Origin of the sequence: Streptomyces sp. NPDC048349, from assembly GCF_040651925.1 — a bacterium.
Classification (GTDB): Bacteria; Actinomycetota; Actinomycetes; order Streptomycetales; family Streptomycetaceae; genus Streptomyces.
In genome coordinates, this window is sequence record NZ_JBEZLA010000047.1 from 1 (window position 1) to 55,453 (window position 55,453).

Here is a 55,453-nt window from a genome sequence, read left to right on the forward strand (position 1 = left end):
CCCGTACTGGACGTACTTGGGCTTTCGGCCGGTGCGGCGAGAGTGCGTGCCGGGCACCGCGACGCCGCGGACCTCCGTCAGACACCCCCTAGGCCAGCGCACGCGCCAGGGCTTCGTCCAGCGCCCGGGCCGTGCCCTCGACGTCGAGGTGCGAGTTGTCGATGATCGGCAGGCCGGAGCCGTACCAGCCGGCCATCCGGCCGTGGATGCGCGCGACCTCCTCGTCGGAGAGCCGGCGGTTGCCGGAGCGGGCCGCATTGCGCTCCAGGACGATCTCCAGGCCGGGCAGCAGCACCACGGGCAGCAGGGCGGGGCCCACGTGCCGCTTCCAGCCGCCCAGGCCGACCACCGGCCGGTCCGGGAAGACGGCGTCGTCGAGGATGCAGGAGATCCCGTTGGCCAGGTAGTTGCGGGCGGCGAATCCGCAGGTGCGGCGGGCGAGGCGGTACTGGGCCTCGGAGTGCTCGTTCCAGCCCGCCTGCGGGTCCGCGAAGCCCGAGCAGACCCATTCCCGGACGTCGTCCAGGCTGACGTGGGCGGTGGGCACGGGCCGGGTGCTCGCCCAGTGCCGGGCCACGGTGGTCTTGCCCGCCCCGGCCGGGCCGATCAGCAGCACGGCCAGGACGGCCCCTCCGGTGCCCGGCACCGCGGGCGGCAGCGGGATGTGGCCGGTGGCCTCCGGTACGGGCGGCAGGCCCATCGGGGGCACCGGGTGCGGCGGTGGCGGAGGCGGGGTCCCCGGCCAGCCCTGCGCAGGGGGTATCGGCGGCTGCGGCGGCGCTGCCGGGTGCTGTCCCGACTGCACCCAGCCCCCGCCCCCGCTCCCCACTCCTTGCTGCATCCGGTGCAACTCCGTCTCGTTCCGGCGACTGATGCGAGAACGTTATATGACCCCGGAGACCTCGTCCGCCAGCGCCCGCAGCGCCAGCCTGTACGACCCGATGCCGAAGCCCGCGACGGTCCCGGTGGCCACGGAGGCGATGACCGAGGTGTGCCGGAACTCCTCGCGCGCGTACGGGTTCGAGATGTGCACCTCGATCAGCGGCGCGGTGCGCTGCGCCGCCGCGTCCCGCATGGCGTACGAGTAGTGCGTGAAGGCGCCCGGGTTGATGACCACGGGGATCTTCCCGTCGGCCGCCTCGTGCAGCCAGCGCACGATCTGCCCCTCGTCGTTGGTCTCGCGGACCTCGACGTCGAAGCCGAGCTCCGCGCCCAGCGTGCGGCAGCTCTCCACCAGGCCCGCGTACGAGGTGGCCCCGTACACGTCCGGCTCGCGCGAGCCGAGCCGGCCCAGGTTCGGGCCGTTCAGCACGAGCACGCGGCGGCTCACGCGGAGACCTCGCCGTAGGCGGCGATCAGGTGCGCCGGGTCCGGGCCCTCCAGCACGGTGGGCTTGCCCAGTCCGTCGAGGACGACGAAGCGCAGCAGGTTGCCGCGGGACTTCTTGTCGACCTGCATGGTCTGCAGCAGCTTGGGCCACTGGTCGCCGCGGTAGCTCAGCGGCAGGCCGACCGAGGCGAGCACCGAGCGGTGCCGGTCGGCGGTCGCGTCGTCGAGGCGGCCCGCGAGCCGGCCCAGTTCGGCCGCGAAGACCATGCCGACGGAGACGGCCGCGCCGTGGCGCCACTTGTAGCGCTCGTTCTTCTCGATGGCGTGCGCGAGGGTGTGGCCGTAGTTGAGGAACTCCCGCAGCCCGGTCTCCTTGAGGTCGCTGGAGACCACGTCGGCCTTGACCTGGATCGAGCGCACGATCAGCTCGGTGGTGTGCGGGCCGGCGGGCGTACGGGCGCCCTGCGGGTCCGCCTCGATCAGGTCGAGGATCACCGGGTCGGAGATGAATCCGGCCTTGATGACCTCGGCGAGGCCGCTGACGTAGTCGTTGACCGGCAGCGAGTCCAGCGCCGCCAGGTCGCACAGCACGCCGGCCGGCGGATGGAAGGAGCCGACGAGGTTCTTGCCCTCGGCCGTGTTGATGCCGGTCTTGCCGCCGACGGCCGCGTCGACCATCGCGAGGACGGTGGTCGGTACGGCGATCCAGCGGACCCCGCGCAGCCAGGTGGCCGCGACGAAGCCCGCGAGGTCGGTGGTGGATCCCCCGCCGACGCCGACGACGACGTCGGTGCGGGTGAAGCCGGACTGGCCCAGCGCCTTCCAGCAGTACGCGGCCACCTCGGCCGTCTTGGCCTCCTCGGCGTTCGGCACCTGGATGGCGACCGCCTCGTAGCCCTGTTCGGCGAGGTCGTAGCGCAGTGCCTCACCGGTCGAGGCCAGGGCCTCGGGGTGGATCACGGCGACCCGCTGGGCCTTGTTGCCGATCATGCTGCCCAGTTCGCCGAGCAGCTGGTGCCCGACCAGCACCTCGTACGCGTCGTGGCCGGCGTCGGCGCCGACCTGGATCCGCGTCACCTGGTCCGTCATACGTCCTTCAACTCCAGAGCGTCGAGGACCGCCTGGGCGACCTCTTCGGGGGTGCGGTCGTCGGTGGCCACCACGACGCGCGCCACTTCGGTGTACAGGGGGCGGCGGGCGTCCATCAGCTCGCGCCACTGGCGGCGCGGGTTGACGGCCAGCAGCGGGCGCGCGGCGCCGAGGCCCGCACGCCGGACGGCCGCCTCGACTTCCATCGACAGGTAGGCGACGGGCAGCCCGGCCAGCAGTGCACGGGTGCCCGGGTCGAGGACGGCGCCGCCGCCGAGGGAGAGGACTCCGGTGTGCTCGGCGACGCCGGCGGCGACCGCCCGGCGTTCCAGCTCACGGAAGTACGGTTCGCCCTCGTCGACGAAGATGTCGGAGATCTCCCGGCCCTGGGCGGCGACGATGTCCGCGTCGGTGTCCCGGTAGCCGACGCCGAGCCGCTCGGCGATCAGCGCGCCCACGGTGGACTTGCCGGACCCGGGGGGCCCGACCAGGACGACGACCGGCCCGCCCGGGGTGCTGGGTCCGCCCGTCACCGGATCTGCAGGTGGTCGAGGTACCCCTGGACGTTGCGGCGCGTCTCGGGGACGGAGTCGCCGCCGAACTTCTCGACCACGGCGTCGGCCAGCACGAGGGCGACCATGGCCTCGGCCACGATGCCGGCGGCCGGGACGGCGCACACGTCGGAGCGCTGGTGGTGGGCCACCGCCGCCTCGCCCGTCGCCACGTCCACGGTCGCCAGCGCCCGCGGCACGGTCGCGATGGGCTTCATCGCGGCCCGTACGCGCAGCAGTTCGCCGGTGGTCAGACCGCCCTCGGTGCCGCCGGAGCGGCCGGACGTGCGCTTGATGCCCTCGGGGGTGGAGACGATCTCGTCGTGCGCCTGGGAGCCGGGCACGCGGGCCAGCTCGAAGCCGTCGCCGACCTCGACGCCCTTGATGGCCTGGATGCCCATGAGCGCGGCGGCGAGACGGGCGTCGAGACGGCGGTCCCAGTGCACGTGCGAGCCGAGGCCGACCGGGACCCCGTACGCGAGCACCTCGACGACGCCGCCGAGCGTGTCGCCGTCCTTGTGCGCCTGGTCGATCTCCGCGACCATCGCCTTGCTCGCGTCGGCGTCGAGGCAGCGCACCGGGTCGGCGTCGAGCTTGTCGACGTCGGCGGGGGTCGGGTAGACGCCGTAGGGTGCCTTGGCCGCGGCCAGCTCCACCACGTGCGAGACGATCTCGATGCCCGCGACCTCCTTGATGAAGGAGCGGGCGACGGCTCCGAGGGCGACGCGGGCGGCGGTCTCACGGGCGCTGGCGCGCTCCAGGATCGGCCGGGCCTCGTCGAAGCCGTACTTCTGCATGCCCGCGAGGTCGGCGTGGCCGGGGCGGGGGCGGGTCAGCGGCGCGTTGCGGCCGGTGTCCTTGAGCAGCGAGGGGTCGACCGGGTCGGCCGACATGACCGTCTCCCACTTGGGCCACTCGGTGTTGCCGATCATGATCGCGACCGGACCGCCCTGGGACAGTCCGTGGCGGACGCCGCCGAGGAAGGTGATCTCGTCCTGCTCGAACTTCATGCGGGCACCGCGGCCATAGCCGAGCCGGCGCCTCGCCAGGTGGTCGGCCACCAGCTCGGTGGTGACCGGGACGCCGGCGGGAAGACCCTCCAGCGTCGCGACCAGTGCCGGTCCGTGCGACTCTCCTGCGGTCAGCCAACGCAACCTGCTCAACGATGCTCCTCATGCTCGCGCCTGGTACAGCTCGGCGCGCCCCGGTGCGCGGCCCGGACCCGCCTGATCCGATCCTCCCATGTCCGGGCGCCCACACCTGCCTCGAGTCCAGCTATCGGACGGCTTGTCCGCCGGCTGACCGTCAGCTGACCGGCGGCTGACCCTAACGGGCGGCGAGGGCCCGCTCTCCCGCGGCGCGTATGGCGGCGAGCGGCCCCCGGTCGCGCCCCGTCATCTGCTCGACCTGGAGCACGGCCTGGTGGACCAGCAGGTCCAGGCCTCCGATGACCGTGCCGCCCTGCTGGGACCAGGAGGCCGCGAGGGCGGTCGGCCAAGGGTCGTAGAGGACGTCGAACAGGGTGCCCGGTGCGTCGGGCACGGCGGTGGCCAGGTCGTCGGTGGCCCCGGCCGGGGTCGTCGCGATGACCAGCGGCGCGGTCAGCGCACCGGCCGCCTCCGCCCAGTCGGCCGTACGGACGGGGACACCGAGCCGCTCGCCCCACTGGCGCATCTCGTCGGCGCGGGCCCGCGAGCGCACGTACGCCGTGACCTCGCCGGTGCAGATCCGCGAGAGGGCGGCCAGCGCCGAGGAGGCGGTGGCCCCGGCGCCGAGGATGGCGGCGGACGGCACCTTCTCGATGCCGCGCTCGTGCAGCGCGGCGACGATGCCGGGGATGTCGGTGTTGTCGCCGAGCCGGCGGCCGTCCCGCGTGAAGACGACCGTGTTGACCGCCTCCACCGAGGCGGCGGTGTCGCTGATGCCGTCGAGCAGCGGGATGACCGCCCGCTTCAGCGGCATCGTCAGGGACAGGCCGGCCCACTCCGGGCCCAGCCCGGCGATGAACCCGGGCAGCGCGGCCTCGTCGACCTCGAAGCGGTCGTACGACCAGTCGGCGAGGCCGAGCTCCCGGTAGGCGGCGCGGTGCAGCACCGGTGAGAGGGAGTGCTCGATGGGCGAACCCAGCACCGCGGCCCTTATGCGTGACATGCCTACCTACCCGCCGTTTTTCTGCGCTTGCCGTTCGTTGAACTCCGCGACCAGTTTCTCGTGCTCGGCGAAGGTCTTGGTGAAGGTGGTCTTGTTCCCGTCGACGGACACGAAGAACATCCAGCCGCCCTTGTCGGGGTTGAGCGTGGCGTTCACGGCGTCGTCGCCGGGGTTGCCGATCGGGCCCGGGGGCAGGCCCTTGTAGAAGTACGTGTTGTAGGCGTGGTCGAGCGTCCTCGCCTCCGTCCGGGAGACGTTGATGTTGCTCGTGCCCTTGAGGTAGTTGATCGTCGAGTCGAACTCGAGCTTCTGGTTCGTGACGTCGTTCGTCTTCTTCAGACGGTTGTAGATGACCTCGGACATCTTGGTGAAGTCGTCGTGGTTCATGCCTTCGGCGTTGAGCAGGCTCGCGACCGTGACCACCTGGAGCGGGTTGTCCAGGCCGAGCTCCTTGGCCTTGCCCTCGATGCCGAGCGCGGCGTACTTCTCGGTCGCGTTCTTGACCATCTGCTTGAGGACGGAATCGGGCGTGCTGTCCTTCTTGAGGTCGTAGCGCGCCGGGTACAGGAACCCTTCCAGCGGGTCCATGATCTTCGGGTTGCTGTTCGCCCAGGCCGGCAGGCCGAGGTTCTTCGCCTCCCGCTTGGCCAGTTCCTGGGTGGTGCCCTCCTGCTTGCCCAGCCGCTTGTCGATCGCCTTGTAGACGTCGACGTTGCGCATGCCCTCGGGGACGGTGATCACGTTCAGCTTGGTGGGGTCCGTCATGAACTCCACGGCGGACGCGGCCGACATCCGCTTCTTCAACGGGTAGACGCCCGCCTGGATGGACTTCCCCTTCTCGTTCGCGCCGGCGGCCTGGGTGAAGGCCTCCACGCTCGCGACGACACCGAGCTTCTTCAGGATCCGGCCCATTTCGGCCAGCGAGGCGCCCTTGGGGATCTCGACGTCGACGGACTCGTCGGTGCCCTCGCCCACGTAGTCCGCGGCCGTGGCGAACCTGTCCTTGATGGCGTTGTAGCCGTAGTAGCCGCCACCGCCGAGCAGACCCACGATCACCAGACTGGAGATCAGGCAGGCGGCGCCGCTGCGCCGCTTGGGTTCGCCGCCCTTCGAGCGGCCGCCCCGGCGGCCGCCGCCGGCCGGCTCCTCGCCGTCTCCGTCGCGGCCCCCGCCCGCGAGGAGCGCGCCGTCGGACTCGTCCTCCTGCTCGGCCGGCTCCGGCTCCAGGTGGCGCCGGCCCGGGGGCTGCGGCGGCGGGTAGGCCTCGGCCGTCGCATACAGGTCGGGGGCCTCGCCGGGGTAGCCGGCGACGGCCTGCTGGGCGTAGGGGTCCGCGCCCGCGTACGGGTCGGCCGGCGCGGGGACGGCGTACTGGCCCTGGCCGGTGTCCCAGCCCTGGGAGTCGTACACCGGCTGCTGGGGCGCCTGCGGGACCTGCGGAGCATAGGCCTGCTCCTGCGGGTACTGCTGGTACTGCCCCTGCTGCGCGTACGGCTGCTGCTCGTACTGCGGCTGCTGCTCGTACTGCTGCTGCTCGTACCGCTGCTGCTCGTACTGCGGCTGCTGCATGTACTGCTGCTGCTCGGGGTACTGCTGCTGGTACTGCTGTTCCTGCGGGTACCCCTGATGCGGATCGGCGTACGGCGCCTGGCCCTGCTGGGTCTGGTGCCCGGTCCACCCCTGGTCCCCGTACAGGGGGTCCTCGGGGTGCCACGGTTCGGGGCCACGGCCCCGGCCATACTCAGTCATCGGTCCCCTAGAGCCGCGAGACGAAAGCGACGGCTGTTCGAATGCCGCCTCATCGCGCGGAACGTTACCGTATCGCGATCAGACAACCACTTCGACGCACTCGCCGGGCGGATTACCTGATACCCGTTCGGTCTCAAGAGCGTTCTGAAGGATCACCACAGCGGCCGCCTGGTCGATGACCGATCTGCCCTTCTTGGCGTTCCTGCCGGAGGCCCGCAGGCCCTGGGCGGCGGTGACCGTGGTCATCCGCTCGTCCACCAGACGGACCGTCACCGGCTTGATGCCCTTGGCCAGTTCGTTCGCGAAGGCGCGCACCTTGGCCGCGGCCGGCCCCTCCCGCCCGCTGAGCGAGCGGGGCAGACCGACCACGACCTCGAGGGGCTCGTACTCCTCGACGAGCTGCCGCAGCCGCCGGTGGGCGAACGGGACGTCCCGGCCCGGAACGGTTTCCACCGGAGTGGCCAGGACCCCGTCGGGGTCGCACGAGGCGACCCCGATCCGGGCGTCCCCCACATCGATCGCCAGTCGGCGGCCGCGGCGCAGGGTCATCGTCAGGCCGTCTCTACGACGAGACGCTCGACGGCGCTGATGGCCTCCGGGACGGCGTCCGGGTTCTGGCCGCCGCCCTGGGCGACGTCCGGCTTGCCGCCACCGCCGCCGCCGAGGGTCTTGGCCGCCGTGCGGACCAGGTCGCCGGCCTTGAGACCGCGCTCGCGTGCGGCCTCGTTGGTGGCGATGACGGTCAGCGGGCGGCCGCCCGCGACGGTGAAGAGCGCGACCACGGCCGGGCGGTCGCCCGGGATGCGGCCGCGGACGTCGAGGACCAGCTTGCGCAGGTCGTCGGCACCGGTACCCTCCGGCACCTGGCCGACGACGAGGGCGACGCCGTGGATGTCCTGGGCGTTCTGGGCGAGCCCGGCGGCGGCCTGCAGGACCTTCTCCGCGCGGAACTTCTCGATCTCCTTCTCGGCGTCCTTCAGCTTGCCGAGCATGGAGGCGATCTTCTCCGGCAGCTCCTCCGGACGGCCCTTGACCAGCTCCTGGAGCTGGGCGACGACCGTGTGCTCCTTGGCGAGGAAGTTGTACGCGTCCACGCCCACCAGGGCCTCGACGCGGCGCACGCCGGAGCCGATGGAGGACTCGCCGAGCAGCTTCACCAGACCCAGCTGGGCGGTGTTGCCGACGTGCGTGCCGCCGCACAGCTCCTTGGAGAAGTCGCCGATGGTGACGACGCGCACGCGCTCGCCGTACTTCTCGCCGAACTCGGCGATGGCGCCCTGCTTCTTCGCCTCGTCGATGCTCATGATCTCGGCGGTGACGTCGAGCTCGCGCGAGAGCACGTCGTTGATCTTCTGCTCGACGTCGGTGAGGACGGTGCCGGGGACGGCGTTCGGCGAACCGAAGTCGAAGCGGAAGCGGCCCGGCGAGTTCTCGGAACCGGCCTGGGCGGCCGTCGGGCCCAGGGCGTCGCGCAGCGCCTGGTGCGTCAGGTGCGTGGCGGAGTGGGCTCGGGCGATGGCCCGGCGCCGGTGGACGTCGATGGCGGCGTACGCGGAGGCGCCCACCGTCACCTCGCCGACCTGGACGGAGCCCTTGTGCACGGAGACGCCCGGGACGGGCTGCTGCACGTCGCGGACGACGATGACGGCGCCCGAGTCGAGCTTGATGCGGCCCTGGTCGGCGAGCTGGCCGCCGCCCTCGGCGTAGAAGGGGGTGCGGTCGAGGACGACCTCGACCTCGTCGCCCTCGGAGGCGGCGGGGGCGGAGACGCCGTTGACCAGCAGGCCGACGATGGTGGACTCGCCCTGCGTGGTGGCGTAGCCGGTGAACTCGGTGGCGCCGGCGCTGTCGGCGATCTCGCGGTACGAGGAGACGTCGGCGTGGCCGGTCTTCTTGGCCTTGGCGTCGGCCTTGGCCCGGTCGCGCTGCTCCTGCATGAGCCGGCGGAAGCCCTGCTCGTCCACCGAGAGGCCCTGCTCGGCGGCCATCTCCAGGGTGAGGTCGATCGGGAAGCCCCAGGTGTCGTGGAGCAGGAACGCCTTGTCGCCGGACAGGACCGTGCCGCCGGCGGCCTTGGTCTCGGTCACGGCGGTGTCGAGGATGTTCGTCCCGCCCTTGACGGCCTTGAGGAAGGCGGCCTCTTCGGCGAGCGCGACGGTCTCGATGCGCTTGCGGTCGGTGACGAGCTCCGGGTACTGCTGCCCCATCGTGTCGATGACGACGTCGACGAGGTCCTGGACGACCGGACCCGTGGCACCCATGAGGCGCATGTTGCGGATGGCGCGGCGCATGATGCGGCGCAGCACGTAGCCGCGGCCCTCGTTGCCGGGGGTGACGCCGTCGCCGATGAGCATGACGGAGGTGCGGATGTGGTCGGCGACCACGCGCATGGATACGTCGGTGTCCTGGGCGGCCCCGTACCGGACGCCGGTCAGCTCGGTGGCCTTGTCCATGACCACGCGCAGGGTGTCGGTCTCGTACATGTTCTGCACGCCCTGCAGGATCATGGCGAGGCGCTCGAGGCCGAGACCGGTGTCGATGTTCTTCGACGGCAGGTCGCCGAGGATCGGGAAGTCCTCCTTCCCGTCGCCGGCGCCGCGCTCGTACTGCATGAAGACCAGGTTCCAGATCTCCACGTAGCGCTCGTCGTTGACGGCCGGGCCGCCCTCGACGCCGAACTCCGGGCCGCGGTCGTAGTTGATCTCCGAGCACGGGCCGCAGGGGCCGGGGACGCCCATGGACCAGAAGTTGTCCTTCTTGCCCAGGCGCTGGATGCGCTCGGAGGGGACGCCGATGACGTCGCGCCAGATCGCCTCGGCCTCGTCGTCGTCGAGGTAGACGGTGATCCAGAGCTTCTCGGGCTCGAGGCCGTAGCCGCCGTCCGCCACGGAGCTGGTGAGCAGCTCCCAGGCGTACTTGATGGCGCCTTCCTTGAAGTAGTCGCCGAAGGAGAAGTTGCCGCACATCTGGAAGAACGTGCCGTGGCGGGTGGTCTTGCCGACCTCTTCGATGTCCGGCGTGCGGACGCACTTCTGCACGCTGGTGGCGCGGGGGGCCGGGGGCTTGGTCTCACCGAGGAAGTACGGCTTGAAGGGGACCATGCCCGCGTTGACCAGCAGCAGAGTCGGGTCGTCCGCGATGAGCGACGCCGAAGGGACAACGGCGTGACCGCGCTCCTCGAAGAAGCTCAGCCAGCGGCGGCGGATTTCAGCCGACTCCATCAGTGGTCCTCATTCCGGTTGTACGTAACCGCCGAGCGGTTCGATCGGTGGGTGGTCTTGTCGTGCTCGATGGCCCGCAGCCGCCGGGGCCCGGGGAGGGCGGTGACGTTGTCGGGCCGGTCGGGGTCGCTGTTCAGCCCCAGTGCATCGTTCAGCTCGTCCTCGCGCTGCGTCATTCCCGCCTTGACGTCGAGGGCGAAGTCCTTGAGGCGGTGGCCCGCCTCCACGGCCTTGTCCGCGGCCTGGGCGGCAAGGCTCTCCGGCGTCAGCTTCTTGAGCTGGCGGTTGACCTTGGTGGTGGCCCACACGCCGGCGGCGGCGCCTGCGGTGAACCAGAAGGCTCGGCGGAACATCGGCAGTCTCAGCCCTTCTGCTTCCGGCGGCGGGCCGCCGGCACGGTACGGCCGACGATCACGGATCGCCTGGTGGTCTTCGCGGGCGCCTCGTCGGTGCGGCCCAGCGCCCGGCGGACGCCGTAGCCGAAGGCCGCCACCTTGACCAGCGGTCCCCCGAAGGTGGAGGCCACCGTGGAGGACAGCGCGGAGGCGTTGGAGGTGACCTCCTGGACGTCGCTCGCGATGGCGTCGACCCGGTCCAGCTGGGTGCGTGCGGAGCGGACGGTCGTGGAGGCGTCCGCCAGCAGCGGGACGGCCTGCTCGGTCACGTCGGCCACCAGCTTGGTCGTCGCCTTGAGCACCTGCGCCAGCCTCGCCAGCGCCACGGCGAGGAAGGAGACCAGGATGGCCCAGAAGACGGCCACGAGGATCCCGGCCACCTCTCCACCGGACACGTTGCACCGCTCCCTGGCTAGAAAATCTACGGAGAAAAGTCTCCCCCGACCCTATCGCGCCGGAGATCCGCCGCCGTACCCGAATTCCGGGTCGACCCCGCCCGTCTTGTACGCAGCGCGTCCGGACCAGTACCCTCCGTGTCCCATGCGACAGCGGACCTACGGCAATCTTCCCTCGGAGCTGAGCGGCTTCGTCGGGCGGGGTGCCGAACTCGCCGAGGTGGGGCGGCTCCTGGAGTCCTCACGGCTGGTGACGGTGACCGGGACGGGCGGGGTCGGCAAGTCCCGGCTGGTGCTCGCCGCGGCCCGCGCACGGCAGGACGCGGCGCGGGCAGACACGGCGCGGGCAGACGCGGCGCGGGCAGACGCGGCGGGCGAGGACGGGCAGGACGCACGGGCGGCCGGGGCCCGGGCGGAAACGGCGCAGGAACGCTACTTCGACGGGGTGTGGCTGGTCGAACTGGCGACCGTACGGGATCCGGCGCTGCTGGAGCTGACCGTCACGGAAGCCCTCGGACTGACCGACCACACCACCCGGCCGCCCCGGACCGTCCTGGCCGAGCACCTGGCCGGGCGGCGGCTGCTGCTGGTCCTCGACGGCTTCGAGCAGCTGGTCGACGAGACCGCCGGGCTGGTACGGGAGCTGTTGCGCGGCTCCCCCGGCCTGCGGGTGCTCGCGGCGGGCCGGCGGCCGCTGTCCCTGGACGGGGAGCTGGTCTTCCCGCTGGCCCCGCCGGACCAGGACGAGGCGCTGACCCTGCTCGCGGCCCGGGCCCGGGCCGCCGATCCGGCCTTCGCGGTGACCGGGGCGAACCGCGCCGACCTGACCGAGCTCTGCGTGCGCCTCGACGGGATCCCGCTCGCCCTGGAGCTGGCGGCGGGCCGGCTGCGGACCCTGTCCCCCGCGCAGGTCCTGGCCCGCCTCGAGGACCGCTTCGCCCTGCTGACGGGAGGCTCGCGCGGCGCGCTCCCCCGGCACCGGGCGCTGCGTACGGCGATCGGCTGGAGCCACGAGCTGTGCACGGCCGCGGAGCGGCTGCTGTGGGCGCGGCTGTCGGTCTTCGCCGGGCCGTTCGACCTCGACGCCGTGGAATACGTGTGTGCGGGTCCGGACCTGCCGGTGGACAGTGTCCTCGACCTGGTCGGGGAGCTCCTCGCGCAGTCCCTCCTGTTCCGGGAGGAGACGGCGGCCGGAGTGCGCTACCGGATGCTGGAGACCGTACGGATGTACGGGGCGGGCTGGCTGGAGTCCATGGGTGACGCGGAGCGGCTGCGCCGGCGGCACCGCGACTGGTACGTCGGCTTGGCGACCTGGTGCGAGCTTGACTGGTTCAGCCCGCGGCAGGTGGAGGTGGCGGCGCTGGTGGAGACGGAGCTGCCGAACCTGCGCCTCGCCCTGGAGTGCTCGCTGGACGACCCGGACGAGCTCCACCTGGGCCAGTACCTGGCGGGGACCCTGTGGTTCTACTGGGCGGGCTGCGGCCGGCTCACCGAGGGACGCCACTGGCTGGAGCGGGCCCTGGAGGACACGGACCAGCCGGCGGAGTACGAGAGCTCACGGCTGAAGGCGCTGTGGGTGCTCGGGTACGTCGCCGCCCTCCAGGGCGACGCGGTGGCCTCCATGAGCGCGCTGTACGAGTGCCGGGACGCGGCGGCGCGCAGCGGGAACCCGGTGGCGGCGGCGTACGCGGTGCACCGGCTGGGCTGCCTGGCGCTGGTCTCCGACGACATGGTGCGGGCCGGCGAGCTGCTGGGGCAGGCGCTGGAGCGGTACCGGGACGCCGGGGAGCTCAACAGCAACGTGCTGATGTGCCAGGTGGAGCTGGCGATGGCACTGGTCTTCCAGGGGGAGCCGGCCGGGGCGCTCTCGCTGTGCCGGGAGGTCCGGGAGATCTGCGAGGAGCGCGGGGAGCGCTGGACGAAGGCGTACGCCCTGTACGTCCTCGCGTACGCGGCGCTGGACGCGGGGGCGGCGGACGAGGCCCGGCAGCTGCTGACCGAGTGCGTGGCGATCAACCACGCCTTCCACGACCTGGTGGGGCTGGTCCTGGCCTTGGAGCTGCTCGCGCTGGTCGCGGTCGCGCAGGGCGATCCGGCGGAGGCGGCGGTGCTCCAGGGCGCGGCGGAGCCGATGTGGGGTGGGGTGGGCCTGCAGCTGTTCGGCTCGGGGTACTTCAACGCGCCGCGGCTGATGTGCCAGGAGCGGGCGGGCGAGCTGCTGGGAGCCGAGCGCTATGCGGCGTACGCGGCGGAGGGGCGGGCGCTGAGCCGGGAGGCCGTGGTCGTACGGGCGCAGCGCGGGCCGGAGGGTCCCGAGGACGGAAAAACCCGCCGCCCCCGGAGGGGACGGCGGGTTTCCACCAGCCTGTGAGGGCTACGCCTGCATCAGCGGGCGTAGTACTCGACGACCAGCTGCTCGTCGCAGATGACCGGGATTTCCTTGCGGTTCGGGTCGCGGTCCAGGCGGAAGGCCAGGGCCTTCAGGTTGACCTGCAGGTAGCGCGGGGTCTCGCCCTCGCCTGCGTAACCACCCTCACGGGCAACCTGGAACGGAACCTTCTCGCGGCTGCGCTCGCGCACGGTGATGACGTCGTCCGGGCGGACACGGAACGACGGCTTGTCGACCTTGGCGCCGTTGACCTCGATGTGGCCGTGAACGACCATCTGGCGGGCCTGGTAGATGGTGCGGGCGATGCCCGAACGCAGGACCAGGGCGTCGAGACGACGCTCGAGCTCGACGACCAGCGCCTCGCCCGTCTTGCCCTCGGCCTTCTTGGCGCGGTCGTACGCGCGGGCCATCTGACGCTCAGAGATGTCGTACTGAGCGCGCAGACGCTGCTTCTCGAGCAGACGGACCTTGTAGTCCGAGTTCTGCTTGCGGCCACGGCCGTGCTCGCCCGGCGGGTAGGGGCGGGCCTCGAAGTACTTGACGGCCTTCGGGGTCAGTGCAATGCCGAGGGCACGCGACTTCTTGACCTTGGGTCGCTTCTGGTTCACGGGGAACCTACCTCCATGTAAGTTAGGTGAGGCTTACCTTATCGAGGAGGACGTAATGTCTCGACCACATGGGATCCCCCTGCCCAGTGCGCACCGAAGTTCGGATTCCAACACAACGGAATCCGCTTTCGACGACGATAAGCAAGGTCAGCCGCGTCCCAGGGAAGGCGTTCGGCAGCTCACCGGAGCCGAACGCGTACGAACCCTCGTAGAGTCCAACGCCTCAGTATCCCTCACGCTGCCGGGTGCTCGTGACAGTCACGGGCCCGACGACTTCGGGACGGGGATGCCGGCCGCACGGACCGTCACCCCGGACGGGGACGTGATTCTCCTTGTTTCCGCGGAGTCCGCGGCTGCCAGGGCAGCCGCTCACGCCCAGGACGACGACCTCCCCGCCGTGATCGAGATCACGGACGTGGCGCCGGTGTCCGTGCCCCATCGTATCCGAGGCCGCGCGTGGCTGGCCGGCTGGCTGACGGCGGTACGCGGGACCGACCGCGCGGCCTGCGCGGCGCTGCTCGCGGAGCGCCGGCCGGTGGGCGAGCTGCTGGGTCTGGCCGAGGGCCGCTGGACGCTGCTGCGCCTGGAGGTCGGCGAGATCTCGGTCGACGACCTGTGGGGCGCGGAGCACGTGGACCCCGAGGAGCTGGCCGCGGCCGAGCCGGACCCGATGGTCGCGCACGAGACGGAGCTCCTCCAGCACCTGTACGCAGCCCACGGCGACCGCATCGGCGAGCTGTGCGGGCTGCTCGGCCCCCGCGAGGCCGACGGCCTCGGGGCCGTCCCGCTCGCGCTGGACCGGCTGGGCCTGCGCGTCCGCTTCAGCGGCGGCGCGGCCGGCTCCTTCGACGCCCGCTTCGACTTCCCCGAACCGGTGGCGGACATCTGCGGACTGCGCCGCGCGATGCACACGCTGTTCACAGCGGCGGGCCACTAGGCAGATCCAGCCTCGTCGGCGTTTGAGGCGCGGGGTCTGGGGCGGAGCCCCAGGAGCCCGGGCGCAGCCCGGGGGCGCTTGCGCGGCGGCGCCGCAGGTCAGGACCCGGCACCCCGCAGCCGCTCGCGGACCTTCTCCACCACGTCCGCGTACCGCGCCTCCGCGCCGTAGCGCGTCGGTTCGTAGTACCGCTTCCCGTGGATCTCGTCCGGCGCGTACTGCTGGGCCGCGATGCCGCCCGGCACGTCGTGCGGGTACACGTACCCCACCGCGTGCCCCAGCTTCGCCGCGCCCTTGTAGTGCCCGTCCCTCAGGTGCGCCGGTACGGAACCCGCCAGCCCGGCCCGTACGTCGGCCAGCGCGGCCCCGATCGCGGTCGTCGCGGTGTTCGACTTCGGGGCCAGGGCCAGGGCGATCGTGGCGTGCGAGAGGGTCAGGGCCGCCTCCGGGAAGCCGATCATCGCCACCGCCTGGGCCGCGGCCACCGCGAGCGGCAGGGCCGTCGGGTCCGCCAGGCCGATGTCCTCGCTCGCCGAGATCATCAGGCGTCGCGCGATGAAACGCGGGTCCTCCCCCGCGTCGATCATCCGGGCCAGGTAGTGCAGCGCCGCGTCCACGTCGGAGCCGCGGATCGACTTGATCAGGGCGCTCGCCACGTCGTAGTGCTGGTCGCCGTCCCGGTCGTAGCGGACCGCGGCGCGGTCGACCGCCTCCTCCACCGTCTGGAGGGTGATCTCCTCCTCGCCCTTGGCGAGGGCTGCCCCGGCTCCCGCCTCCAGTGCGGTGAGCGCCCGCCGGGCGTCGCCGCCGGCGATCCGCAGCAGGTGCGCTTCCGCGTCCGCGGGCAGGGTGACCGCCCCGCCCAGGCCGCGCTCCTCCGTCAGCGCCCGCCGCATCAGCGCGCTGAGGTCCCCGTCCGTCAGCGGCTCCAGCGTCAGCAGCAGGGAGCGCGACAGCAGCGGGGAGATGATCGAGAAGTACGGGTTCTCGGTGGTGGCCGCGATCAGCGTCACCCAGCGGTTCTCGACGGCCGGGAGCAGCGAGTCCTGCTGCGCCTTGCTGAAGCGGTGGATCTCGTCGAGGAAGAGGACGGTGTCCTTGCCGTAGCCGCCGGCCGCGCGCTTGGCGCCCTCGATGACCGCGCGCACTTCCTTGACTCCCGCCGTGATGGCGGACAGCTCCACGAACCGCTTCCGGGTGGCCTGGCTGACCACGTAGGCCAGGGTGGTCTTGCCGATGCCCGGCGGGCCCCAGAGGATCACCGAGGAGGCACCGGCCGGGCCGCCGGCCCCCTCCTCGACCAGCCGCCGCAGCGGTGATCCGGGCTTCAGCAGGTGCTGCTGGCCGACGACCTCGTCCAGGGTGCGCGGGCGCATCCGGACGGCCAGCGGAGAGGTCGAGGGGTCCTTCTCCCGGCGGTCTTCGGCAGCGGCGGTGAAGAGGTCTGGTTCCACACCGGAAGCCTATGCGAGGCCACCGACAGACGGCCGCGCCCGGTCAGGAGGTCCAGAAGTCCCACCAGCGCGTGAGGATCAGCATTCCGATGATCCCGATGTGCAGCACGGGCAGCACCCAGGTGAACTCGTCGAGGAAGGCCTTCAGCCAGCCCGGCGCGGGCAGCAGGCCCTGGCGCACGTTGTGGGAGGTGACGTACCAGAACATCAGGATGGTGGCGACCCAGGCCAGGCAGCACCACAGGCAGAGCGAGTTGATGGTGTAGAGCGACTGGTAGGTCAGCCAGGCGCAGAACACGACGCCGAAGAGCGTGCCGGCGTTGAAGGTCAGCCAGTACCAGCGGCGGAAGCGGGCCCCGGCGAGCAGGCTCATGCCCACACAGATCACGATGCCGTAGGCGACCAGTCCGAGCATGGGGTTCGGGAAGCCGAAGACGGCGGCCTGGTCGCTCTTCATGATGTTGCCGCAGGAGACGACCGGGTTCAGGCTGCAGCCGGGGGTGAAGTTCGGGTCCTCGAGCAGCTTGAACTTGTCGATCGTGATCACCCAGGCGGCGAGGAGGCCCGCGGCCCCCGTGATCACCAGCAGCAGGGCCAGCGCCCGGCTGCCCCCGACGGTGTTCCCCGGGGCGGATTGCGCGTCCGTAGCTCGTGTCGTCATACCGCCCGCTCCACATCTGCAAGGTCAACAAGCACCGGCCATTGTGCCGTACGCCGCTGTGAACGGACGGGGCCGGGGAAACATCCCCGGTCCCGTCCGTTCGTCCGCCGCCCCCGCCGTCAGGCGAGGCGCGCCCGGACCGTGTCGACGAGCTCGGCGACGGGCACGGCGGCCTGGTCACCGGACTCCATGTCCTTCAGCTGGACGACACCGTCGGCGAGGTCGCGGTCGCCCGCGACGACCGCGAAGCGCGCGCCGCTGCGGTTCGCGTCCTTCATCGCGCCCTTGAGGCCCTTGCCGCCGTAGGACATGTCGGCCGCGATGCCCGCCTTGCGCAGCTGGGTGACCAGCCCGAACAGGGTCGGCTTGGCCTCGCCCAGCGCCACGGCGAACACCGACGTCGCCGCCGGGATGTCCAGCTCGACGCCCTCGGCCTCGAGCGCCAGGACCGTGCGGTCGACGCCCAGGGCCCAGCCCACGGACGGCAGCGCCGGGCCGCCGATCATCTCGGACAGGCCGTCGTAGCGGCCGCCGCCGCCCACCGCGGACTGGGAGCCCAGGCCGTCGTGGACGAATTCGAAGGTGGTCCGCGTGTAGTAGTCGAGGCCGCGCACCAGCTTCTCGTCGTCCTCGAAGGCGACCCCGGCAGCCGTGATCAGCGCCCGGACCTCCTCGTGGTACGCCTTGCACGCGTCGCACAGGTAGTCGCGCAGCATCGGCGCGCCGACCAGCTGCTTCTGCACGTCGGCCCGCTTGTCGTCGAGCACCCGCAGCGGGTTGATCTCGGCCCGGCGAATGGTCTCCTCGTCCAGGTTGAGTCCGCGCAGGAAGGACTGCAGCGCCTCCCGGTACACCGGGCGGCACTCCTTGTCGCCCAGCGAGTTCAGCAGGATCCGGAAGTTGCGCAGGCCCAGCGAGCGGTACGCCTCGTCGGCCAGGATGATCAGCTCGGCGTCCAGGGCCGGGTCCTCGGCGCCGATGGCCTCGGCACCGACCTGCGAGAAGTGGCGGTAGCGGCCCTTCTGCGGCTTCTCGTAGCGGTAGTACGAGCCCGAGTACCAGAGCTTGACCGGCAGGTTGCCCTTCTTGTGCAGGCTCGCCTCCAGGGCCGCGCGCAGCACGGAGGCCGTGCCCTCGGGGCGCAGGGCGAGCTGGTCACCGCCCTTGGTCTCGAAGGCGTACATCTCCTTGGAGACGATGTCGGTGGACTCGCCGACGCCGCGGGCGAACAGGCCGACGTCCTCGAAGCCGGGGGTCTCGATGTACCCGTAGCCGGAGTTGCGCAGCGGGGCGGAGATGGCCTCGCGCACCGCCAGGTACTTCACGGAGACCGGCGGGATCAGGTCGTACGTGCCCTTGGGGGCCTGAAAAGTAGCCACGAAGCTCTCGTCACATTCCTCGTCGTGGAGCGGCGGTCGGGTCCGCTCGCAGGCCGGCGGCGACTTCCCGCAGGTACGGGTTGGTCGCGCGCTCACGGCCGATGGTGGTCTGGGGACCGTGGCCGGACAGCACCACGGTCGAGTCGTCGAGCGGCAGGCACACGCGGCCCAGCGACTCGAGCATCTCGGCGTGGGAGCCACCGGGCAGGTCGGTGCGTCCGATGGAGCCGGCGAAGAGCAGGTCGCCGGAGAAGAACACGGACGGGATGTCCGAGGCCTCCGGCATCCGGAAGGTCACCGACCCCTTGGTATGCCCCGGCGCGTGCGCCACGGAGAAGTCCATTCCGGCCAGCTTCAGGGCGGCGCCGTCGGTCAGCTCGCGGACGTCGTCCGGCTCGCCCACGGTCAGCTCGCCCATGAGCGGCATCCCGATCGAGCGGCCGAGGGCCTTCTCCGGGTCGCTCATCATGTAGCGGTCCTCGGGGTGGATCCAGGCCGGTACGTCGTGTGCTCCGCACACCGGGACGACCGAGGCCACATGATCGATGTGGCCATGGGTCAGCACGACCGCGACGGGCTTGAGCCGATGCTTCTTCAGCGTCTCCTCGACACCCTGGACGGCCTGGTGGCCCGGGTCGATGATGACGCACTCCTCACCGGCGGCGGGGGCGACCAGGTAACAGTTGGTCCCCCAGGCCCCGGCGGGGAACCCGGCAATCAGCACGTTCGTCCTCAATCGTCGTCCGGCGGGAGGCTGCAGATCGGAATGCTGCTGCTCAGAGCCTACCGGCGCCCCTCATCACACAGCGAACCCATATACGGTACGGCCTTAACCCAGCCCGGACAGCGGTACCAGAGACGCACAAGGAGACGACCCGGTGGTCACGAGCGATCAGCGGCGGCGACAGCTCGCCAGGGAGAAGTACGAGCGCCAGCAGAAGCGCCGGGCCGAGGCCCGGCAGAAGGCGCGCCGCCGGGCGGCGGTGATCGGCGCGGCGGTGGCCGTGGTGATCGCGACGCTGGTCGGCCTCATCGTGGGCGGCGTGTTCGACAAGGACACCAAGGACCAGGCGGCCGACCCGGCCGCCACTCCCTCCGCCACGGCCTCGCCGAAGCAGTCCCCGTCGCCCGAGATGGCCATCGACCAGAAGGCCAAGTACACCTTCGCCCTGAAGACCAGCGCGGGCGACATCAACTTCACGATGGACGCGGCGAAGACCCCGCAGACCGTGAACTCCTTCAAGTCGCTCGCCGACAAGGGCTACTTCGACGACACCAAGTGCCACCGCCTGACCGCGGGCGGGATCTTCGTGCTCCAGTGCGGCGACCCGCAGGGCACGGGCACGGGCGGCCCCGGCTACACCATCCCGGACGAGAACCTGGACGCCCTCGGCAAGCCGAACGAGCAGGGCCAGGTCGTCTACCCGGCGGGCACGGTCGCGATGGCCAACACCGGCCGGCCCGGCTCGGGCGGCAGCCAGTTCTTCCTGGTCTACAAGGACAGCCCGCTGGCGCCCTCGTACACCCCCTTCGGCAAGATCGACGCGGCCGGCATGAAGGTCCTCGAGGAGATCGCCAAGGCGGGTACCGCCGACGGCGGCCAGGACGGGGCCCCGAAGAACGACGTGAAGATCGAGAAGGGCACCGTCACCCAGAACTGACCGCAAGCCGCTGCCCCGGGCCCGGCCGCCCGCTTACCGCCCGTACGTCGATATTCCGTCGTGCGGGATGCGGACAGCCGGCCCGGCGGTCGCCTATGTTGGCGTTGTGCAGGGCGGGCGCGGCCCGCCCCAGGAAACTGTGGACGATGCCCAGGGGGTGAACCCCTCGCAAGGCATCAGGTGGAGGAGGCGCTGTGAGCAGCGACCCGTGGGGCCGAGTCGACGAGACGGGCACCGTGTACGTGCGTACTGCCGATGGCGAGAAGATCGTCGGTTCGTGGCAGGCGGGCACCCCTGAGGAGGCCCTGGCCTATTTCGAGCGCAAGTACGAGGGCCTGGTGGTGGAGATCGGCCTCCTCGAAAAGCGGGTGCGGACCACCGATCTGTCCGCCAAGGACGCGCAGACGGCGATCGACCACTTGCGCACGCAGGTCGACGAGCACCATGCCGTGGGTGACCTCGACGCGCTGCGCGTACGGCTGGACAAGCTGGTCGCGACCGTCGAGTCGCGGCGCGAGGAGCGCAAGGCCCAGAAGGCCAAGCAGACGGACGAGGCCCGCGCGGCCAAGGACGCGCTGGTCGTCGAGGCCGAGGAGCTGGCGCAGAGCGACCAGTGGCGCAGCGCGGGCGAGCGGCTGCGCGCCCTGGTGGACATCTGGAAGGGCCTGCCGCGGCTGGACCGCAAGTCGGACGACGAGCTGTGGCACCGCTTCTCGCACGCCCGCTCCGCGTTCTCCAAGCGCCGCAAGGCGCACTTCGCCTCGCTGGACGCGCAGCGCGAGGACGCCCGCAAGGTCAAGGAGAAGCTGGTCGCCGAGGCCGAGGCGCTGTCGAAGTCGACCGACTGGGGCCCCACGGCCGCCCGCTACCGCGAGCTGATGGCGGACTGGAAGGCGGCGGGCCGGGCGCAGCGCGAGGCCGAGGACGACCTGTGGAACCGTTTCCGCGGCGCGCAGGACGTCTTCTTCGCGGCGCGCAGCGAGGTGTTCGCCGAGCGGGACGCCGAGCAGACCGAGAACCTGAAGCTGAAGGAAGAGCTGGCCGACGAGGCCGAGAAGCTCGTCCCGGTCACCGACCTGAAGGCGGCCCGTGCCGCGTTCCGCTCCCTCAACGAGCGCTGGGAGGCCATCGGCCACGTGCCGCGGGACGCCCGGCCGAAGGTCGAGGGCCGGATGCACGCGGTCGAGCGGGCCATCCAGGAGGCCGAGGAGGGCGAGTGGCGTCGTACGAACCCGGAGGCGCGGGCGCGTGCGGCGGGTCTGACGGGCCAGCTCCAGGCGGCCGTCGACAAGCTGCGTGAGCAGATCGACGCGGCCCGTGCGGCGGGCAACAACGCGAAGGCCGACAAGCTCTCGCGCGAGCTGGAGGGCCGCCAGGCCCTGCTCGACCAGGCGCTGAAGGGCCTGGAGGAGTTCGGCGGCTGACAGCCCGGCTCCCCCGGACGCAGGAGGGCCCCGGTACGCAGATCCGTACCGGGGCCCTCCTGCGCGTGCGCGGCTACGGCCTGCGGGCCGAGGTCACGCGGTAGACGTCGTACACGCCCTCCACGCCCCGCACGGCCTTCAGGACGTGGCCCAGGTGCTTGGGGTCGCCCATCTCGAAGGTGAAGCGGGAGGTGGCCACACGGTCGCGGGAGGTCTGGACGGCGGCCGAGAGGATGTTCACGTGCTGGTCCGACAGGACGCGGGTGACGTCCGACAGCAGGCGGGACCGGTCCAGGGCCTCGACCTGGATGGCGACGAGGAAGACCGAGGACTGGGTGGGCGCCCATTCGACTTCGAGCATCCGCTCGGGCTGCTGCGAGAGCGAGTCGACGTTGACGCAGTCCGCGCGGTGAACCGATACGCCGCTGCCGCGGGTGACGAACCCGATGATCGGGTCGCCCGGCACCGGGGTGCAGCAGCGGGCCAGCTTGACCCACACGTCGTCGACGCCCTTGACCACGACACCCGGGTCGGCGTTGCTGCGCCGCTTGTTGCGGGCGCGCGCCGGCGGGATCGACTCCTCGATGTCCTCGTTGGCGGCTTCCTCGCCCCCGAGGGCCTGCACCAGTTTCTGTACGACGCCCTGGGCGGCGACGTGGCCCTCGCCGATGGCCGCGTACAGGGAGGAGATGTCGGGGTAGCGCATCTCGTGGGCGAGGGTGACGAGGGAGTCGCCGGTGAGGATGCGCTGGATCGGCAGGTTCTGCTTGCGCATGGCCCGGGCGATGGCGTCCTTGCCGTGCTCGATGGCCTCGTCGCGGCGCTCCTTGGAGAACCAGGCGCGGATCTTGTTGCGGGCGCGCGGGGACTTGACGAAGCCGAGCCAGTCGCGGGACGGTCCGGCACCCTCGGCCTTGGAGGTGAAGACCTCGACCAGGTCGCCGTTGTCGAGGGTGGACTCCAGCGGGACGAGGCGGCCGTTGACCCGGGCCCCTATCGTCCGGTGGCCGACCTCGGTGTGGACGGCGTACGCGAAGTCCACGGGCGTGGCCCCGGCCGGCAGCGCTATGACGTCGCCCTTGGGCGTGAAGACGAAGACCTCGTTGCGCGAGAGGTCGAAGCGCAGCGAGTCGAGGAACTCGCCCGGGTCCTCGGTCTCCTTCTGCCAGTCGAGCAGCTGGCGCAGCCAGGCCATGTCGTTGACCGTGTCCTGCCCGGCGCTGCCCTTGGCGGCCTGGGGCACGTCGGTGCGTACCTTCGAGGTACCGGCGACGGTCTGCTGCTTGTACTTCCAGTGGGCGGCGATGCCGTACTCGGCACGGCGGTGCATGTCGAAGGTGCGGATCTGGAGCTCGACCGGCTTGCCGCTGGGCCCGATGACCGTCGTGTGGAGCGACTGGTACATGTTGAACTTGGGCATCGCGATGTAGTCCTTGAACCGGCCGGGGACCGGGTTCCATCGCGCGTGCACGGTGCCGAGGGCGGCGTAGCAGTCTCGGACGGTGTCGACCAGGACGCGGATGCCCACCAGGTCGTAGATCTCCGCGAAGTCACGGCCGCGGACGATCATCTTCTGGTAGACGCTGTAGTAGTGCTTGGGCCGGCCGGTGACGGTGGCCTTGATCCTGGCGGCCCTGAGGTCGACCATCACCTCGTCGGTGACGACGGCGAGGTACTCGTCCCGCTTGGGCGCCCGCTCGGCGACGAGCCGGACGATCTCGTCGTACATCTTCGGGTAGAGGATCGCGAAGGAGAGGTCCTCGAGTTCCCACTTGATCGTGTTCATGCCGAGGCGATGGGCCAGCGGCGCGTAGATCTCGAGGGTCTCGCGGGCCTTCTTCTCCTGCTTCTCCCGCTTGAGGTAGCGCATGGTGCGCATGTTGTGCAGGCGGTCGGCGAGCTTGATCACCAGGACCCGGGGGTCCTTGGCCATCGCCACGACCATCTTGCGGACGGTCTCGGCCTGGGCCGCCTCGCCGAACTTGACCCGGTCGAGCTTGGTCACGCCGTCGACGAGGAGGGCTACGGCGTCGCCGAAGTCGCGGCGCAGGTCCTCGAGGCCGTACTCGGTGTCCTCGACGGTGTCGTGGAGCAGGCCCGCCATCAGGGTGGCCGGGTCCATGCCGAGCTCGGCGAGGATGGTGGTCACCGCGAGCGGGTGGGTGATGTACGGGTCGCCGCTCTTGCGCTTCTGGCCCCGGTGCCAGCGCTCCGCGACCTGGTAGGCCTGTTCCAGCTGGCGCAGCGTCGCCGTCTCGATCTTCGGGTCGTTGCTGCGGACTATGCGGAGCAGGGGCTCCAGTACCGGGTTGTACGGGTTGGAGCGCTGGACGCCCAGCCGGGCGAGCCGGGCGCGCACCCGGTTGGAGGACCCGGCCGACTTCGCCGGCACGGGCTTGACCGGCGGGGCCGGCGGGGGCGTGGCGGCGGCCGCCGTGGCCTGCTCGGCCTGCGGGTCGGGCTGCGCGGCGGAGAGTGGCTGGACCTCGTCTGGCAAGAGCGCTCCTCTGGGGGTCCCCCCGGACGGTGTCTGGGGGGCGGATCCGGGGCCCCGGTCAGGTCCGGATAACCCATGGTAGCGAGCGTTGCGCCGCCTCGTTCCCCGAGCCCACGCCTCGGTCCTGCACCGGTCCGCACGTACGGGCGCGGCTCAGCCGCATCCGGCGCCGCCGGGGTGTGGGGCACCGCCGCGGGGAGAGCCGGCACCGCCGGCGCGTGGGGCGCGGGGGCCTTGCGGCCGGCCCCGGCGACCGGCCCGCAGCGGAAACGGAAGCGGCGGGCACCCAGGGATGTCCCGGGTGCCCGCCGCTCGGCAAGCAAGGTGGTCAGACCACGATCAGCGCGTCCAGCGGAGCCCCCGCCAGGGAACCGGCCAGCTTGGCCCGCCCCGGGAGGAACGACAGCTCCATCAGGACCGCGACGCCGGCGACCTCGGCCCCGGCGCGCCGGATGAGCGAGAGCGAGGCTTCGGCGGTGCCGCCCGTCGCCAGGACGTCGTCGATGACCATGACCCGGTCACCGGCCGCCAGATCCTCCGCGTGGACCTCGATCTCCGCGGTCCCGTACTCCAGCTCGTAGGACTGCGCCAGCGTCGCCCCCGGCAGCTTCCCGGCCTTGCGCACCGGCACGAAGCCGATGCCGGCCTGTACGGCCACCGGAGCCGCCAGGATGAACCCGCGCGCCTCCAGCCCGACGATCTTCGTCGCGCCGTACCGCCCGGCCAGCTCCACCAGCACGTCCGTCAGCGCCGCGAACGCCCGGGCGTCCGCCAGCAGCGGTGTGATGTCCTTGAACATCACGCCCGGCTTCGGGTAGTCCGCCACGTCCTTGATCCGGCTGAGCAGCAGCTCGCGGACGTCCTCGGTCAGCGGCGACGCCGTCACCGGCGCCGCCCCGGCCGGCCCTGCGCCGCGACCTGCGGCTCGTCCTCGGAGTCGTAACCCTCGTCCGCGGACTCGCCCTTCGCCGCCGCGGCCGCCCGCTTCGCGAGCACCCGCTTCTTCAGGGCCTTCATCGCCGGCTCGCGCTCCTTGAGGTCCACGACCAGCGGGGTCGCGATGAAGATCGAGGAGTACGCACCGGCCGCCAGGCCGACGAACAGCGACAGCGAGATGTCGTTCAGCATGCCGGCGTCCAGCAGGCCGCCGCCGATGAACAGCAGGGCCGCCACCGGGAGCAGCGCCACGACCGTGGTGTTGATCGAGCGGACGAGCGTGCCGTTGATGCTGCGGTTGGCGATCTCGCTGTAGGTGTAGCGGGTCTGCTTGGTGATGTCCTTCGACCCCTCCTTGAGACCGTCGAAGACGACGACGGTGTCGTAGAGCGAGTAACCGAGGATCGTCAGCAGACCGATGACCGTTCCCGGGGTGACCTCGAAGCCGACCAGCGCGTAGATGCCGACGGTGATGGTGAGGTCGTGGACCAGGGCGATCAGCGCCGCGACCGCCATCCGCCACTCGAAGGCGATGGCCAGGTAGATCACCACGAGGACCATGAAGATCCCGAGGCCGGTCCAGGCCTTGTTGGCGATCTGCTCACCCCAGCTGGGGCCGACCAGGTCCGCGTTGATGTCGGCCTCGGTGACCTTGAGGTCCGTGGCGAGCTGCTTCTTCACGTCGGTCGCGGCGTCGGTGTCCAGACCGGAGATCTGGATCCGCAGGCCGCCGGTGCCGAGCTCCTGGACGATCGCGTCGTGGCCGGAGGCCTTCTCCGCGTCCTCGGTCGCCTTGGCGACGGAGACGGCCGTCTTCGGGGTGGTGAAGACGGCACCGCCCTTGAACTCGATGCCCATGTTGAGGCCCTGGATGGCCAGGGCCGCGATCGCCGTGATGGTGATCAGGATGGAAACGCCGTACCAGATGAAGCGCTTGCCGACGAAGTCGTAGCCGACCTCACCGCGGTACAGCCTGGCGCCGAGATCTCCCAGCTTCGACATCTCTCACGCCTCCTTTGCGTCGACGGGGGCGGGTGCGGAACCGGTGCGGCGGGACCGGCGCAGCGGCGGCTTGGCGCCGAGCCGCTTCGGGTCCAGCCCGGACCACGGGTGGCCGCTGGCGAAGAACTTCGTGCGCGCCAGAAGCGTCATGACCGGCTTGGTGAAGAGGAACACCACGACCACGTCGAGCAGGGTGGTCAGACCCAGCGTGAAGGCGAAGCCCTGCACCTTGCCGACGGTGACGATGAACAGCACCGCGGCCGCCAGGAACGACACGAAGTCGGAGACCAGGATGGTGCGCCGGGCACGAGGCCAGGCACGCTCGACGGCCGGACGCAGGGTGCGGCCCTCGCGGATCTCGTCCCGGATGCGTTCGAAGTACACGATGAACGAGTCGGCCGTGATGCCGATCGCCACGATCGCACCGCAGACGGCGGGCAGGTTCAGCGCGAAGCCGATGCCCTTTCCGAGCAGCGCCATGATCGTGTACGTGAGGATCGCGGAGACCAGGAGGCTGATGATGGCGACGAACGCCAGGCCCCGGTAGTACACCAGCAGGTAGATCACCACGAGCAGCAGGCCGATGGCACCGGCGATCAGGCCGGCCTTCAGCTGCTCGCCGCCGAGCGCGGCCGTGACGGTGGTGACGCTGTCCTCGCTGAAGGAGAGCGGCAGGGCGCCGTACGAGAGCATGTTGCCCAGGTCCTGCGCGGACTGCTGGGTGAAGCCGCCGGAGATCTCGGCGTTGCCGCCGGTCAGCGCCTGGCTGACGGACGGGTCGGAGATGACCTGGCCGTCGAGCACGATCGCGAACTGGTTCTGCGGGGCCTGCTTGGTGGCGAGCTCACCGGTGATCTTGGCGAACTTGTCGGCGCCCTTGTCGGTGAACTGCATCGTGACGATCCACATGCCGCGCTGCGGGTCGACGATGCCCTTGGCGTCCTTGACGTCCTGGCCGTCGACCTGCGCCGGGCCGAGGATCCACTTGCCCCAGGCGGCGCCGCGCTGGCCGCAGGCGACCATCGGGTCCGTGGGCTTGGCGCCCTTGCCGGCGGCGGCGCGCTGCTCCTCGTTGGTGCAGTCCAGCTTCGCGAAGGCCTCCTGGAGGCCGGCGGCCGCGGTCTCGTCGGCCGACGGGGGCGCGGACGGCGAGGGTGCGCCCGACGCGGGACCCGAGGGGGTCGGAGCGGCCTTGGTGTCGTCTGCCTTCTTCGACTCGCTACCCGAGGGGGTGGGAGTGGGTGCGTTCGGGGCCTTGAGGCCCTCGCTGAGCGCACGGCCCTGGGAAGTGGCGCTGGACGACGGGGTGGCCGACGGGGACTTGCCGTCCTCGGCCTTGGGAGCGCCGGAGCCGCTCGCCGAGGGGCTCGGGCTCTGGGTGCCCTCCGGGGCGGCGGGGGCGCCGTCGGCGAAGGCGAGGACCGGGCGGAAGTACAGCTGGGCGGTGGTACCGACCTGCTCGCGCGCCTGCTGCTCGTTCGTCCCCTTGGGGATGTTCACGATGATGTGGTCGCGGCCCTGTGTCTGGACCTCGGCCTCCGACACGCCGAGACCGTTGACGCGGCGCTCGATGATGCCGACCGCCGTGTTCATGTTGGTCTCGTTGATCGCGTCCGGCTTGCCCGGCTCGCTCTTGGCCTTGAGCGTGATGCTCGTGCCGCCGGCGAGGTCGATGCCCAGCCGGGGAGTCGTCTGCTTGGAGAGGAACATCCCCGCGGTGAGCGCCACCATCGCGATCAGGATGATCGCCAGGGCGCGCCCCGGCCTCCCCTGAGCCCCCGTGGGCCGCCGGCCCTTCTTCGGTGCTGCCACCTTGTCGTTTCTCCCTGTCCAACCGCCCCGCGCCGGGTCAGCGCGCGGACGGCCACGAAAATGTGTGGTGGGGACCCCTGCCCCCCGCAGAAGTGGATGGCTGCCCGGGACCGCGACGGCCGCCGATCAGGCGGCCCCGCGGTCCCCGGCCCGCGCGCTACTTCGCGCCGGGCTCGCCGTCCGCCTTGCCGTCCTTGGGCTCGTCGTCCTTCGGCTCGTCCTTCTTGCCGAGGTCGAGCTTGGGGGTCTCGTCCGCGTCCTTCCCGGTGAGGGAAGAGGCGTCGTCGGGGACGACCGGCGTGTCGATGGTCAGATCATCGGTGGTGCCGTGGACGATGCGGTTGTATTCCGCGTCCTCGAGGACGGCGCCGATGGCGTTCTTCGCGTAGATCGCGTGGACGCCGGGAGCCACCTCGAGGGTGACGGTGTCGTCGCCGATCTCCTTCACCGTGGCGTACATGCCGCCGATGGTGCGGACCCCGGTGCCGGGCGTCATCTGGTCGCGCATCTGCGCGGCCGCCTGCTGCTTCTTCTTCGCGGATCGGGTCATCAGGAACATCGCCCCGATGAGCACGATGAACGGGAGGAGTGTCACGAGATTCACGGGACGGAGATCCTTCGCACGACCGCACGCGGACGGCGGCCTTTTCTACGGGGGTGGGCATGCCGACCCGAAAGGTCGGCATCGGCGGAGTCTAGGCGAGTCCGCACCGATGGAACAACGCCCAGCATGGCACCGCAGTTCCTGAGGGTGCGAACCTCCGCGCCGTCAGGCCCCGAACAAGCCCTGTTGTCCGCTTGATCCGCTCCCGTGCTGCTGCGGCGGCACGAGTCCCAGGTGGGACCAGGCGGCGGGCGTCGCGACCCGCCCCCTGGGGGTGCGCGCGAGCAGGCCCTCGCGGACCAGGAAGGGCTCGGCGACCTCCTCCACGGTCTCCCGCTCCTCGCCGACGGCGACGGCGAGGGTGGACAGGCCCACCGGCCCGCCGCCGAAGAGCTTGAGCAGGGCCTCCAGGACGGCCCGGTCCAGCCGGTCGAGGCCGCGCGCGTCCACCTCGTACACCTGGAGGGCGGTACCGGCGACCTCGCGGTTGATCACACCGTCGGCGCGGACCTGGGCGTAGTCGCGGACACGGCGCAGCAGGCGGTTGGCGATGCGCGGGGTCCCGCGGGAACGGCCGGCGATCTCGGCGGCGCCGGCAGCGTCGATCTCGACGTCGAGGAGGCGGGCGGAGCGGTGGATGACGCGCTCCAGCTCCTCGGGGGCGTAGAACTCCATGTGCCCGGTGAATCCGAAGCGGTCGCGCAGCGGGGGCGGCAGCAGGCCGGCCCGGGTGGTCGCCCCGACCAGGGTGAACGGGGGCAGCTCCAGCGGGATCGCGGTGGCCCCCGGCCCCTTGCCGACGATCACGTCGACGCGGAAGTCCTCCATGGCCATGTAGAGCATCTCCTCGGCGGGCCGGGACATGCGGTGGATCTCGTCGAGGAAGAGGACCTCGCCCTCCTGGAGGGAGGAGAGGATGGCGGCGAGGTCTCCGGCGTGCTGGATGGCGGGACCGGAGGTGATGCGGATGGGCGCGCCCATCTCGGCCGCGATGATCATCGAGAGGGTGGTCTTGCCGAGGCCGGGTGCGCCGGAGAGCAGGACGTGGTCGGCCGTGGCGCCGCGCTGCTTGGCCGCCTTGAGGACGAGGTCCAGCTGCTGGCGGACCTTCTCCTGGCCGACGAACTCCTCGAGGTCCTTGGGACGCAGCGCCGCCTCGACGGCGGTGTCTTCCCCGTCGGCGGCCGGCGCGACAATGCGCTCGCTCTCGTCGTCCCAGTTCACGGTGTCAGTCTGCCTTCTCGGTTCGTACGGTGGTGTGTCGTGCGGGGCCCGCCTGCTGGGGCTCCGCCCCAGGAGACGGCCGGCACCGTCAGCGGGCTCGGTTCAGGGACTGGAGGGCGGCTCGCAGGAGCTGGGGAACGGGGGCCGAACCGCCGGAGGCGATGGCCGCCTCGGCCTGCGGGGTCACCGCGGAGACGGCCTCCTCGGCCTCCCGGGAGGCGTAGCCCAGGCCGATCAGGGCCGCGGCCAGCTGTTCCGTCCAGGGAGCCGGCCCCGTCGCGGCGGCCCGCTGCGCTCCCACCAGCCCGCTCGAACCGAGCGGAGCGCCCAGCTTGCCCTTCAGCTCCAGCAGCAGCTTCTGGGCGCCCTTCTTGCCGATCCCCGGCACCGCCGTCAGGGCCTTCTCGTCACCCGTCGACACGGCCGTCCGCAGTGCGTCCGGGCTGTGCACCCCGAGCATCGCCTGCGCCAGCCTCGGCCCCACCCCGCTCGCGGTCTGGAGCAGTTCGAAGACCTGCCGCTCGTCGTCGTCGGCGAAGCCGTACAAGGTGAGCGAGTCCTCCCGTACGACCAGCGAGGTGGCCAGCCGGGCCTGTTCGCCCGTCCGCAGGCCGGCGATGGTGTTCGGGGTGCACTGCACGGCCATGCCCACTCCCCCGACCTCGATCACGGCCAGGGTGGGGGCGAGCGCGGCGACGGCGCCGCTGACGAAGGCGATCATCGGGTACGGCCTTTCGAGCCAGAAGCGTGCAGGGCGACCGCCTGCTGGAGGCGGTTGTGGGCGGGGGCCCGCCAGATGTGGCAGATGGCCAGGGCGAGGGCGTCGGCGGCGTCGGCCGGCTTCGGCGGTGCGTCCAGCCTGAGCAGCCGGGTCACCATCGCCCCGACCTGCGCCTTGTCGGCCCGGCCGCTGCCGGTGACGGCGGCCTTGACCTCGCTCGGCGTGTGCAGGGCGACCGGTATCCCGCGCCGGGCCGCGCACAGCATGGCGACGGCGCTCGCCTGGGCGGTGCCCATCACGGTGCTGACGTTGTGCTGGCTGAACACCCGTTCCACGGCGACGACTTCGGGCCGGTGGTTGTCGAGCCATTCCTCGACGCCCTGCTCGATGGCGACGAGCCGGTCCCCCAACTCGGCGTCCACGGGCGTCCGTACGACCCCCACCCCGCGCATGGTCAGGGGGCGGCCGGCGACACCCTCGACGACGCCGATACCGCATCGCGTCAGGCCCGGGTCCACACCCAGTACGCGCACCTGCCCCCCCATCCTCGATCACATGTCCGTGTTCGTGCAGGGTATCGGGACCCACTGACAATGTGGCCAAAGCGAAGGGCCGACAGGGTGTGTCCTGTCGGCCCTTCGTCGCGTTCGCCGCCCGGATCAGGCGTCGACCTTCTCCATGACCTCGTCCGAGACGTCGAAGTTGGCGAAGACGTTCTGCACGTCGTCGCTGTCCTCGAGGGCGTCGATCAGCTTGAAGATCTTGCGCGCGCCCTCTTCGTCCAGCTCGACCTGCATCGAGGGGACGAAGCTGGCCTCGGCCGAGTCGTAGTCGATGCCCGCCTCCTGGAGCGCGGTACGGACCGCGACCAGGTCGGTGGCCTCGCTGATGACCTCGAAGGACTCACCGATGTCGTTGACCTCTTCGGCACCGGCCTCGAGCACCGACTCCAGGACGTCGTCCTCGGTCAGTTCACCCTTGGGGAGCACGACGACGCCCTTGCGGTTGAACAGGTACGAGACGGAGCCCGGGTCGGCCATCGAGCCGCCGTTGCGGGTCATGGCGACCCGCACGTCGGACGCGGCGCGGTTGCGGTTGTCGGTGAGGCACTCGATGAGCACGGCGACACCGTTGGGACCGTAGCCCTCGTACATGATCGTCTCGTAGTCGGCGCCGCCGGCCTCGAGACCGCCGCCGCGCTTGACCGCGGAGTCGATGTTCTTGTTCGGGACCGAGCTCTTCTTGGCCTTCTGGATGGCGTCGAAGAGAGTCGGGTTGCCGTCGATGTCGGCACCGCCCATACGGGCCGCGACCTCGATGTTCTTGATCAGCTTCGCGAAGAGCTTGCCGCGCTTGGCATCGATCACGGCCTTCTTGTGCTTCGTCGTAGCCCATTTAGAGTGGCCGGACATCCGCCTGTCTCCTTCGCGTAACCAACAGTGTTCGTCACCGATCCTACCGGGACCTGATTACAGCCCCGCGCGCACCATGTCGACGAAGTACGCGTGGACTCGGTCGTCGCCGGTCAGTTCGGGGTGGAACGACGTCGCGAGGACGTTGCCCTGGCGCACGGCGACCGTGTGGCCGTCGTAGGTGGCGAGCACTTCGGCGCCGCCGCCGACGGACTCGACCCACGGGGCGCGGATGAAGACCCCCTGGACCGGGCCGCCGTCGACGCCCGCGAAGTCGATCTCCGCCTCGAAGGACTCGTTCTGGCGGCCGAAGGCGTTGCGGCGCACGATCATGTCGATGCCGCCCAGGGTCTCCTGGTCCTCACGGCCGTCCAGCAGCTTGTCGGCGAGCATGATCATGCCGGCGCAGGTGCCGTACACGGGCATGCCGGCGGCCACGCGCTCGCGCAGCGGCCCGAGCATGCCGAACAGCACGGCGAGCTTGGACATGGTCGTGGACTCGCCGCCGGGGATCACCAGGGCGTCGACCTCGGCGAGCTCCTCGGGACGCCGGACCGGCCTGGCCACGGCGTCCGCCGCGGCCAGGGCGATCAGGTGCTCCCGTACGTCGCCCTGGAGGGCCAGGACACCGATCACGGGGGGGTTGCTCATGCTGGTTACCAGCCCCGGTTGGCGTAGCGCTCGGCCTCGGGGAGGGTGTCGCAGTTGATGCCGACCATGGCCTCGCCCAGGTTGCGGGACGCGTCCGCGATGATCTTCGGGTCGTCGTAGAAGGTGGTGGCCTTCACGATGGCGGCGGCGCGCTTGGCCGGGTCGCCCGACTTGAAGATGCCGGAGCCGACGAAGACGCCCTCGGCGCCGAGCTGGCGCATCAGGGCGGCGTCGGCCGGGGTGGCGACGCCACCGGCGGAGAACAGGACGACGGGGAGCTTGCCGAGCTCGGCAACTTCCTTGACGAGCTCGTACGGGGCGCGCAGCTCCTTGGCGGCGGCGAACAGCTCGTTGTTGTCGTAGCCGCGCAGGCGGGCGATCTCGTTCTTGATCTGGCGCAGGTGGCGGACGGCCTCGACGACGTTGCCGGTGCCGGCCTCACCCTTCGAGCGGATCATGGCCGCGCCCTCGGCGATGCGGCGCAGGGCCTCGCCGAGGTTGGTGGCCCCACAGACGAAGGGGGTGGTGAAGGCCCACTTGTCGGAGTGGTTGACCTCGTCGGCCGGGGTCAGGACCTCGGACTCGTCGATGTAGTCGACGCCGAGGGACTGCAGGACCTGGGCCTCGACGAAGTGGCCGATGCGGGACTTGGCCATGACGGGGATCGAGACGGCCTCGATGATCTCTTCGATCATGTTCGGGTCCGACATGCGCGCGACGCCGCCGTCCTTGCGGATGTCGGCGGGGACCCGCTCGAGGGCCATGACGGCCACGGCGCCGGCGTCCTCGGCGATCTTCGCCTGCTCGGCGTTGACCACGTCCATGATCACGCCGCCCTTGAGCTGCTCGGCCATGCCGCGCTTGACGCGCGAGGTGCCGATGGCCGACTCAGCGGACTGGGGGGAGGTGGGAAGCGTGCTCACGGATTGACCTCACTCGAAAGGAAGACGGGTGCTACTGGTACTACTCGGCCGAGGAAACCGCACGGACCAGTCCACTACAAGGGCCAATGTGGAGCTAGTGGCCCCTTCAATTATCCCCGGCGGCCCTAGACCGGCCTCTCCGCGAGATCCGCCGGGGGCTCGTCGTCCATTTCGAAGGCGAGCGGGAAGGGCGCGTGTCCGGCCAGCCGGAACCAGCGCACCTTGCGGTGCCGGCGCAGGGCCCGTGCGGCCCGGACGGCGTCGTTGTGGAACCGGCGCGCCATGGGCACCCGCCGCACGGCCGCGGCCAGCTCCTCGGCGGCCTCCGCCCCACCCGGCGCCGCCTTCAGCACCTCGACCTGGTCGGCGTCGGCGAACACGGCGCGCAGTGCCTGGCTGAGCTCGCTCTCGGCGACCTCCCGGTGCTCCTCCTCGGCCTGCCGCGCCGCGTGCGCGGCCTCGTACAGCACGAGGGAGGAGGCGGGGTCGAGCACTCCGGAGGTGGCCACCTCCACCACCACGGAGGCCCGCCGCACGAGCTGCGCGTCCAGCGCGGCCCGTGCGGCGTCCATCCGCGAGTGCAGCCGGTCCAGCCGGCCGGCGGTCCAGCTGAGGTAGACCCCGATGACACCGAGCGCCAGGGCAATCCAGACAAGGGTTTCGATCACGGGCGGCGACACTACCCTTCCTGGCGGGCCGCCTGCTCGGTCGGCCTCCCGAGCGGCGGCTCTGCGCGCGGGCCCCCGGCGGCGGGCCCGCCCGGCCGGTCACCGCTCGGTGCGGCCGGCCGGGGGCCGGGGGTCAGGCGGAGGGGTCGCGTGAGAAGCCCAGCCGGGTGCGGAGCGGGACGCGTTCGTCCGTGGCGACCGCCGTCGCGCCGTCCGTGACCGTCTCGTAGACCGCCAGGATGTCCGCGCCGACCGTGGACCAGTCGAAGCGGCGCACGTGCGCGGAACCGCGGGCGCTGAGTTCCGCGCGCCGGGCGGGGTCGCGCAGCAGGGCGATCGCCCCGTCCGCGAGGGCGTCGGCGTTCTCGTTGGCGAAGAGGTCGCCGGCTCCGCCCTGGTCCAGGACCTGCGCGAAGGCGTCCAGGTCGGACGCCAGGACCGCCGCGCCCGCCGAGAGGGCCTCGACCAGGATGATGCCGAAGCTCTCGCCGCCGGTGTTCGGGGCCACGTACACGTCGACGCTGCGCAGCAGCCGCGCCTTGTCCTCGTCGGAGACCATGCCGAGGAACTCGACCCGGGAGCGGAGCTCGGCCGGCAGGGAGGCCACCGCCTCCTCCTCGTCACCGCGGCCCGCGACGAGCAGCCGTACGTCCGGGCAGGCCGCCACGATCTTCGGGAAGGCCGCCATCAGCACCGGCAGGCCCTTGCGCGGCTCGTCGATGCGGCCGATGAAGCCCAGCGTCTGGCCGGACCAGGAGGGCTGCGGTTCCGCTGCCGCAAAGAAGTCCACGTCGACCCCGTTCGGGATCACGACGGCGTCCCCGCCCAGGTGCTCGACCAGCGTGCGCCGGGCGTACTCGCTCACCGCGATCCGGGCGCTGATCTTCTCCAGGGCCGGCTGGAGGATCGGGTAGGCCGCGATCATCGCCCGCGAGCGCGGGTTCGACGTGTGGAAGGTCGCCACGATCGGGCCCTGGGCCGCCCAGCAGGACAGCAGTCCCAGCGAGGGGGAGGCCGGCTCGTGGATGTGGATCACGTCGAAGGTGCCGTCGTGCAGCCAGCGCCGGACCCGCGCGGCGGAGAGGAAGCCGAAGTTGAGGCGGGCGACGGAGCCGTTGTAGGGCACCGGGACGGCCCGCCCCGCCGAGACCACGTACGGCGGCAGCGGGGTCTCGTCGTCCGCCGGGGCCAGGACCGAGACGTCGTGGCCGAGGCGGATCAGGTGATCGGCCAGGTCCCGGATGTGGAACTGGACGCCGCCCGGCACGTCCCACGAGTACGGGCACACGATGCCGATCTTCACTACGGGCGCTCCCCCTGGTCGGTCAGGTCGTCCAGCCACAGCCGCTGCAGCATGTGCCAGTCCTCCGGGTGCTCGGCGATGCCCTGCGCGAAGGCGTCCGCCAGGGCCTGGGTCATGGCGGCGGTCTTCTCGGTCCGGGTCCCGGTGGCGGGTACGTCCACCGCGGGGTGGATCCGCCCGTACATCTTCGGTGACTCCCCGTAGTACAGGGTCACCGGGAGCAGCACCGCCCCCGTCTGCTGCGCCAGCAGCGCCGGCCCGGCCGGCATGCGTGCCGCCGCGCCGAAGAAGTCCACTTCGACGCCGGAGGCCGACAGGTCGCGGTCCGCGACCAGGCAGACCAGGCCGCCGGAGCGCAGCCGGCGCGCGAGGGCCCCGAAGGCGGCGCCGCCGCTGTGCGGCAGCACCTCCATGCCCAGGCTCTCGCGGTAGGCCACGAAGCGGTCGTAGAGGCTCTCGGGCTTGAGCCGCTCGGCGACCGTGGTGAAGGGCACGCCCACGTGCCCGGTGACCCAGGCCCCGGCGAGGTCCCAGTTGGCCAGGTGCGGCAGGGCGGCGACGACCCCGCGCCCCGAGGCGATGGCCTCGCGCAGGATGTGCTCGTCCTCGAGCCGCACGTCCTCGGCGAACCTCCGGGCGTCCATGGCCGGCAGCCGGAAGGATTCCATCCAGTAGCGCATGTACGAGCGCATGCCCGCCTGCGACAGCTCGCGCAGCCGCTCCGGCGTCGCGTCCGGTACGACGCGGGCCAGGTTCGACTCCAGCCGCAGCACGCTCTTGCCGCGCCGCTTCCACGCCACGTCCGCGATCTTGCGTCCGAGGGCCACCGCGGCCGGCTCGGGGAGCTTCTTCACGCCCGCCCAGCCCAGTCCGTACAGCCCGTCGACCAGCTTGTCCTGCACCGCCCCCATCAGGCCGCGCCGCCCTCGGCGGCGGCCGCCGCGGCGTCCGCCTCGGCCGACTCGCGGCGTACGGTGACCACCCGCTGGATCAGCGTGACGAGCGAGCCGACCGCCACGATCCACAGCGCGATCGGCAGCAGCACCCCGATCCAGGACGGCACCCCGAAGGTCTGCAGCCCGGACAGGCCGGCCGCGACCAGCGAGATCACCAGCCGCTCGGCGCGTTCGATCAGCCCGTTGACGGCGACCGGCAGGCCGATCGATTCGCCGCGCGCCTTCGTGTACGAGACCACCTGGCCGCTGGCCAGGCAGAAGATCGCCACCGCGCACAGCACGTTGTCGTTTCCGGAGCCCGCGTACCAGAGCGCGAGCCCGCCGAAGATCGCCGCGTCCGCCACCCGGTCGAGGGTGGAGTCGAGGAAGGCGCCCCACCGGCTGGAGACGCCGGCCTGGCGGGCCATGTTCCCGTCCACCAGGTCGGAGAAGACGAAGAGGGTGATGGTGATCGTGCCCCAGAAGAACTCTCCCCGGGGGAAGAAGACCAGCGCTCCCGCCACCACTCCGGCCGTGCCGATCAGGGTGACCGCGTCCGGGCTCACCCCCCGCCGGAGCAGAAAAGCGGCGAATGGCGTGAGAACACGCGTGAAGAATGCACGCGCGTACTTGTTCAGCATGGCCTTCCCGGAGGGTCGCTGGGCCGCACGGCCACCACGGCCACCGGCTGGCCCATCGTAGCCAGCACGCCGCCCCCCGCACGCCGCGCACCCACCGGTTCGCACCGCGCAGGGCGCACTTCAGGCCACGGACGGTCTCCCGCGGGCTCCGCCACGGCATCCGTACGTCCTGCGGTACGTGCCGGGGCGCGACATATGGACGCGGTGTGACACCAGTGCAAAGCTCGAAGAGCCCCCTTTCCCTCCGTGAAGGAACCCGAAGGACGCAGTCCCCTCGCAGGAACCCACCCTCCTCACCGTCACCACCGGGAGGCACGAGAATCATGGGAGCCACCTCACACCAAGCCGGAGCCGCCGGCAGGGCACTGACGGCCGACCGCCCCTCCTCCGTACGGAACGTCGTGCTGGTCGGCCACAGCGGATCCGGCAAGACCACACTGGTCGAGGCCCTCGCCCTGACCGCCGGAGCGGTCAACCGGGCCGGACGCGTCGAGGACGGCGCCACGGTCTCCGACTACGACGAGATCGAGCACCGCCGACAACGCTCCGTCCAGCTGTCCCTCGTCCCCGTCGAATGGGGCGGAATCAAGATCAACATCCTGGATACCCCCGGATACGCCGACTTCGTCGGAGAGCTCAGGGCCGGTCTGCGCGCCGCGGACGCGGCCCTTTTCGTCGTCTCGGCCTCCGACGGCATCGACGGCGCCACCCGCATGGTCTGGGACGAGTGCGAGGCCGTCGGCATGCCGCGGGCCATCGTCGTCACCCACCTGGAGGCCGCCCGCGCCGACTACGCGCAGATGGCGAACATCTGCGGCGAGATCTTCGGCGCCGACGACCCCGACGCCGTCATCCCGCTCTACCTCCCCCTGCACGGCCCGGCCGGCCCCGACGGCCACGCCCCGGTGACCGGCCTCCTCGGCCTGCTCTCCCAGCGCGTCTACGAGTACGCCTCCGGCGAGCGCACCGAACGCGATCCGGACCCCGCCGAGCTCGCCCTGATCTCCGGCGCCCGCTCCCGCCTGATCGAGGGGATCATCGCCGAGAGCGAGGACGAGAGCCTCATGGACCGCTACCTCGGCGGCGAGGACATCGACATCAAGACCCTCGTCGACGACCTGGAGCGCGCCGTGGCCCGCGGTACCTTCCACCCCGTCCTGATGGCGGCGCCCGCCGCCGAGGGTGCCAAACAGGGCCTGGGCACCGTGGAACTCCTCGAACTGATCACCGGCGGCTTCCCCACCCCCCTGGAGCGCGCCGCGGTCGCCGTCACCGCACCGGACGGCTCCCCGCGCCCCGCCGTCACCTGCGATCCCGCCGGTCCCCTCCTCGCCGAGGTCGTCAAGACCTCCTCGGACCCGTACGTCGGCCGCGTCTCCCTCGTGCGCGTCTTCTCCGGCACCCTGCTGCCCGAGGCGACCGTGCACGTGTCCGGCCACGGCCTCGCGGACCGGGGCCACGAGGACCACGACGTGGACGAGCGGATCGGCGCCCTGAGCTCCCCCTTCGGCAAACAGCAGCGCACCCTCACCCGGTGCATCGCGGGCGACCTCGCCTGCGTGGCCAAGCTGACCCGCGCCGAGACCGGCGACACGCTCTCCGCCAAGGACGACCCGCTCCTCATGGAGCCCTGGGCCATGCCCGACCCGCTGCTCCCCCTCGCGATCGAGGCCCACAGCAAGGCCGACGAGGACAAGCTCTCCCAAGGCCTGGCCCGTCTCGTCGCCGAGGACCCGACGATGCGGCTGGAGCAGAACCCGCACACCCACCAGGTCGTCCTGTGGTGCCTGGGCGAGGCGCACCAGGACGTCGCGCTGGAGCGGCTGCGCACCCGCTACGGCGTCCAGGTCGACGCCGTGCCGCACAGGGTGAGCCTGCGCGAGACCTTTGGGGCGAAGGCGGCGGGCCGCGGCCGGCACGTCAAACAGTCGGGCGGCCACGGCCAGTTCGCCATCTGCGAGATCGAGGTCGAGCCCCTGCCGCCCGGCAGCGGGATCGAGTTCGTCGACAAGGTCGTCGGCGGGGCCGTGCCGCGCCAGTTCATCCCCTCCGTGGAGAAGGGCGTGCGCACCCAGGCCGCCCGCGGGGTCGCCGCCGGATATCCCCTGGTCGACGTCCGCATCACCCTCCTCGACGGCAAGGCGCACTCGGTGGACTCCTCCGACGCCGCCTTCCAGACCGCCGGCGCCCTCGCCCTGCGCGAGGCCGCCGCCGAGGCCCGCATCCACCTCCTGGAACCCGTCGCCGAGCTCTCCGTCCTGGTCCCGGACGAGTACGTCGGCCCCGTCATGAGCGACCTCGCGGGCCGCCGCGGCCGGGTCGTCGGAACCGAACAGGCGGGGCCGGGGCGCACGCGGGTGCGCGCCGAGATCCCCGAGATCGAGATCGGCCGCTACGCCGTCGAGCTGCGCTCCGTGTCCCACGGCACCGGCCGCTTCGCCAGGAGTTACGCCCGCCACGAACCCATGCCGCCCCAGATCGCCGACAAGGTGCGTGAACAGGTGGAGAAGGGAACGTAGTTGACATGACGTCGGGAGACGCCGTCCACCCAACCCGGTTGCGGTGGGCGGCATTTCCCTGTCCCATGACCATGGGGTGAGATCGCCCGATAGGCTCATCGGCGCACCAAAGGGCACGAACGCACAGCGATGGGGGCAGCGGTGGCGGACGACGGATTCGACTTCAGGCCCGGGGCGCAGATCCCGCTCCAGGGCGGCGGGGGACAGACCGCGGCGACCAACGCACTGGCTTCCGCCGCCTACCGCGACGGCGGCAAGGACACGAAGCTGGAGTCCATACTCAAGGCCACCAGCGAGAACCACCCCGCCACGGTCAAGCCGCCGAAGATCTCCCTCTTCGAGCCGAACCTCGGCGAGGCCTTCTGCCGGGCCGTCGAGGCCCGCACCCTGGCCCCCGGCCGCAAACCGCTGATCCAGTCCTTCGGGACCGACCCGCAGACGGTCGTCGAGCACTGCCTGGCCGCGTCCCGCATCCGCAAGGAGCGCGACAAGAAGCTCCGCCTGATCATGCTGGTCTGCGGCGTGCTGTTCCTCCCGGGCCTGCTGCTGTGGCTGGGCCTGTTCCAGCTCCGCAAGAGCCTGGCCTCCGGCGAGGGCAAGCGCTCGTCCTGGATGGGTACCGCGCTCCTGGTCGGCGTGGCCGTCCTGGCGGCCGTCCTGATGTTCAGGCTGCCGTTCAGCGGTTTCGCCGGCTTCTACCTGCGCGGCATGATCATCGCCCCGGCCATCGGCTGGCTGTTCGCCCGCCGGATCTGCGAGGCCACCGCCGCCGACCTGCGCTCGCGCTGGGACGGGCTGCTGGCCGGCGACGGGATCGGCGCCAAGATCCCGGAGGCCGTACCGGGCAACCCCGACGAGAAGGCGCGCGAGGACCTGCGCCACCAGCTGGCCAAGCTGACCGCCGAGGACCGCAGCAACCACGTCTTCTACGCGGGCCCCAAGGGCATCCTCGGCATGGGCACCCGCTGGGGCAGCTGGCAGATGGCCGAGGAGCTGGTTCCCAAGAACGACGGGGCCGAGATCCACCCCTTCCGCAGCTGGGACGTCATCCGCGCCGTCGACGCCGAGCTGCGCAAGCTGGAGCGCGGCCCGCTGCACACCGGCGGCTTCCCGACCGCCGCGATCCAGCACTGGATCGTCACCCCGATCGGCGAGGGTGCCGCGGAGGTGGCCCGCCCCACCGGCGAGAACACCGACAACTTCCTGATCAAGCCGCACGAGATCACCCGGATCTGCAACGAGCAGCAGTTCAGCGCCGGCAACCGGCACTACCTGGGCATCCAGTACCCGCTGTGGGACGGCCAGCTCGTCATCACCATGCTGGTGACGGTCACCGTGCTCTACAAGACGCTGCGGGTGGACGTCACCGCGCACGCCCTGGGTCCGGTGAACGGCCTGTTCACCACGAAGTCCGCGGCCCCGGTGGTCGAGGTGCCCAAGAGCATCCGCTTCTGGGAGACCGTGGAGCGCCCGCTGCCGCTGGTGACCACGCAGGAGGTGGTACGGCTGGCCGTACGGGCCCCGCTGACCTGGTACCCGCCGATCCTCGACTTCTTCGGCGGCAAGCTGGTGCTGCCCGAGCCGTTCGGCGTCCGGCACGTGTGGGCCGGGTCGATGTGGCGCCACCGCTTCATGGCGGACGACGCGCTGCGCACCGTGGCTCCGGTCCTGCGCGCGGTGCACGCCGCCACCTTCAGGGTGCTGGAGGAGAACGGTGTCGACACCGAGCGCTTCACCAACCGCTCCTCGATCATGAGCGGCCTGATCCAGGAGCCCGCACCGCGCAAGGCGGACGTGTACGACGCATAGGTAGGCTGAGTACCGCGACAGCCCGCCGAGGCCGAGGAGGGACGATGACCGAGCGCAAGCCGCCTGGTGTCGACGTCGAGTCCTGGGTGGACCGGCAGATCAGGGAGGCCGCCGACCGCGGCGACTTCGAGAACCTGCCGGGTCGGGGCAAGCCGCTGCCCTCGCTCGACGCCCCCTACGACGAACTGTGGTGGATCAAGGGGAAGCTGCACCGCGAGGGGTTCTCGGCCCTGCCCCCGTCCCTCGCGCTCCGCAAGGAGGCCGAGGACGCGAGGGAGGCGGCCCTCGCGGCCCGTTCCGAGCGCCAGGCGCGGGAGATCCTCACCGAGATCAACGAGAAGATCCGCGCGGCCCTGCGCATGCCCCCGCAGGGGCCGCCGCTCCGTCTGACGGAGTTCGACGTCGAGGACGTGCTGCGCGCGCGGCGGGCGGCGCGCACCGCGTAGACCGGATCCGGTCCGTCGGCCCGTCGGTCCCCGGGTCCGTCAGCCCGTCGGCCAGGAATCGGCGAGCATCTGACGGGTGTCCGCCAGGAGTTGGGGCAGCACCTTGGTGTGCCCGACGACCGGCATGAAGTTCGTGTCCCCGCCCCAGCGGGGCACGATGTGCTGGTGCAGGTGCGCGGCGATGCCGGCCCCGGCGGCCGCGCCCTGGTTCATGCCGATGTTGAAACCGTGCGCGCCGGAGGCCTTGCGCAGCGCGACCATGGCCCGCTTGGTGAGGTCGGCCAGCTCGGCCGTCTCGGGGGCGTCGAGCTCGGTGTAGTCGGCGACGTGCCGGTACGGGACGACCATCAGGTGGCCGCCGTTGTACGGGTACAGGTTCAGCACCGCGTAGACGTGCCGGCCGCGGGCGACGACCAGTCCGTCCTCGTCCGACATCTCCGGGATCCCGCAGAAGGGACAGCCGTCCCCGGCTTCCGGGCCGGTCGGCTTGTTCTCCCCCTGGATGTAGGCCATCCGGTGGGGCGTCCACAGACGCTGGAACGCGTCCTGCGTGCCCACCCCGATCTGCTGCTCCGGCTCAGTCGTCATGGCGGCAAGCATATGACCTCGCCTGCGCGTACGAGGAAGGCCCCCGGAAAGTGATCACTTTCCGGGGGCCCCTCGTCACGGATCAGACCTGGACGCGGTCCGCGACGACCTTCGCCAGCTTGGCGAGCGCCTCGTCCTTCGGGATGCCGTTCTCCTGCGAACCGTCGCGGTAGCGGAAGGAGACGGTGCCCGCGGCCATGTCCTCGTCACCGACGATGATCATGAAGGGGACCTTGAGCTTCTGGTGGTTGCGGATCTTCTTCTGCATCCGGTCCGAGGAGGCGTCCACCTCGACCCGCAGACCCTGCTTCTTCGCCGCGGCGGCGAACTCCTGCAGGTACTCCACGTGCCCGTCGCCGATCGGGATGCCGACCGCCTGGACCGGGGCGAGCCACGGCGGCATGGCGCCCGCGTAGTGCTCCAGCAGTACGGCGAAGAACCGCTCGATGGAGCCGAACAGCGCGCGGTGGATCATGACCGGGCGCTGGCGCGAGCCGTCCGGGGCGGTGTACTCGAGGTTGAACCGCTCCGGCAGGTTGAAGTCCAGCTGGACGGTCGACATCTGCCAGGTACGGCCGATGGCGTCCCGCGCCTGCACGGAGATCTTCGGGCCGTAGAAGGCCGCGCCGCCCGGGTCGGGGGTCAGCGGGAGGCCCTGCTTCTCGGCGACCTGCTGGAGGACGGCGGTCGCCTCCTCCCAGACCTCGTCCGAGCCGACGAACTTCTCCGGGTCCTTGGTCGACAGCTCCAGGTAGAAGTCGGTCAGACCGTAGTCGCGCAGCAGGTTCAGCACGAAGGTGAGCGTGCGGTCGAGCTCCTCCGCCATCTGCTCACGGGTGCAGTAGATGTGCGCGTCGTCCTGGGTGAAGCCCCGGGCGCGGGTCAGGCCGTGCACGACGCCCGACTTCTCGTACCGGTACACGGTGCCGAACTCGAACAGGCGCAGCGGAAGTTCGCGGTAGGAGCGGCCGCGCGCGTCGAAGATCAGGTTGTGCATCGGGCAGTTCATGGGCTTGAGGTAGTAGTCGGTACCACCGTCGAGCTGCATGGGGGGGTACATGCCCTCCGCGTACCAGTCCAGGTGGCCGCTCTTCTCGAAGAGGGCGCCCTTGGTGGCGTGCGGGGAGTAGACGAACTCGTAGCCCTCCTCCTCGTGCCGGCGGCGCGAGTAGTCCTCCATGGTCCGGCGGATGATGCCGCCGCGCGGGTGGAAGACGGCGAGGCCGGAGCCGATCTCGTCCGGGATGGAGAACAGGTCGAGCTCGTTGCCGAGCTTGCGGTGGTCGCGCTTCTCGGCCTCGGCGAGGAAGTCGAGGTGGGCCTTCAGCTCCTCCTTCGACGGCCACGCGGTGCCGTAGATGCGCTGGAGCATCGGGTTCTTCTCGCTGCCGCGCCAGTAGGCGGCGGCGTTGCGCATGAGCTTGAAGGCCGGGATGGTGCGGGTGGTGGGCAGGTGGGGACCGCGGCAGAGGTCCTTCCAGCACAGCTCGCCGGTCTTCGCGTCGAGGTTGTCGTAGATGGTCAGCTCGCCGCCGCCCACCTCGACGTTCGCGCCGTCGTCGGTGGACGCGGAGCCCTTGATGCCGATGAGCTCCAGCTTGTAGGGCTCGTCGGCGAGCTCCTCGCGGGCCGCCTCGTCGGTGACCACGCGGCGGGCGAACTTCTGCCCGCGCTTCTGGATCTCCTGCATCTTCTTCTCGATGGCCTTCAGGTCCTCCGGAGTGAAGGGCCGGGCCACGTCGAAGTCGTAGTAGAAGCCGTCCCGGACCGGCGGGCCGATGCCCAGCTTGGCCTCGGGGAAGAGCTCCTGCACGGCCTGCGCCATGACGTGCGCGGTCGAGTGGCGCAGGATGTTCAGGCCGTCCTCGGAGGAGATCTCCACCGGTTCGACGGTCTCGCCGTCCTGCACCTCGTACGCGAGGTCCTTGAGCTCGCCCGCGACGCGCGCGGCGACGATGGTGCGCTCGCCGGCGAAGAGCTCCGCCGCCGTAGTGCCCGTGGCCACCACGCGCTCGTCCCGCTCGGAATCGCGTTGGATGATCACACGGACGTCTGACACCGGTCTCTCCTGACTCAGGGGGTGCGCGAGCGAACACTGCGCGCGTGAATCGTACCGAGCGGAGTGGCTGCGCCGCTAAACGGTTACCCCCCGGTCCGGCCCGGGCCCCTCGAGCACGCCCACCCGGGCCCCGACCGCCGGATGCCCTGGCGGTCGGCATCGCACCGCGGCCCCGCACCGGCCGCACGCAGGCGGGTCGTGGGGCGGGGCCCCTCCGGGGCGTCTCCTCGGCTCGCGAACCCTCAGCCCGACCGGCCCGTTGGTCGGCGGTGGGTTCGCTCGGCCTGCGGGGACGCCCCGGAGTGTCCCCACCCCACCCGAAGCCTCGGGCCGGCTCCGGCGAGGGCGTATGTGGGACGGTCCGGCCATGGTCGACCGGCGCGGGCGGGTCGGGGGTGGGTTCGGTGCGCCCGGCGGGCCCTGGGCCCCGGACCGGAGGGCGGGGGCGGTCCTGGACCGGCGCCGCCGGGCGGGGGTGGCGTCGGTAGGGTGGGCGGATGGACGAGCCGGAGATCCGACCCCTGGACCTGAGCGACGATGACACCGCGGCCGGTGTCCACCGGGTCGGGCTGGCCGCGTACGCGGTGGAGGCGGAGCTGATCGGCTTCGGGGGGATTCCGGCGTTGGGCGAGAGCCTCGAGCAGATGCGGGGGCGTGCCCTGCACTGGGTCGGGGCGGTGTCCGGCGGCGGGGAGATCGCCGGGTTCCTCGCCTGGGAGGAGCAGGCCGGCGGCGTCGGGATCGACCGGCTCTGCGTGGACCCCGCCCGGTTCCGCCGCGGCATCGCCTCCCGGCTGCTGCGCCACGCGCTGACGGAGCTCTTCCCCGGCCGGCCCGTCACGGTCACCACGGGCGCCGCCAACAGCCCCGCCGTGGCCCTCTACACCCGCACCGGCTTCACCCGTGGCCCGGACTTCTCCCCCGCCCCGGGCCTGGTCATGGCCTCGTTCACCACCGGCGCCTGAGGACCGCGGCCGCGCTCACTCGTCGCCCGGCAGGGCGTCCGCGGGGTCGAACGAGTCGTCCAGCGACTTCATCAGCCGGTCCCGCTCGACCTCGTCCAACGGCACCGGCGCCACGTCGGCCGCATCCGTCAGCCGGCGGAACCCGCCCCGCCGTTGGAGCCGCCCGCTGACCCGGACCGGCAGCCCCACCAGGTGCGCGTGCCCCGCGACCCGGTACGCCTCCTCGTCCAGCGCGACCCGGACGTACGGGATCTCCGCCCCCGCCAGGACCCGCAGCCGGACCGTGCCCCCGCCGCCCGCCGCCGCGCGCCGCATCCGTACCACCGCGCCCGCGAGCCGGACCGCCACCGCCGGCTCGGTCCGGGTGTAGCGGGCGGCGGCCTCGCGGAGCACCGGCAGGTCGCCGGGCGAGAACTCCACCGGCTCCGGGCGGGCCGCGCACCCCGCCGGGACCCCCGCCGCCGGAGCCCAGGCCAGCGCGACCCGGGCCCCCTCGGAGCCGCGGACCAGCGCGATCAGCGCATCGGCGAGCTCCCGGCTGACCCCGGCCCGCACGGCCGCGTCGAAGGCGTCCATGCCGCCCGTGGCCCGCCGGTAGTCCACCGCCTCGCGCGCCGCGTGCAGCGCGTGGTGCAGCCGGGTCACCGTCCCCCGCCCGCCGTCCACCGGGACGAAGGCGGTGAGCCGGCGCCCGCCGGGACAGGGCCCCACCAGGACCCCTTCCAGGGCCCGTTCGGCCTTCGCCCGGTGCCGGGCCCCGTAGTACCCGGCCCGCTCCCGGTCGGCCAGGGCCCCGGCCAGCAGCAGCCTGCGGGCGGCCGAGCGCAGCTGTTCCTGCACCGTCCAGTCGGCCTCGCCCCGCAGCCCGTACGCCCCTTCGGGGATCTCCCGCTCCCAGCGGACCTCGTCACTGGGCAGGCTCAGCCCGTACAGCACCTCCCGCGCCGACGGCAGCGCGCTGCGCGAGAGCGCGGTCAGCGCCTCCTCCAGCAGGTCGGCGCAGTCGGGGAAGCTGCGGCTCTCGGGGACGAGCAGGCTGGTGCCCCCGGTGCCCGCGGCAGGGGCGGCGGGCGGGGTCCAGCGCCCGTAGCGTCCGGCGGCCCCGCCGCGCCGCAGCCAGCCGTGCCGGTGCAGCAGCGCGCCCAGCACCGCCGGGTCGACGTGCGCGGGGTCGGGCGTCCCGGAGGAGAAGCCCGCGGACGACAAGGGTTCGGGGTGCGGTGCGTGCCAGTTCATCAGGGTGTCCCTCCCGACCCGACCCGGGTCATGATCTCGCACAGCGCACGGTCGTCGAAGATCCGCGAGGTCGGGATCCGTACGGTGGTCCGGCGCCGGCCGGTCACGGGGTGTCCGGCGAGGTTGGTCCAGTAGCAGCAGTGCCGCAGGTCGAGCCGGTCGTGTCCGGCGGCGAGCCATTGGTCGCGCTCCCGCGGGACGAGCATCACGACGAGGATCTTGTGGACGGCGACCGGGGTGCGGGCCAGCTTCACCAGGTGCTCGTTGTCCAGGGTGAAGCCGAAGGTGGGCCCGGCCGGCCGCGGCGGTATCTGGTAGGTCGCCTTCAACTGCACCTTGATGGTGACCTCGTCGTCGACGACGTGTTCGGGGGCGCCGTGGCTGACGTGCCAGTCGATGCCGTTGTCCGGAAAGGGCTGGGACAGCGAGCAGCCGGCCGCGGCGGCGACGGCGTGCAGGTATCCCACCTGGAGGGTCTCCATGCAGGCGGTGGTGGCGAGTGCGCCGCGCAGCGGTCCGCTCCGCGCCCCGCCCGGCGTGCCGGCGCGCGGATCGATCTGCCCCGCCAGCACCCCGCCCTGTTCGGGCCGTGTGAGCGCCATGGCCGGCTCCCCATGCCTTGCGGGCTCTGCCGTGGGTGGTGGGTGGGGTGACGACCGGTCATGTGCACGGCCCCCCAAGGGTGTTGTCTCCGCATGCGGGTCGCGGCAAACGGCGTACGGGGCAAACAGCCCGGGTATCACCGATGCGGGCAAGGGTGGCGTGTTCCGGGTGCGCCCCATCTGCCGATCGGGGACGAGGAGTTCGCCATGACACGCTGGTACGAGGGCCCGCTGGCCGCATTCGACACGGAGACGACCGGGGTGGACGTCGAGGAGGACCGGATCGTGTCCGCCGCGCTCGTCGTGCAGGAGTGCGCGGGCGGGCGGGTGCGCACCACGCGCTGGCTGGTCAATCCCGGCATCCCGGTGCCCCCGGGGGCCACGGAGGTGCACGGCCTGACCGACGAGCACCTCCAGCGCCACGGGCGTTGGCCGGCACCCGTCGTGGAGGAGATAGCCCGCGGCCTCGGGGAGCAGCAGGTGGCGGGCCGGCCGGTGGTGGTGATGAACGCGCCCTTCGATCTGACGCTGCTGGACCGGGAGTTGCGTCGGCACCGGGCGTCGTCGCTGACGCGGTATCTGGACAACCGGCCGCTGACGGTGCTGGATCCGCGGGTGCTGGACAAGCACCTGGACCGCTACCGCAAGGGCCGCCGGACCCTGACGGACCTGTGCGCGCACTACGGGATAGAGCTGGAGGGCGCGCACGACGCGGCGGCGGACGCACTGGCCTCGCTGGAGCTCGTACGGGCGGTGGGGCGCCGGTTCGCGGCCCGTCTGGAGCGGCTGTCGCCGGCCGAACTGCACACGCTGCAGGCGGTGTGGCACGCGGCGCAGGCGCGGGGGCTGCAGGCGTGGTTCGCGCGGCAGGGGACGCCGGAGCCGGTGGATCCGCACTGGCCGCTGCGGCCGGGCCTGTCGACGGCGGCGTAGAACGCAGGCGGCGCAGGACCAACGTCCCGGGTGCCGGACATGCGGAAGGCCGGCCCGTCGGATGACGGACCGGCCTCTCCCGGTGGGCGATACTGGGATCGAACCAGTGACCCCTTCGGTGTGAACGAAGTGCTCTCCCGCTGAGCTAATCGCCCGGGAACGCACTGAACAATACAGAAGCCTTGGGGCTGGTTCAAACCGCTTCCGGCGACGCGGCCAGCCGGGTCTCGATGCCGCGCCGCCCGGCCCGCATCATCAGGGCGTGGTTGAGCCGGAACACGGGCCGTCCGGGCAGCGCCAGGCGCCGCATCAGGGGCCGGCGCACCTCGACCTCCTGCTCGTACAGCGCGCGGGTGCGCGCGCGGCCCGTTCCGGCGCGGGGCCTTACGGTCCACCGGGCCCAGCCTTCGAGATCGCCGTGCAGGGACACCTCCAGCACGCCGCGGACCGGGTCGCGCAGCAGTTCGGCGACGGTCACCCGGAGCGCGTACGGCAGGACGGAGCGGACGGTCGCGGTGCCGGTGCGGTCGTCGACCGGCTCGACCCGGCGGATCTGGGGCCACCAGTGCGGGTAGTCCCCCGGGCGTTCCAGTACGGCGTAGACGCGTGCGGGCGGGGCGTCGAGGTCCCACACGCTGCGGAAGCGGTAGCGGCTCCAGCGGTCCCAGCGGCTGCGGTCCATGGATCCAGTCTGGCCCGCATCGGGCCCCGGTACGCCCCGTTCCGCCGGACCGTGCGTACTCAGGGCGGATCTGAGTACGCACACCCATGTCCCGAGGGGGTGACGGCCGCCACACTGCGAACCATGAACACCCCTCTGCCGCCGGCCGAAGAGCTGGCGCTCATCGACCGTGAGCTGGCTCAACTCGATGCCCGGCGCCTCTACTTGCTGGGCCGCCGCGACTGGCTGCTGCGGCTTCCGGCTCCCCTCGCCTGGGCTCCCGCGGCGCCCGCGCACCCCAAGGAGGCCTCGGCGCCGAGCGCGCAGAACGTCCTGCTGACCCTGGGCGCGGTGCTCCTGGCCGTGGCCGCCCTGGCCTTCACGCTGCTCAGCTGGGGGTCGCTCGGGATCGCGGGGCGCTCGGCGGTGCTGGCCGCGGTGACGGCGGCCGCGCTGGCCGCGCCGGTGCCGCTGCTGCGCCGCGGGCTGGCCTCGACGGCGGAGTCGGTGGCGGCGGTGGGGCTGCTGCTGACCGTGCTGGACGCCTACGCCCTGTACGCGGTCGGCCTGCCGGGCACGGACGGCACCGCGTACGCGGCCGGGGCGGCGGCGGTCCTGGCGGCGGTGTGGGCCGGGTACGGCTCCGCGCTGCGCACGCTGCGGATCCCGCTGCCGGCGGCGGTGCTCGCGGCGCAGTTCCCGCTGCCGCTGGCCGCGCTGGCGGCGCAGGCGGGACCGCAGGAGCTCGGCTGGGCGCTGCTGGCGACGGCGGCGCTGGACGCGGCGCTCGCGCTGCGGGCCCGGGCGGCTGCGGTCCCGGCGGCGGTGCTGGGGGCGGGGGCGCTGCTGATCGGCGCGACCGGGTCCTGGTCGGCGGCCTCGGCGGGCGCCGCGCTGGCCCCGGCGGGGCTGCTGCTGGCGGCCGCTGCGCTGGGTACGGCGGCGGCGTGGCGGGAGCCGCGCGCCTGGGCCGCGGCGCTGGCGGGCGGTGTGGCGGCGGTGGTCGCGCTGGGCGGGGTGGCGCGCCCCGCGCTGACCGGTCTGCTCTCCGGGGGCGCCTGGGTGGTGGCGGCGCACCTTGTGGTGGCGCTCCCGCTGCTCGCCGTCGTACGGGTCCGCGCGGTCCCGGAGCCGGTACGGCGGGGGCTGGCGCTGGCGGGCTCGGCGGTGGCCGCCCTGGCCGCGCTGGCGGCCGGGGCGGCGGCGGCCTCGACCCTGGTGGACCGGGTCGGGGTGCTCGACGAGGTGTGGGCGGCGACGGCCCCGGCGCGGGACCCGTACTGGCCGGGGGCGGCGGTTCCGGTGACGCTGCTGATGGCGGCGGGGGCCGGCCGGTGGCTGTCGCGGGTGTCGCCGCGGCCGGAGCCGGGGACGGCGGCGGTGATCTTGGCCTGGGCGGGGCTGTTCACGGCCCCCGAGCTGCTCGGCCTGCCGGTGGCGGCGGTGTTCGCCGCCCAGACGGCGGTGACGGGCGCCGCGGCGGTGGCGGCCCTGCGCACCCGGGAGCGCGCGGCCGGGCTGACGGCCGCCGGGTGCGCGCTGCTCGGGGCCGTGAGCGTGTCCCTGGGCGCGCTGGACGGCCGGGCGGCCACCTTCGCGGTGTGGGGGCTGCTGGGCGCGCTCTGCGCGGCAGGAGCGGCCTACGGGCCCGCTCCACGCCCGGTGCGGGCGGGGGCGGCGGTGTGCGCCGTCGGGTACGCCACGGGGCTGCTGGTGGCGGCGGCCGCCGTGTCGGACCTGGCGGTGGTCTGGTGGGCACTGCCGGTCCTGGCCGTGCCGGCGGTGGTGGCGGCGCTCGGGCCGAAGCTGGGCGCGGTGCGGGTGCCCGCCGAAATCGCCGCGGGCGCGGCCGGCATCCTGGCGGTCGTCCTGTCGACGGGCCGCGCCGGGACCCTCGCGCTGGTCCTCGCCCTGGCCGCGGTGATCTGCTCGGGCGCCGCGGTGCGGGCCGACCGGCGGGCGCTGGGCTGGGCGGCGGGGGCGCTGTTCGCGGCGGCGAGCTGGGTGCGGCTGGCGCAGGCAGGGGTCACGGCCCCGGAGGCGTACACGCTGCCGGTGACGGTGCCCGCCCTCGTGCTGGGCCTCCTGCGGCGGCGTACGGACCCGGCGGCGTCCTCGTGGACGGCGTACGGGCCGGGGCTGGCCGCGACCCTGCTGCCGAGCCTGCTGGCCGTCTTCGGCGGTTCCCCGACCGGGACGGCGAGCTGGTTGCGCCCGCTGCTGCTGGGCCTGGCCGCGCTGGGAGTGACCCTGGCGGGCGCCCACCGGCGGCTCCAGGCCCCGCTGCTGCTGGGCGGCGCGGTGCTTGCGGCGGTGGCGCTGCACGAGCTGGCCCCGTACGTGGTGCAGATCGCGGGGGCGCTGCCGCGCTGGGTGCCGCCGGCCCTGGCGGGCCTGCTGCTGCTGGCGGTGGGGGCGACGTACGAGAAGCGGCTGCGCGAGGCCCGGCGCCTGAAGGACGCGATCGGGCGGCTCGGGTGACCTGCCGGGACCGCGGAAACGCCAAGGGCCCGGAGACGGTGAAAGTCTCCGGGCCCTTGGTCCGGGTGGGCGATACTGGGTTCGAACCAGTGACCCCTTCGGTGTGAACGAAGTGCTCTCCCACTGAGCTAATCGCCCGGACGCACCGCAAACATTACCGCATGTCAGCGGTGCTCCATGACCACCACCGGCCGATCACTGGTCCTTGAGGTTCCAGGGCAGCACGAGCCCGTACTTCCACAGGTAGAAGCCGATCAGCGCGCCCGCGATCAGGAGGCCCACGGTGGTCAGGACGAGGTTGCGGCGGCGGACCTTGGGATCGAGCGCCTTCTGCGCCGCCTCGGTGACCTTGCGCTTGGTCCAGCGCAGGACGAGGTGCGCCCAGGCGAACTCGGTGGCCCAGATCGCCAGGCCCGCGAAGATCGCGACCCAGCCGGGGCCGGGCAGGACGAGCATGGCGACGCCGGCCCCGATGACCGCCAGGCCGACGACGAAGACACCGACCTGCCAGCTCAGGTGCAGGCTCCGGCGGGCCTTGATGAAGGCGGGCGCCTTCGAGACGTGCTCCGCCTCATCGGCGGCCGGCTCCGGCCCCTTGCCAACGGACTCGTTCTCGCGGTCACTCCCCGTATTCATGAGAGCGAATCTACCGGAGCCGGAAGCAGAATCCAGCGGAGCCCGAAGCACACGCGAATGACCGTTTGGATCCGCCGTCCGAGGGACCCAGAGGTCCGCAAAACGGTCAGAGGGGTTTACAACGGCACCGTAGGTGGCATGTCGATTTCGCCGACGTGCGAATCCCCGAGCGCACACTGAGCGAAAGGCCCTGGCGCTTATGAACACCACGGTCAGCTGCGAGCTGCACCTGCGCCTCGTTGTGTCGAGCGAGTCCTCACTGCCTGTTCCCGCGGGCCTGCGGTATGACACGGCCGACCCCTACGCCGTGCACGCCACCTTCCACACCGGCGCCGAGGAGACGGTCGAATGGGTGTTCGCCCGCGACCTCCTCGCGGAGGGCCTGCACCGGCCCACCGGTACCGGCGACGTCCGCGTCTGGCCCTCCCGCAGCCACGGTCAGGGCGTCGTCTGCATCGCCCTGAGCTCACCGGAGGGAGAAGCGCTGCTCGAAGCACCCGCCCGAGCACTCGAGTCGTTCCTCAAGCGGACGGACGCCGCGGTCCCGCCCGGGACCGAGCACCGGCACTTCGACCTCGACAAGGAGCTCTCCCACATCCTGGCCGAAAGCTGAGCCAGGCCCTCCGCCGCGCGACACCGTCCGACTCGGGGCGACGGTGTGCGCCGGACAACCACATAGGCAGTGCCGGCGCTGTCCACGCGGGAGCCATCCGCGCGGACGGCGCCGGTGTGCGTGCCCGGCCCTCTCGGCCGAGTACCCGCTAGAGTCGGCCCCCATCGGCGGCGGCAGCCCGTCGCCGCAGGCCCGGCCCTTGAGGGAGACCCCGTGCAGATCCCCCACGACACCCGTCGCGCGCTCGACGTCGTCGTCGCGCTGGTGAACACCGCGGCCGAGGCGGACCAGCCCGACGGGCTCTCCGACATCAGCGCGCTGCGTGATTTCGTGCAGGAGTACTCGATCAGCGACGTCGGCGAGCTCGGCGCCCGCGACCTGGCCGGGGTCCGCACGGTGCGCGGCAAGTTCGCCCAGGTCTTCGCGGCACCGAACGCCCGTGCGGCCTCCGTGCTGATCAACGAGCTGGTGGCGACGGCCGGCACGACCCCGCAGCTCACCGACCACGACGGCTACGACTGGCACGTGCACTACTTCGCGCCGGGCGCCTCGGTGGGCGACCACCTCGCGGCCGACGGGGGCATGGCCCTGGCCTTCATCGTGGTCTCCGGCGAACAGGAACGGCTGCGCCGCTGCGAGGCCCCGGACTGCCGGCGCGCTTTCGTGGACCTCTCCCGGAACCGCTCGCGGCGCTACTGCGACAGCCGGACCTGCGGCAACCGGCTGCACGTGGCGGCGTACCGGGCCCGGCGCAAGGAAGCCGACGCGGGGCACTCAGAGCAGGAAGAGGTCGTGCACGGCGGCCAGCAGCAGCAGGACGCCGATCACGGCTAGGAAGATCATCAGGGGCGGCTGGGAGAGCGCGAAGAGGCAGCCTCGCGGCTCCTCGGCGACAGGGGCGGGTACCGGCGCGGGCACCGAGGGCTCACTCTGGGATGTTTCGAGCATGTCGGGGCGATGATGGCGCAGCTCGCCGCCATCCGTCCCTCAACACGCCATTTTCCGCCCGGGAGTTCGCCCGATTTCGTGGACCGCGGCGCTCCGGGGCCGCTGCGGCCGCTCAGATCCCGTGCTTCTTGAGGATGGCCTCGATGTCGGAGAAGTCGTCCGCCGCAGCGGCGGCCTGCGGCTTCCCGCCCGCGGCGGGCCGCGAGCGGGCGCCGGAGCCGAGCGAGGGTGCGGAGGCGCCCGGGGCCACGGCCTCCGGGGCCGGGCTCCCCTTGGCCGCCCTGGCCGGCTTCCCGGACCCGCCGAGCCTGCGGCGCTCGACGGCGCGGGTGGTCATGAACAGCAGCCAGGACAGCCCCAGCAGGGCGAAGCCGGCCCAGACGGCCGGATTGAAGACCATCCCGGACACCCACTCCACGACACCGGTCAGCACCAGGCCGACGGGTACCAGCGCGTACGCGGCGATGCGCGCGGCGGCCAGGAAGCGCCTGCGGTAGGCGGTCAGCGCGGCGATGCCCAGGCCCGCCGCGGACACCGCGGAACAAATGGTCTCGGCGAGCATGCGGTCCTCCAGGTGTGGGCGGTCTGTCCCCGTCCATCGTGCCCCGCCCGTGGCCCCGCGGGCCAGGTGCACGGCCCCCCGCGGACGGATCTCGGGGAGATCTCCGGGTCGCGCCTCCTCCTCGGGTCCCGGTCGGTACACCGGGGCTGGGAGACTGTCCCCATGACCGATTCCGTGATCCTCGACGTCTGGTGCGAGCTCCAGTGCCCCGACTGCCACAGCGCGCTCGACGACGTACGCGCCCTGCGGGCCCGCTACGGCGACCGGCTGGACATCCGGCTGCGCCACTTCCCCCTGGAGAAGCACAAGCACGCCTTCGCCGCGGCGCAGGCCGCCGAGGAGGCCGTGGAGCAGGGGCAGGGCTGGCCGTTCGCGGAGGCCGTGCTGGCGCGCACCGCGGAGCTGGGCGAGCGCGGCGAGCCGGTCCTGCTGGACGTGGCGCGTGAACTCGGCCTGGACGTCGAGGAGTTCGACACCGCCCTGATCGACGGACGGCACATCCTGATCGTCGACGCCGACCAGGCCGAGGGCAAGGCGATCGGCGTCACCGGCACCCCGACCTACGTGATCGGCGGCGAGCGCCTGGACGGCGGCAAGAGCCAGGAGGGCCTGCGCGCCCGCATCGAGGAGATCGCGGACCGCCTGCTCGCCGGCTAGTGCTGGGACCGGAAAGGTTCGCCGGTCAGAGCATTAGGTCAGCTGCTTCGCGGCGTTCACCATGAAGTCCCGGTAGCCGAGCGACGCGTACAGCCGGCGGGCCGGGGTGTTGTCCTCGTGGACGTGCAAGCCCAGCCGCCGGGCTCCCGCCGCCAGGGCGGCGTGCTCGGCCAGCAGCATGAGGGTGCGCCCGTGCCCCCGCCGCCGGTGCTCGGGGGCGACGGCGACGTCCCACACGTACGGGGCGGGGCCGAGGCCCGGCAGGTCGCGCTCCCCCACCCACAGGGTGCCCAGGATCGCCCCGTCCGGCGCCTGGAGCAGGAGGAACGCCGAGCCGGGGGTGTCCCGCCCGGCCGGCAGCAGCACGGCGTGCTCCGCGCGGGACGCGGCCAGGGCCTGGTCGGCGGTCGTCCCGGGCCGGATCAGGTGGTCGGCGTACTCCAGGACGGCCCGCTCCTGCCAGGCGTCGTACTCGGTCCGGGTCATGGCCCGGCCGCTGCCGCCGGGCGGGAGGGCGGGCGGTGCGGCCGGCAGCTCCTTGACCTGGACCCGGCCGGTCACGCGGTAGCCGAGGGCCTCGGCCATCCGCAGCGCCGGCGCCGCGTCGGCGGGTACCGACACGGCGATGCTCGTGCAGCGCCAGGAGCGCAGCACCTCCTCGGCGGCGAGCGCGGCGACCGTGCCGCGCCCGCGCCGCCGGTCCGGTTCGTCGATCCGCAGCCCCCGGATCACACCGACCTCCGGCTGTGCGGCCGAGCGGGTGGCGAGCTCGAGGCTGCCGACGTGCCGGCTGTTGACCCGGACCTCGTACGTCCGTGAGCGGGTGCCGTCACTGTGCTGCTGGAGCGGCTGTGCGGGCCGCAGGGTGGTGGTCATCACCTCGTGTTGTACCTGCCCGGCGGCCCCGCGTACACCGGGTTCACGGATCGAGGTCGGCCCCGGCCTTCGCCTCGAAGATCCGCATGGCCTCGGCGGTGACCGGGCCGGGGGCGGCGAGCTCCCGGCCGTCGATCCGC

54 protein-coding genes and 2 tRNA genes (1 of these 56 cut by a window edge) are annotated in these 55,453 nt (G+C 72.1%); 13 read left to right on the plus strand and 43 right to left on the minus strand.

Features of this window, described 5'->3' with window-relative positions; genetic code table 11:
- Positions 1-88: 88 nt before the first annotated feature.
- The 11 genes from AB0D44_RS23895 to AB0D44_RS23945 form a co-directional block, all read right to left on the minus strand.
- Positions 89-841 (minus strand): AAA family ATPase, encoded by a 753-nt coding sequence (locus tag AB0D44_RS23895; RefSeq protein ID WP_362594476.1) that lies wholly within the window; start codon positions 839-841, stop codon positions 89-91.
- A gap of 42 nt (positions 842-883) precedes the next feature.
- Positions 884-1,330: a type II 3-dehydroquinate dehydratase gene (gene aroQ, locus AB0D44_RS23900; RefSeq protein WP_362594478.1), complete on the minus strand. Its 447-nt coding sequence runs from the start codon at positions 1,328-1,330 to the stop codon at positions 884-886.
- The gene (gene aroB, locus AB0D44_RS23905) at positions 1,327-2,418 is read right to left on the minus strand and encodes a 3-dehydroquinate synthase (protein WP_362594479.1); all 1,092 of its coding nucleotides are present in this window, start codon (positions 2,416-2,418) and stop codon (positions 1,327-1,329) included. Before aroB ends, aroQ begins: the two co-directional genes overlap by 4 nt.
- Positions 2,415-2,951, minus strand: coding sequence for a shikimate kinase (locus tag AB0D44_RS23910; RefSeq protein ID WP_362594480.1), 537 nt, complete (start codon positions 2,949-2,951; stop codon positions 2,415-2,417). The genes aroB and AB0D44_RS23910 overlap by 4 nt, the downstream gene beginning before the upstream one ends.
- A complete protein-coding gene (gene aroC, locus AB0D44_RS23915; protein WP_362594482.1) occupies positions 2,948-4,132 on the minus strand; it encodes a chorismate synthase in 1,185 nt (394 codons plus the stop codon). The genes AB0D44_RS23910 and aroC overlap by 4 nt, the downstream gene beginning before the upstream one ends.
- Positions 4,133-4,295: 163 nt before the next feature.
- Positions 4,296-5,120: a shikimate dehydrogenase gene (locus tag AB0D44_RS23920; RefSeq protein ID WP_362594484.1), complete on the minus strand. Its 825-nt coding sequence runs from the start codon at positions 5,118-5,120 to the stop codon at positions 4,296-4,298.
- A gap of 6 nt (positions 5,121-5,126) precedes the next feature.
- Positions 5,127-6,869, minus strand: coding sequence for an endolytic transglycosylase MltG (gene mltG / locus AB0D44_RS23925; RefSeq protein WP_362594486.1), 1,743 nt, complete (start codon positions 6,867-6,869; stop codon positions 5,127-5,129).
- Positions 6,870-6,947: 78 nt separating this feature from the next.
- The gene (gene ruvX, locus AB0D44_RS23930; protein ID WP_362397068.1) at positions 6,948-7,418 is read right to left on the minus strand and encodes a Holliday junction resolvase RuvX; all 471 of its coding nucleotides are present in this window, start codon (positions 7,416-7,418) and stop codon (positions 6,948-6,950) included.
- A 2-nt stretch (positions 7,419-7,420) separates the two neighbouring features.
- Positions 7,421-10,090 carry an alanine--tRNA ligase gene (alaS, locus tag AB0D44_RS23935; protein WP_362594489.1) on the minus strand — a complete coding sequence of 890 codons (2,670 nt, stop codon included), beginning with the start codon at positions 10,088-10,090 and terminating at the stop codon, positions 7,421-7,423.
- Positions 10,090-10,443 (minus strand): DUF6167 family protein, encoded by a 354-nt coding sequence (locus tag AB0D44_RS23940; RefSeq protein ID WP_362594491.1) that lies wholly within the window; start codon positions 10,441-10,443, stop codon positions 10,090-10,092. The genes alaS and AB0D44_RS23940 overlap by 1 nt, the downstream gene beginning before the upstream one ends.
- An 8-nt stretch (positions 10,444-10,451) precedes the next feature.
- The gene (locus AB0D44_RS23945) at positions 10,452-10,880 is read right to left on the minus strand and encodes a DUF948 domain-containing protein (RefSeq protein ID WP_362594493.1); all 429 of its coding nucleotides are present in this window, start codon (positions 10,878-10,880) and stop codon (positions 10,452-10,454) included.
- 145 nt (positions 10,881-11,025) lie between these two features.
- Here AB0D44_RS23945 and AB0D44_RS23950 point away from each other — a divergent pair, with 145 nt between their 5' ends.
- Positions 11,026-13,251, plus strand: coding sequence for an AAA family ATPase (locus AB0D44_RS23950; RefSeq protein ID WP_362594495.1), 2,226 nt, complete (start codon positions 11,026-11,028; stop codon positions 13,249-13,251).
- Positions 13,252-13,265: 14 nt separating this feature from the next.
- On the opposite strand, the gene rpsD is transcribed toward AB0D44_RS23950, so the two are convergent.
- Complete coding sequence (gene rpsD / locus AB0D44_RS23955; protein WP_030026606.1) at positions 13,266-13,877, minus strand: 30S ribosomal protein S4; 612 nt, start codon at positions 13,875-13,877, stop codon at positions 13,266-13,268.
- Between the two features lie 286 nt (positions 13,878-14,163).
- Here rpsD and AB0D44_RS23960 point away from each other — a divergent pair, with 286 nt between their 5' ends.
- Complete coding sequence (locus AB0D44_RS23960) at positions 14,164-14,814, plus strand: DUF2470 domain-containing protein (RefSeq protein ID WP_362594497.1); 651 nt, start codon at positions 14,164-14,166, stop codon at positions 14,812-14,814.
- A gap of 98 nt (positions 14,815-14,912) precedes the next feature.
- On the opposite strand, the gene AB0D44_RS23965 is transcribed toward AB0D44_RS23960, so the two are convergent.
- From AB0D44_RS23965 to AB0D44_RS23980, 4 genes are all read right to left on the minus strand, one after another.
- Positions 14,913-16,268, minus strand: a complete 1,356-nt coding sequence (locus AB0D44_RS23965; protein WP_362594499.1) for a replication-associated recombination protein A — start codon at positions 16,266-16,268, stop codon at positions 14,913-14,915.
- Positions 16,269-16,311: 43 nt separating this feature from the next.
- Positions 16,312-16,929 carry a vitamin K epoxide reductase family protein gene (locus AB0D44_RS23970; protein WP_362594501.1) on the minus strand — a complete coding sequence of 206 codons (618 nt, stop codon included), beginning with the start codon at positions 16,927-16,929 and terminating at the stop codon, positions 16,312-16,314.
- A gap of 119 nt (positions 16,930-17,048) precedes the next feature.
- Positions 17,049-18,308 (minus strand): histidine--tRNA ligase, encoded by a 1,260-nt coding sequence (hisS, locus tag AB0D44_RS23975; protein WP_362594503.1) that lies wholly within the window; start codon positions 18,306-18,308, stop codon positions 17,049-17,051.
- Positions 18,309-18,318: 10 nt separating this feature from the next.
- Positions 18,319-19,032, minus strand: a complete 714-nt coding sequence (locus AB0D44_RS23980; RefSeq protein ID WP_362594505.1) for an MBL fold metallo-hydrolase — start codon at positions 19,030-19,032, stop codon at positions 18,319-18,321.
- Positions 19,033-19,186: 154 nt separating this feature from the next.
- Between AB0D44_RS23980 and AB0D44_RS23985 the strand changes: the two genes are divergently transcribed.
- On the plus strand, positions 19,187-19,969 hold the full coding sequence (locus AB0D44_RS23985; protein WP_362594507.1) for a peptidylprolyl isomerase: 783 nt from the start codon (positions 19,187-19,189) through the stop codon (positions 19,967-19,969).
- A gap of 194 nt (positions 19,970-20,163) precedes the next feature.
- The gene (locus tag AB0D44_RS23990; protein WP_362594509.1) at positions 20,164-21,393 is read left to right on the plus strand and encodes a DUF349 domain-containing protein; all 1,230 of its coding nucleotides are present in this window, start codon (positions 20,164-20,166) and stop codon (positions 21,391-21,393) included.
- 73 nt (positions 21,394-21,466) lie between these two features.
- On the opposite strand, the gene AB0D44_RS23995 is transcribed toward AB0D44_RS23990, so the two are convergent.
- The 15 genes from AB0D44_RS23995 to pgsA form a co-directional block, all read right to left on the minus strand.
- Entirely contained in the window at positions 21,467-23,890 is a 2,424-nt protein-coding gene (locus AB0D44_RS23995) for a bifunctional (p)ppGpp synthetase/guanosine-3',5'-bis(diphosphate) 3'-pyrophosphohydrolase (protein ID WP_362594511.1), read from the minus strand.
- 328 nt (positions 23,891-24,218) lie between these two features.
- Positions 24,219-24,761 carry an adenine phosphoribosyltransferase gene (locus tag AB0D44_RS24000; RefSeq protein ID WP_362594584.1) on the minus strand — a complete coding sequence of 181 codons (543 nt, stop codon included), beginning with the start codon at positions 24,759-24,761 and terminating at the stop codon, positions 24,219-24,221.
- Between the two features lie 11 nt (positions 24,762-24,772).
- Positions 24,773-25,828, minus strand: coding sequence for a protein translocase subunit SecF (secF, locus tag AB0D44_RS24005; protein WP_362594513.1), 1,056 nt, complete (start codon positions 25,826-25,828; stop codon positions 24,773-24,775).
- Between the two features lie 3 nt (positions 25,829-25,831).
- Entirely contained in the window at positions 25,832-27,640 is a 1,809-nt protein-coding gene (gene secD / locus AB0D44_RS24010; RefSeq protein WP_362594515.1) for a protein translocase subunit SecD, read from the minus strand.
- A 157-nt stretch (positions 27,641-27,797) separates the two neighbouring features.
- The gene (gene yajC / locus AB0D44_RS24015; RefSeq protein ID WP_362594517.1) at positions 27,798-28,244 is read right to left on the minus strand and encodes a preprotein translocase subunit YajC; all 447 of its coding nucleotides are present in this window, start codon (positions 28,242-28,244) and stop codon (positions 27,798-27,800) included.
- Between the two features lie 165 nt (positions 28,245-28,409).
- Entirely contained in the window at positions 28,410-29,468 is a 1,059-nt protein-coding gene (gene ruvB, locus AB0D44_RS24020) for a Holliday junction branch migration DNA helicase RuvB (protein WP_362594519.1), read from the minus strand.
- Between the two features lie 88 nt (positions 29,469-29,556).
- Positions 29,557-30,189: a Holliday junction branch migration protein RuvA gene (gene ruvA, locus AB0D44_RS24025; protein WP_362594521.1), complete on the minus strand. Its 633-nt coding sequence runs from the start codon at positions 30,187-30,189 to the stop codon at positions 29,557-29,559.
- On the minus strand, positions 30,186-30,722 hold the full coding sequence (ruvC, locus tag AB0D44_RS24030) for a crossover junction endodeoxyribonuclease RuvC (protein ID WP_362594523.1): 537 nt from the start codon (positions 30,720-30,722) through the stop codon (positions 30,186-30,188). The genes ruvA and ruvC overlap by 4 nt, the downstream gene beginning before the upstream one ends.
- A 126-nt stretch (positions 30,723-30,848) precedes the next feature.
- Positions 30,849-31,601, minus strand: coding sequence for a YebC/PmpR family DNA-binding transcriptional regulator (locus AB0D44_RS24035; RefSeq protein ID WP_362594525.1), 753 nt, complete (start codon positions 31,599-31,601; stop codon positions 30,849-30,851).
- Positions 31,602-31,658: 57 nt separating this feature from the next.
- The gene (gene pdxT / locus AB0D44_RS24040; RefSeq protein WP_362594527.1) at positions 31,659-32,252 is read right to left on the minus strand and encodes a pyridoxal 5'-phosphate synthase glutaminase subunit PdxT; all 594 of its coding nucleotides are present in this window, start codon (positions 32,250-32,252) and stop codon (positions 31,659-31,661) included.
- Positions 32,253-32,257: 5 nt separating this feature from the next.
- Positions 32,258-33,175 (minus strand): pyridoxal 5'-phosphate synthase lyase subunit PdxS, encoded by a 918-nt coding sequence (pdxS, locus tag AB0D44_RS24045; protein WP_030706266.1) that lies wholly within the window; start codon positions 33,173-33,175, stop codon positions 32,258-32,260.
- Positions 33,176-33,300: 125 nt separating this feature from the next.
- A complete protein-coding gene (locus AB0D44_RS24050; protein ID WP_362594529.1) occupies positions 33,301-33,843 on the minus strand; it encodes a hypothetical protein in 543 nt (180 codons plus the stop codon).
- A gap of 133 nt (positions 33,844-33,976) precedes the next feature.
- Entirely contained in the window at positions 33,977-35,146 is a 1,170-nt protein-coding gene (locus AB0D44_RS24055) for a glycosyltransferase family 4 protein (RefSeq protein ID WP_362594531.1), read from the minus strand.
- The gene (locus AB0D44_RS24060) at positions 35,146-36,057 is read right to left on the minus strand and encodes a phosphatidylinositol mannoside acyltransferase (RefSeq protein ID WP_362594533.1); all 912 of its coding nucleotides are present in this window, start codon (positions 36,055-36,057) and stop codon (positions 35,146-35,148) included. The genes AB0D44_RS24055 and AB0D44_RS24060 overlap by 1 nt, the downstream gene beginning before the upstream one ends.
- A complete protein-coding gene (gene pgsA / locus AB0D44_RS24065; protein WP_362594535.1) occupies positions 36,057-36,722 on the minus strand; it encodes a phosphatidylinositol phosphate synthase in 666 nt (221 codons plus the stop codon). The genes AB0D44_RS24060 and pgsA overlap by 1 nt, the downstream gene beginning before the upstream one ends.
- A gap of 323 nt (positions 36,723-37,045) precedes the next feature.
- Here pgsA and AB0D44_RS24070 point away from each other — a divergent pair, with 323 nt between their 5' ends.
- The 3 genes from AB0D44_RS24070 to AB0D44_RS24080 all read left to right on the plus strand — a co-directional run bounded on the left by AB0D44_RS24070 (position 37,046) and on the right by AB0D44_RS24080 (position 41,496).
- Complete coding sequence (locus AB0D44_RS24070) at positions 37,046-39,241, plus strand: elongation factor G-like protein EF-G2 (RefSeq protein ID WP_362594537.1); 2,196 nt, start codon at positions 37,046-37,048, stop codon at positions 39,239-39,241.
- A gap of 141 nt (positions 39,242-39,382) precedes the next feature.
- Entirely contained in the window at positions 39,383-41,050 is a 1,668-nt protein-coding gene (locus AB0D44_RS24075; RefSeq protein ID WP_362594539.1) for a hypothetical protein, read from the plus strand.
- Positions 41,051-41,094: 44 nt separating this feature from the next.
- A complete protein-coding gene (locus tag AB0D44_RS24080) occupies positions 41,095-41,496 on the plus strand; it encodes a DUF1992 domain-containing protein (protein ID WP_362594541.1) in 402 nt (133 codons plus the stop codon).
- A 39-nt stretch (positions 41,497-41,535) separates the two neighbouring features.
- Here AB0D44_RS24080 and AB0D44_RS24085 read toward each other — a convergent pair whose 3' ends face one another.
- Together AB0D44_RS24085 and thrS are read right to left on the minus strand one after the other, a co-directional pair.
- Positions 41,536-42,096: an HIT domain-containing protein gene (locus AB0D44_RS24085; RefSeq protein ID WP_362594543.1), complete on the minus strand. Its 561-nt coding sequence runs from the start codon at positions 42,094-42,096 to the stop codon at positions 41,536-41,538.
- A gap of 70 nt (positions 42,097-42,166) precedes the next feature.
- Positions 42,167-44,143, minus strand: a complete 1,977-nt coding sequence (gene thrS, locus AB0D44_RS24090; protein ID WP_362594545.1) for a threonine--tRNA ligase — start codon at positions 44,141-44,143, stop codon at positions 42,167-42,169.
- Positions 44,144-44,640: 497 nt separating this feature from the next.
- Here thrS and AB0D44_RS24095 point away from each other — a divergent pair, with 497 nt between their 5' ends.
- Positions 44,641-45,108, plus strand: coding sequence for a GNAT family N-acetyltransferase (locus AB0D44_RS24095; protein ID WP_362594547.1), 468 nt, complete (start codon positions 44,641-44,643; stop codon positions 45,106-45,108).
- Between the two features lie 15 nt (positions 45,109-45,123).
- Here AB0D44_RS24095 and AB0D44_RS24100 read toward each other — a convergent pair whose 3' ends face one another.
- Both AB0D44_RS24100 and AB0D44_RS24105 read right to left on the minus strand, forming a co-directional pair.
- Positions 45,124-46,344 (minus strand): hypothetical protein, encoded by a 1,221-nt coding sequence (locus AB0D44_RS24100; RefSeq protein ID WP_362594549.1) that lies wholly within the window; start codon positions 46,342-46,344, stop codon positions 45,124-45,126.
- Positions 46,344-46,946 (minus strand): DUF4365 domain-containing protein, encoded by a 603-nt coding sequence (locus AB0D44_RS24105; protein ID WP_362594551.1) that lies wholly within the window; start codon positions 46,944-46,946, stop codon positions 46,344-46,346. Before AB0D44_RS24105 ends, AB0D44_RS24100 begins: the two co-directional genes overlap by 1 nt.
- 207 nt (positions 46,947-47,153) lie before the next feature.
- Here AB0D44_RS24105 and AB0D44_RS24110 point away from each other — a divergent pair, with 207 nt between their 5' ends.
- Positions 47,154-47,879 carry a 3'-5' exonuclease gene (locus tag AB0D44_RS24110; RefSeq protein ID WP_362594553.1) on the plus strand — a complete coding sequence of 242 codons (726 nt, stop codon included), beginning with the start codon at positions 47,154-47,156 and terminating at the stop codon, positions 47,877-47,879.
- 83 nt (positions 47,880-47,962) lie between these two features.
- Here AB0D44_RS24110 and AB0D44_RS24115 read toward each other — a convergent pair.
- Together AB0D44_RS24115 and AB0D44_RS24120 are read right to left on the minus strand one after the other, a co-directional pair.
- Positions 47,963-48,034: transfer RNA gene (locus AB0D44_RS24115), tRNA-Val, on the minus strand.
- Positions 48,035-48,072: 38 nt separating this feature from the next.
- On the minus strand, positions 48,073-48,561 hold the full coding sequence (locus tag AB0D44_RS24120) for an SRPBCC family protein (RefSeq protein ID WP_362594555.1): 489 nt from the start codon (positions 48,559-48,561) through the stop codon (positions 48,073-48,075).
- A 123-nt stretch (positions 48,562-48,684) separates the two neighbouring features.
- On the opposite strand from AB0D44_RS24120, the gene AB0D44_RS24125 reads away from it, so the two are divergent.
- Entirely contained in the window at positions 48,685-51,021 is a 2,337-nt protein-coding gene (locus AB0D44_RS24125) for a hypothetical protein (protein ID WP_362594557.1), read from the plus strand.
- A 66-nt stretch (positions 51,022-51,087) separates the two neighbouring features.
- On the opposite strand, the gene AB0D44_RS24130 is transcribed toward AB0D44_RS24125, so the two are convergent.
- Both AB0D44_RS24130 and AB0D44_RS24135 read right to left on the minus strand, forming a co-directional pair.
- Positions 51,088-51,159, minus strand: a tRNA-Val gene (locus AB0D44_RS24130).
- 57 nt (positions 51,160-51,216) lie between these two features.
- Positions 51,217-51,657, minus strand: coding sequence for a TIGR02611 family protein (locus AB0D44_RS24135; RefSeq protein WP_362594559.1), 441 nt, complete (start codon positions 51,655-51,657; stop codon positions 51,217-51,219).
- Positions 51,658-51,856: 199 nt separating this feature from the next.
- On the opposite strand from AB0D44_RS24135, the gene AB0D44_RS24140 reads away from it, so the two are divergent.
- Together AB0D44_RS24140 and AB0D44_RS24145 are read left to right on the plus strand one after the other, a co-directional pair.
- Complete coding sequence (locus AB0D44_RS24140) at positions 51,857-52,270, plus strand: SsgA family sporulation/cell division regulator (RefSeq protein WP_030011909.1); 414 nt, start codon at positions 51,857-51,859, stop codon at positions 52,268-52,270.
- A gap of 213 nt (positions 52,271-52,483) precedes the next feature.
- Positions 52,484-53,104, plus strand: coding sequence for a CGNR zinc finger domain-containing protein (locus tag AB0D44_RS24145; protein WP_362594561.1), 621 nt, complete (start codon positions 52,484-52,486; stop codon positions 53,102-53,104).
- On the opposite strand, the gene AB0D44_RS24150 is transcribed toward AB0D44_RS24145, so the two are convergent.
- Entirely contained in the window at positions 53,045-53,218 is a 174-nt protein-coding gene (locus tag AB0D44_RS24150) for a hypothetical protein (protein ID WP_362594563.1), read from the minus strand. The genes AB0D44_RS24145 and AB0D44_RS24150 overlap by 60 nt on opposite strands.
- Positions 53,219-53,330: 112 nt before the next feature.
- Entirely contained in the window at positions 53,331-53,780 is a 450-nt protein-coding gene (locus AB0D44_RS24155; RefSeq protein ID WP_362594565.1) for a hypothetical protein, read from the minus strand.
- Between the two features lie 162 nt (positions 53,781-53,942).
- On the opposite strand from AB0D44_RS24155, the gene AB0D44_RS24160 reads away from it, so the two are divergent.
- On the plus strand, positions 53,943-54,437 hold the full coding sequence (locus AB0D44_RS24160) for a DsbA family protein (RefSeq protein WP_362594567.1): 495 nt from the start codon (positions 53,943-53,945) through the stop codon (positions 54,435-54,437).
- A 33-nt stretch (positions 54,438-54,470) separates the two neighbouring features.
- On the opposite strand, the gene AB0D44_RS24165 is transcribed toward AB0D44_RS24160, so the two are convergent.
- Positions 54,471-55,313 carry a GNAT family N-acetyltransferase gene (locus tag AB0D44_RS24165; RefSeq protein WP_362594568.1) on the minus strand — a complete coding sequence of 281 codons (843 nt, stop codon included), beginning with the start codon at positions 55,311-55,313 and terminating at the stop codon, positions 54,471-54,473.
- Between the two features lie 43 nt (positions 55,314-55,356).
- Positions 55,357-55,453, minus strand: partial view of an aminodeoxychorismate lyase gene (locus AB0D44_RS24170; protein WP_362594569.1) — the 3' end only. The gene runs 722 nt beyond the window's last position; 97 of the gene's 819 nt are visible here — the last part of the coding sequence; the start codon falls outside the window, past its right edge; its stop codon occupies positions 55,357-55,359.

What these genes read in the sequence shown, in the direction of transcription:
- AB0D44_RS23895 (WP_362594476.1), bottom strand. Translation starts at nt 841, where the DNA reads ATGCAGCAAGGAGTGGGGAGCGGGGGCGGGGGCTGGGTGCAGTCGGGA.
- aroB (WP_362594479.1), bottom strand. Translation starts at nt 2,418, where the DNA reads ATGACGGACCAGGTGACGCGGATCCAGGTCGGCGCCGACGCCGGCCAC.
- AB0D44_RS23920 (WP_362594484.1), bottom strand. Translation starts at nt 5,120, where the DNA reads ATGTCACGCATAAGGGCCGCGGTGCTGGGTTCGCCCATCGAGCACTCC.
- mltG (WP_362594486.1), bottom strand. Translation starts at nt 6,869, where the DNA reads ATGACTGAGTATGGCCGGGGCCGTGGCCCCGAACCGTGGCACCCCGAG.
- ruvX (WP_362397068.1), bottom strand. Translation starts at nt 7,418, where the DNA reads ATGACCCTGCGCCGCGGCCGCCGACTGGCGATCGATGTGGGGGACGCC.
- alaS (WP_362594489.1), bottom strand. Translation starts at nt 10,090, where the DNA reads ATGGAGTCGGCTGAAATCCGCCGCCGCTGGCTGAGCTTCTTCGAGGAG.
- AB0D44_RS23940 (WP_362594491.1), bottom strand. Translation starts at nt 10,443, where the DNA reads ATGTTCCGCCGAGCCTTCTGGTTCACCGCAGGCGCCGCCGCCGGCGTG.
- AB0D44_RS23950 (WP_362594495.1), top strand. Translation starts at nt 11,026, where the DNA reads ATGCGACAGCGGACCTACGGCAATCTTCCCTCGGAGCTGAGCGGCTTC.
- AB0D44_RS23960 (WP_362594497.1), top strand. Translation starts at nt 14,164, where the DNA reads ATGCCGGCCGCACGGACCGTCACCCCGGACGGGGACGTGATTCTCCTT.
- AB0D44_RS23970 (WP_362594501.1), bottom strand. Translation starts at nt 16,929, where the DNA reads ATGACGACACGAGCTACGGACGCGCAATCCGCCCCGGGGAACACCGTC.
- secF (WP_362594513.1), bottom strand. Translation starts at nt 25,828, where the DNA reads ATGTCGAAGCTGGGAGATCTCGGCGCCAGGCTGTACCGCGGTGAGGTC.
- ruvA (WP_362594521.1), bottom strand. Translation starts at nt 30,189, where the DNA reads ATGATCGCCTTCGTCAGCGGCGCCGTCGCCGCGCTCGCCCCCACCCTG.
- AB0D44_RS24035 (WP_362594525.1), bottom strand. Translation starts at nt 31,601, where the DNA reads ATGTCCGGCCACTCTAAATGGGCTACGACGAAGCACAAGAAGGCCGTG.
- pdxT (WP_362594527.1), bottom strand. Translation starts at nt 32,252, where the DNA reads ATGAGCAACCCCCCCGTGATCGGTGTCCTGGCCCTCCAGGGCGACGTA.
- AB0D44_RS24060 (WP_362594533.1), bottom strand. Translation starts at nt 36,057, where the DNA reads ATGGGGGCGGTGCAGGACAAGCTGGTCGACGGGCTGTACGGACTGGGC.
- pgsA (WP_362594535.1), bottom strand. Translation starts at nt 36,722, where the DNA reads ATGCTGAACAAGTACGCGCGTGCATTCTTCACGCGTGTTCTCACGCCA.
- AB0D44_RS24070 (WP_362594537.1), top strand. Translation starts at nt 37,046, where the DNA reads ATGGGAGCCACCTCACACCAAGCCGGAGCCGCCGGCAGGGCACTGACG.
- AB0D44_RS24080 (WP_362594541.1), top strand. Translation starts at nt 41,095, where the DNA reads ATGACCGAGCGCAAGCCGCCTGGTGTCGACGTCGAGTCCTGGGTGGAC.
- AB0D44_RS24085 (WP_362594543.1), bottom strand. Translation starts at nt 42,096, where the DNA reads ATGCTTGCCGCCATGACGACTGAGCCGGAGCAGCAGATCGGGGTGGGC.
- AB0D44_RS24095 (WP_362594547.1), top strand. Translation starts at nt 44,641, where the DNA reads ATGGACGAGCCGGAGATCCGACCCCTGGACCTGAGCGACGATGACACC.
- AB0D44_RS24100 (WP_362594549.1), bottom strand. Translation starts at nt 46,344, where the DNA reads ATGAACTGGCACGCACCGCACCCCGAACCCTTGTCGTCCGCGGGCTTC.
- AB0D44_RS24105 (WP_362594551.1), bottom strand. Translation starts at nt 46,946, where the DNA reads ATGGCGCTCACACGGCCCGAACAGGGCGGGGTGCTGGCGGGGCAGATC.
- AB0D44_RS24110 (WP_362594553.1), top strand. Translation starts at nt 47,154, where the DNA reads ATGACACGCTGGTACGAGGGCCCGCTGGCCGCATTCGACACGGAGACG.
- AB0D44_RS24120 (WP_362594555.1), bottom strand. Translation starts at nt 48,561, where the DNA reads ATGGACCGCAGCCGCTGGGACCGCTGGAGCCGCTACCGCTTCCGCAGC.
- AB0D44_RS24125 (WP_362594557.1), top strand. Translation starts at nt 48,685, where the DNA reads ATGAACACCCCTCTGCCGCCGGCCGAAGAGCTGGCGCTCATCGACCGT.
- AB0D44_RS24135 (WP_362594559.1), bottom strand. Translation starts at nt 51,657, where the DNA reads ATGAATACGGGGAGTGACCGCGAGAACGAGTCCGTTGGCAAGGGGCCG.
- AB0D44_RS24140 (WP_030011909.1), top strand. Translation starts at nt 51,857, where the DNA reads ATGAACACCACGGTCAGCTGCGAGCTGCACCTGCGCCTCGTTGTGTCG.
- AB0D44_RS24150 (WP_362594563.1), bottom strand. Translation starts at nt 53,218, where the DNA reads ATGCTCGAAACATCCCAGAGTGAGCCCTCGGTGCCCGCGCCGGTACCC.
- AB0D44_RS24155 (WP_362594565.1), bottom strand. Translation starts at nt 53,780, where the DNA reads ATGCTCGCCGAGACCATTTGTTCCGCGGTGTCCGCGGCGGGCCTGGGC.
- AB0D44_RS24160 (WP_362594567.1), top strand. Translation starts at nt 53,943, where the DNA reads ATGACCGATTCCGTGATCCTCGACGTCTGGTGCGAGCTCCAGTGCCCC.
- AB0D44_RS24165 (WP_362594568.1), bottom strand. Translation starts at nt 55,313, where the DNA reads ATGACCACCACCCTGCGGCCCGCACAGCCGCTCCAGCAGCACAGTGAC.